58 protein-coding genes, 2 tRNA genes and 1 other RNA gene (2 of these 61 only partly in view) are annotated in these 56,062 nt (G+C 62.3%); 26 read left to right on the top strand and 35 right to left on the bottom strand.

All coding sequences use genetic code 11. The annotated features are described in order from the left end of the window. The 5 genes from ATO7_RS14925 to ATO7_RS14905 all read left to right on the top strand — a co-directional run. Positions 1-1,009 carry the 3' end of a DNA topoisomerase I gene (locus tag ATO7_RS14925; RefSeq protein WP_083563137.1) on the top strand. Its footprint begins 1,361 nt before the window's first position, so only the last 1,009 of its 2,370 coding nucleotides appear in the window; the start codon falls outside the window, past its left edge; it ends in the stop codon at positions 1,007-1,009. 162 nt (positions 1,010-1,171) lie between these two features. After that, complete coding sequence (locus tag ATO7_RS14920) at positions 1,172-1,666, top strand: L-threonylcarbamoyladenylate synthase (protein ID WP_240499495.1); 495 nt, start codon at positions 1,172-1,174, stop codon at positions 1,664-1,666. Beyond that, complete coding sequence (gene hemF, locus ATO7_RS14915) at positions 1,663-2,568, top strand: oxygen-dependent coproporphyrinogen oxidase (RefSeq protein ID WP_083563133.1); 906 nt, start codon at positions 1,663-1,665, stop codon at positions 2,566-2,568. Before ATO7_RS14920 ends, hemF begins: the two co-directional genes overlap by 4 nt. Continuing rightward, positions 2,565-3,497 carry a hydrogen peroxide-inducible genes activator gene (locus tag ATO7_RS14910; protein ID WP_083563131.1) on the top strand — a complete coding sequence of 311 codons (933 nt, stop codon included), beginning with the start codon at positions 2,565-2,567 and terminating at the stop codon, positions 3,495-3,497. The genes hemF and ATO7_RS14910 overlap by 4 nt, the downstream gene beginning before the upstream one ends. Continuing rightward, positions 3,494-4,753 (top strand): multifunctional CCA addition/repair protein, encoded by a 1,260-nt coding sequence (locus ATO7_RS14905; RefSeq protein WP_240499494.1) that lies wholly within the window; start codon positions 3,494-3,496, stop codon positions 4,751-4,753. Before ATO7_RS14910 ends, ATO7_RS14905 begins: the two co-directional genes overlap by 4 nt. Here ATO7_RS14905 and ATO7_RS14900 read toward each other — a convergent pair. Genes ATO7_RS14900 through tsaD form a run of 3 tightly spaced genes read right to left on the bottom strand, consistent with a single transcriptional unit; the run spans position 4,742 to position 6,955 of the window. Continuing rightward, complete coding sequence (locus tag ATO7_RS14900; RefSeq protein WP_083563129.1) at positions 4,742-5,539, bottom strand: undecaprenyl-diphosphate phosphatase; 798 nt, start codon at positions 5,537-5,539, stop codon at positions 4,742-4,744. The two genes, ATO7_RS14905 and ATO7_RS14900, sit on opposite strands and share 12 nt — an antisense overlap. 11 nt (positions 5,540-5,550) lie before the next feature. Continuing rightward, a complete protein-coding gene (gene folB, locus ATO7_RS14895; RefSeq protein ID WP_083563128.1) occupies positions 5,551-5,922 on the bottom strand; it encodes a dihydroneopterin aldolase in 372 nt (123 codons plus the stop codon). Beyond that, complete coding sequence (tsaD, locus tag ATO7_RS14890) at positions 5,915-6,955, bottom strand: tRNA (adenosine(37)-N6)-threonylcarbamoyltransferase complex transferase subunit TsaD (RefSeq protein ID WP_407938472.1); 1,041 nt, start codon at positions 6,953-6,955, stop codon at positions 5,915-5,917. Before tsaD ends, folB begins: the two co-directional genes overlap by 8 nt. Before the next feature lie 140 nt (positions 6,956-7,095). On the opposite strand from tsaD, the gene rpsU reads away from it, so the two are divergent. The 7 genes from rpsU (at position 7,096) to purE (ending at position 13,577) form a co-directional block, all read left to right on the top strand. After that, positions 7,096-7,311: a 30S ribosomal protein S21 gene (rpsU, locus tag ATO7_RS14885; RefSeq protein ID WP_083563124.1), complete on the top strand. Its 216-nt coding sequence runs from the start codon at positions 7,096-7,098 to the stop codon at positions 7,309-7,311. 8 nt (positions 7,312-7,319) lie between these two features. Beyond that, a complete protein-coding gene (locus ATO7_RS14880; RefSeq protein WP_083563122.1) occupies positions 7,320-7,766 on the top strand; it encodes a GatB/YqeY domain-containing protein in 447 nt (148 codons plus the stop codon). Positions 7,767-7,770: 4 nt separating this feature from the next. Then, a complete protein-coding gene (gene dnaG / locus ATO7_RS14875) occupies positions 7,771-9,486 on the top strand; it encodes a DNA primase (protein ID WP_083563120.1) in 1,716 nt (571 codons plus the stop codon). A 158-nt stretch (positions 9,487-9,644) separates the two neighbouring features. Continuing rightward, entirely contained in the window at positions 9,645-11,480 is a 1,836-nt protein-coding gene (gene rpoD, locus ATO7_RS14870) for an RNA polymerase sigma factor RpoD (RefSeq protein WP_083563117.1), read from the top strand. Between the two features lie 141 nt (positions 11,481-11,621). Then, positions 11,622-11,698 (top strand) — tRNA-Ile (locus tag ATO7_RS14865). A 200-nt stretch (positions 11,699-11,898) separates the two neighbouring features. Further along, positions 11,899-13,053, top strand: coding sequence for a 5-(carboxyamino)imidazole ribonucleotide synthase (gene purK / locus ATO7_RS14860; RefSeq protein WP_083563288.1), 1,155 nt, complete (start codon positions 11,899-11,901; stop codon positions 13,051-13,053). Beyond that, complete coding sequence (gene purE, locus ATO7_RS14855) at positions 13,050-13,577, top strand: 5-(carboxyamino)imidazole ribonucleotide mutase (RefSeq protein ID WP_083563115.1); 528 nt, start codon at positions 13,050-13,052, stop codon at positions 13,575-13,577. Before purK ends, purE begins: the two co-directional genes overlap by 4 nt. Before the next feature lie 40 nt (positions 13,578-13,617). Here the strand turns inward: purE and ATO7_RS14850 are convergent, their stop codons facing one another. After that, positions 13,618-14,571, bottom strand: a complete 954-nt coding sequence (locus ATO7_RS14850) for a GGDEF domain-containing response regulator (RefSeq protein WP_083563113.1) — start codon at positions 14,569-14,571, stop codon at positions 13,618-13,620. 77 nt (positions 14,572-14,648) lie between these two features. After that, entirely contained in the window at positions 14,649-15,065 is a 417-nt protein-coding gene (locus ATO7_RS14845; protein ID WP_083563111.1) for a response regulator, read from the bottom strand. Between the two features lie 221 nt (positions 15,066-15,286). Between ATO7_RS14845 and ATO7_RS14840 the strand changes: the two genes are divergently transcribed. Together ATO7_RS14840 and pepF are read left to right on the top strand one after the other, a co-directional pair. Further along, a complete protein-coding gene (locus ATO7_RS14840) occupies positions 15,287-16,435 on the top strand; it encodes a GGDEF domain-containing protein (protein ID WP_083563109.1) in 1,149 nt (382 codons plus the stop codon). 120 nt (positions 16,436-16,555) lie between these two features. Further along, the gene (pepF, locus tag ATO7_RS14835) at positions 16,556-18,493 is read left to right on the top strand and encodes an oligoendopeptidase F (protein ID WP_158523227.1); all 1,938 of its coding nucleotides are present in this window, start codon (positions 16,556-16,558) and stop codon (positions 18,491-18,493) included. A 132-nt stretch (positions 18,494-18,625) separates the two neighbouring features. Here pepF and ATO7_RS14830 read toward each other — a convergent pair. The 4 genes from ATO7_RS14830 to rsmI all read right to left on the bottom strand — a co-directional run bounded on the left by ATO7_RS14830 (position 18,626) and on the right by rsmI (position 21,919). Beyond that, positions 18,626-18,700 (bottom strand) — tRNA-Val (locus ATO7_RS14830). 76 nt (positions 18,701-18,776) lie between these two features. Next, positions 18,777-20,435 (bottom strand): phosphoenolpyruvate carboxykinase (ATP), encoded by a 1,659-nt coding sequence (locus tag ATO7_RS14825; RefSeq protein ID WP_083563104.1) that lies wholly within the window; start codon positions 20,433-20,435, stop codon positions 18,777-18,779. A gap of 264 nt (positions 20,436-20,699) precedes the next feature. Continuing rightward, an RNA gene (gene rnpB / locus ATO7_RS14820) (RNase P RNA component class A) lies at positions 20,700-21,045 on the bottom strand. A gap of 37 nt (positions 21,046-21,082) precedes the next feature. Beyond that, positions 21,083-21,919, bottom strand: coding sequence for a 16S rRNA (cytidine(1402)-2'-O)-methyltransferase (gene rsmI, locus ATO7_RS14815; RefSeq protein WP_083563103.1), 837 nt, complete (start codon positions 21,917-21,919; stop codon positions 21,083-21,085). Positions 21,920-21,992: 73 nt separating this feature from the next. On the opposite strand from rsmI, the gene ATO7_RS14810 reads away from it, so the two are divergent. Genes ATO7_RS14810 through ATO7_RS14800 form a run of 3 tightly spaced genes read left to right on the top strand, consistent with a single transcriptional unit; the run spans position 21,993 to position 25,581 of the window. After that, positions 21,993-23,861, top strand: coding sequence for a penicillin-binding protein activator (locus ATO7_RS14810; protein ID WP_158523226.1), 1,869 nt, complete (start codon positions 21,993-21,995; stop codon positions 23,859-23,861). Next, positions 23,858-24,202, top strand: coding sequence for a YraN family protein (locus ATO7_RS14805; RefSeq protein ID WP_240499493.1), 345 nt, complete (start codon positions 23,858-23,860; stop codon positions 24,200-24,202). Before ATO7_RS14810 ends, ATO7_RS14805 begins: the two co-directional genes overlap by 4 nt. Then, the gene (locus tag ATO7_RS14800) at positions 24,199-25,581 is read left to right on the top strand and encodes an FAD-binding oxidoreductase (protein ID WP_083563095.1); all 1,383 of its coding nucleotides are present in this window, start codon (positions 24,199-24,201) and stop codon (positions 25,579-25,581) included. Before ATO7_RS14805 ends, ATO7_RS14800 begins: the two co-directional genes overlap by 4 nt. Here the strand turns inward: ATO7_RS14800 and ATO7_RS14795 are convergent. From ATO7_RS14795 to ATO7_RS14745, 11 genes are all read right to left on the bottom strand, one after another. Continuing rightward, the gene (locus ATO7_RS14795; protein ID WP_083563093.1) at positions 25,574-26,035 is read right to left on the bottom strand and encodes a stringent starvation protein B; all 462 of its coding nucleotides are present in this window, start codon (positions 26,033-26,035) and stop codon (positions 25,574-25,576) included. The genes ATO7_RS14800 and ATO7_RS14795 overlap by 8 nt on opposite strands. Positions 26,036-26,117: 82 nt before the next feature. Then, entirely contained in the window at positions 26,118-26,861 is a 744-nt protein-coding gene (locus tag ATO7_RS14790; protein ID WP_083563091.1) for a cytochrome c1, read from the bottom strand. After that, complete coding sequence (locus tag ATO7_RS14785; RefSeq protein ID WP_083563089.1) at positions 26,858-28,096, bottom strand: cytochrome b; 1,239 nt, start codon at positions 28,094-28,096, stop codon at positions 26,858-26,860. The genes ATO7_RS14790 and ATO7_RS14785 overlap by 4 nt, the downstream gene beginning before the upstream one ends. Next, positions 28,097-28,690, bottom strand: a complete 594-nt coding sequence (gene petA, locus ATO7_RS14780) for a ubiquinol-cytochrome c reductase iron-sulfur subunit (RefSeq protein WP_083563087.1) — start codon at positions 28,688-28,690, stop codon at positions 28,097-28,099. It lies immediately after the preceding gene. 179 nt (positions 28,691-28,869) lie between these two features. Further along, the gene (gene hisC, locus ATO7_RS14775) at positions 28,870-29,949 is read right to left on the bottom strand and encodes a histidinol-phosphate transaminase (RefSeq protein WP_083563085.1); all 1,080 of its coding nucleotides are present in this window, start codon (positions 29,947-29,949) and stop codon (positions 28,870-28,872) included. Then, the gene (hisD, locus tag ATO7_RS14770; RefSeq protein ID WP_083563083.1) at positions 29,946-31,244 is read right to left on the bottom strand and encodes a histidinol dehydrogenase; all 1,299 of its coding nucleotides are present in this window, start codon (positions 31,242-31,244) and stop codon (positions 29,946-29,948) included. Before hisD ends, hisC begins: the two co-directional genes overlap by 4 nt. Further along, complete coding sequence (hisG, locus tag ATO7_RS14765) at positions 31,241-31,891, bottom strand: ATP phosphoribosyltransferase (RefSeq protein ID WP_083563081.1); 651 nt, start codon at positions 31,889-31,891, stop codon at positions 31,241-31,243. The genes hisD and hisG overlap by 4 nt, the downstream gene beginning before the upstream one ends. Before the next feature lie 6 nt (positions 31,892-31,897). Then, entirely contained in the window at positions 31,898-33,166 is a 1,269-nt protein-coding gene (murA, locus tag ATO7_RS14760) for a UDP-N-acetylglucosamine 1-carboxyvinyltransferase (protein WP_083563080.1), read from the bottom strand. 3 nt (positions 33,167-33,169) lie between these two features. Then, positions 33,170-33,394 (bottom strand): BolA family protein, encoded by a 225-nt coding sequence (locus ATO7_RS14755; protein ID WP_083563078.1) that lies wholly within the window; start codon positions 33,392-33,394, stop codon positions 33,170-33,172. A gap of 26 nt (positions 33,395-33,420) precedes the next feature. After that, a complete protein-coding gene (locus ATO7_RS14750; protein ID WP_083563076.1) occupies positions 33,421-34,182 on the bottom strand; it encodes an ABC transporter permease in 762 nt (253 codons plus the stop codon). Continuing rightward, positions 34,179-35,102, bottom strand: a complete 924-nt coding sequence (locus tag ATO7_RS14745) for an ABC transporter ATP-binding protein (RefSeq protein ID WP_083563075.1) — start codon at positions 35,100-35,102, stop codon at positions 34,179-34,181. The genes ATO7_RS14750 and ATO7_RS14745 overlap by 4 nt, the downstream gene beginning before the upstream one ends. 82 nt (positions 35,103-35,184) lie before the next feature. Here ATO7_RS14745 and ATO7_RS14740 point away from each other — a divergent pair, with 82 nt between their 5' ends. From ATO7_RS14740 to lptB, 6 genes are read left to right on the top strand one after another with little or no spacing between them, the layout of a single operon-like run. Next, positions 35,185-36,159 carry a calcium/sodium antiporter gene (locus tag ATO7_RS14740; protein WP_083563073.1) on the top strand — a complete coding sequence of 325 codons (975 nt, stop codon included), beginning with the start codon at positions 35,185-35,187 and terminating at the stop codon, positions 36,157-36,159. Between the two features lie 8 nt (positions 36,160-36,167). Next, entirely contained in the window at positions 36,168-37,139 is a 972-nt protein-coding gene (locus tag ATO7_RS14735) for a KpsF/GutQ family sugar-phosphate isomerase (RefSeq protein WP_083563071.1), read from the top strand. After that, positions 37,139-37,630: a KdsC family phosphatase gene (locus ATO7_RS14730; RefSeq protein WP_083563070.1), complete on the top strand. Its 492-nt coding sequence runs from the start codon at positions 37,139-37,141 to the stop codon at positions 37,628-37,630. The genes ATO7_RS14735 and ATO7_RS14730 overlap by 1 nt, the downstream gene beginning before the upstream one ends. Then, complete coding sequence (gene lptC, locus ATO7_RS14725; RefSeq protein ID WP_083563068.1) at positions 37,627-38,199, top strand: LPS export ABC transporter periplasmic protein LptC; 573 nt, start codon at positions 37,627-37,629, stop codon at positions 38,197-38,199. Before ATO7_RS14730 ends, lptC begins: the two co-directional genes overlap by 4 nt. After that, the gene (lptA, locus tag ATO7_RS14720) at positions 38,189-38,707 is read left to right on the top strand and encodes a lipopolysaccharide transport periplasmic protein LptA (protein WP_158523224.1); all 519 of its coding nucleotides are present in this window, start codon (positions 38,189-38,191) and stop codon (positions 38,705-38,707) included. Before lptC ends, lptA begins: the two co-directional genes overlap by 11 nt. Then, complete coding sequence (gene lptB, locus ATO7_RS14715; RefSeq protein WP_083563064.1) at positions 38,704-39,426, top strand: LPS export ABC transporter ATP-binding protein; 723 nt, start codon at positions 38,704-38,706, stop codon at positions 39,424-39,426. Before lptA ends, lptB begins: the two co-directional genes overlap by 4 nt. A gap of 3 nt (positions 39,427-39,429) precedes the next feature. Here lptB and ATO7_RS14710 read toward each other — a convergent pair whose 3' ends face one another. From ATO7_RS14710 to ATO7_RS14700, 3 genes are read right to left on the bottom strand one after another with little or no spacing between them, the layout of a single operon-like run. Continuing rightward, positions 39,430-40,422: an NAD(P)H-dependent glycerol-3-phosphate dehydrogenase gene (locus tag ATO7_RS14710; protein WP_146680384.1), complete on the bottom strand. Its 993-nt coding sequence runs from the start codon at positions 40,420-40,422 to the stop codon at positions 39,430-39,432. Between the two features lie 32 nt (positions 40,423-40,454). Continuing rightward, positions 40,455-40,946 carry a protein-export chaperone SecB gene (gene secB, locus ATO7_RS14705; protein ID WP_146680383.1) on the bottom strand — a complete coding sequence of 164 codons (492 nt, stop codon included), beginning with the start codon at positions 40,944-40,946 and terminating at the stop codon, positions 40,455-40,457. A gap of 37 nt (positions 40,947-40,983) precedes the next feature. Further along, a complete protein-coding gene (locus ATO7_RS14700) occupies positions 40,984-41,376 on the bottom strand; it encodes a rhodanese-like domain-containing protein (protein WP_206044949.1) in 393 nt (130 codons plus the stop codon). Positions 41,377-41,458: 82 nt separating this feature from the next. On the opposite strand from ATO7_RS14700, the gene ATO7_RS14695 reads away from it, so the two are divergent. Continuing rightward, positions 41,459-42,664, top strand: coding sequence for a murein hydrolase activator EnvC family protein (locus ATO7_RS14695; RefSeq protein ID WP_083563063.1), 1,206 nt, complete (start codon positions 41,459-41,461; stop codon positions 42,662-42,664). A gap of 141 nt (positions 42,665-42,805) precedes the next feature. Further along, positions 42,806-44,119, top strand: coding sequence for a S41 family peptidase (locus ATO7_RS14690; RefSeq protein WP_083563061.1), 1,314 nt, complete (start codon positions 42,806-42,808; stop codon positions 44,117-44,119). Between the two features lie 71 nt (positions 44,120-44,190). On the opposite strand, the gene ATO7_RS14685 is transcribed toward ATO7_RS14690, so the two are convergent. The 12 genes from ATO7_RS14685 to dapF all read right to left on the bottom strand — a co-directional run bounded on the left by ATO7_RS14685 (position 44,191) and on the right by dapF (position 55,804). After that, a complete protein-coding gene (locus ATO7_RS14685) occupies positions 44,191-45,144 on the bottom strand; it encodes a metal-dependent hydrolase (protein ID WP_083563059.1) in 954 nt (317 codons plus the stop codon). A 17-nt stretch (positions 45,145-45,161) separates the two neighbouring features. After that, on the bottom strand, positions 45,162-46,934 hold the full coding sequence (locus ATO7_RS14680) for an SDR family oxidoreductase (RefSeq protein ID WP_083563057.1): 1,773 nt from the start codon (positions 46,932-46,934) through the stop codon (positions 45,162-45,164). Next, a complete protein-coding gene (locus ATO7_RS14675) occupies positions 46,934-47,875 on the bottom strand; it encodes a M24 family metallopeptidase (protein WP_206044948.1) in 942 nt (313 codons plus the stop codon). The genes ATO7_RS14680 and ATO7_RS14675 overlap by 1 nt, the downstream gene beginning before the upstream one ends. Before the next feature lie 37 nt (positions 47,876-47,912). Further along, positions 47,913-49,553: a ubiquinone biosynthesis regulatory protein kinase UbiB gene (gene ubiB, locus ATO7_RS14670; RefSeq protein ID WP_083563055.1), complete on the bottom strand. Its 1,641-nt coding sequence runs from the start codon at positions 49,551-49,553 to the stop codon at positions 47,913-47,915. After that, positions 49,550-50,179 (bottom strand): SCP2 sterol-binding domain-containing protein, encoded by a 630-nt coding sequence (locus ATO7_RS14665; protein ID WP_083563053.1) that lies wholly within the window; start codon positions 50,177-50,179, stop codon positions 49,550-49,552. Before ATO7_RS14665 ends, ubiB begins: the two co-directional genes overlap by 4 nt. Continuing rightward, positions 50,179-50,928 (bottom strand): bifunctional demethylmenaquinone methyltransferase/2-methoxy-6-polyprenyl-1,4-benzoquinol methylase UbiE, encoded by a 750-nt coding sequence (gene ubiE, locus ATO7_RS14660; RefSeq protein ID WP_456238504.1) that lies wholly within the window; start codon positions 50,926-50,928, stop codon positions 50,179-50,181. The genes ATO7_RS14665 and ubiE overlap by 1 nt, the downstream gene beginning before the upstream one ends. Positions 50,929-50,973: 45 nt before the next feature. After that, positions 50,974-51,375 carry a gamma-butyrobetaine hydroxylase-like domain-containing protein gene (locus ATO7_RS14655; RefSeq protein WP_083563048.1) on the bottom strand — a complete coding sequence of 134 codons (402 nt, stop codon included), beginning with the start codon at positions 51,373-51,375 and terminating at the stop codon, positions 50,974-50,976. Positions 51,376-51,390: 15 nt separating this feature from the next. Next, positions 51,391-52,740 (bottom strand): ATP-dependent protease ATPase subunit HslU, encoded by a 1,350-nt coding sequence (gene hslU / locus ATO7_RS14650; protein WP_240499492.1) that lies wholly within the window; start codon positions 52,738-52,740, stop codon positions 51,391-51,393. After that, on the bottom strand, positions 52,733-53,296 hold the full coding sequence (gene hslV / locus ATO7_RS14645; RefSeq protein ID WP_083563046.1) for an ATP-dependent protease subunit HslV: 564 nt from the start codon (positions 53,294-53,296) through the stop codon (positions 52,733-52,735). The genes hslU and hslV overlap by 8 nt, the downstream gene beginning before the upstream one ends. A gap of 114 nt (positions 53,297-53,410) precedes the next feature. Further along, positions 53,411-54,301, bottom strand: coding sequence for a tyrosine recombinase XerC (gene xerC / locus ATO7_RS14640; protein ID WP_083563044.1), 891 nt, complete (start codon positions 54,299-54,301; stop codon positions 53,411-53,413). Next, positions 54,282-54,980 carry a DUF484 family protein gene (locus ATO7_RS14635; RefSeq protein ID WP_083563042.1) on the bottom strand — a complete coding sequence of 233 codons (699 nt, stop codon included), beginning with the start codon at positions 54,978-54,980 and terminating at the stop codon, positions 54,282-54,284. The genes xerC and ATO7_RS14635 overlap by 20 nt, the downstream gene beginning before the upstream one ends. Then, on the bottom strand, positions 54,977-55,804 hold the full coding sequence (dapF, locus tag ATO7_RS14630; protein ID WP_083563040.1) for a diaminopimelate epimerase: 828 nt from the start codon (positions 55,802-55,804) through the stop codon (positions 54,977-54,979). Before dapF ends, ATO7_RS14635 begins: the two co-directional genes overlap by 4 nt. Before the next feature lie 65 nt (positions 55,805-55,869). On the opposite strand from dapF, the gene ATO7_RS14625 reads away from it, so the two are divergent. Beyond that, a protein-coding gene (locus ATO7_RS14625; protein WP_169712870.1) for a GFA family protein crosses the window boundary here: on the top strand, positions 55,870-56,062 show its 5' portion. 191 nt of this gene lie beyond the right edge of the window; 193 of the gene's 384 nt are visible here — the first part of the coding sequence; it begins with the start codon at positions 55,870-55,872; the stop codon falls past the right edge of the window.

The raw sequence follows: 56,062 nt of genomic DNA, 5'->3' as shown, positions 1-56,062 counted from the left end.
CATCGACCTGAGCGAGATTCTCAGCACCCAGCACTTTACCGAGCCGCCGCCGCGCTACTCGGAAGCCTCGCTGGTCAAGACCCTGGAAGAATTCGACATCGGTCGTCCGTCGACCTATGCCAGCATCATTTCGACGCTGCTCAATCGCGAATACGTGATCCTCGACAACAAGCGCTTCAAGCCCACCGATGTGGGCAAGATCGTGAACCGCTTCCTGACCCAGCATTTCGAGCGCTACGTCGATTACAAATTCACCGCCAATCTCGAAGATGAGCTGGATGCGGTATCACGCGGTGAGCGCGACTGGATTTCGCTGCTCAACGAATTCTGGGACCCGTTCTCCAAAACGGTGGAAGAAAAAGCCGACATCCCACGCGAGGAAGTTGCTGCCGCCCGTGTGATCGGCACCGATCCGGTCTCCGGCAAGCCGGTCTCGGTGCGCCTGGGACGCTTCGGCCCGTTCGTGCAGATCGGCACCCGCGAGGATGAGGACAAGCCCAAGTTCGCCGGCCTGCGCCCCGGCCAGAGCATGGACAAGATCACGCTCGATGAAGCGCTGGAGCTGTTCAAGCTGCCACGTGAAGTCGGCACCATGCCCAGCGGTCACAAGATCAGCGCCAACATCGGGCGGTTCGGTCCGTATCTGCGCTATCGCGATCCGGACGAGAAGAAAGACAAGTTCGTCTCGCTCAAGGAAGACGATCCTTACACCATCGGCGAGGAACGCGCGCACGAACTGATCGAGGCCAAGATCAAGGCCGACAAGGAAAAGATCATTCGCGTGTACGCCGAGGAAGGCATCCAGATCCTCAAGGGACGCTGGGGGCCTTACATCACCGATGGCGAGAAGAACGCGCGCATTCCCAAGGATGTTGAAGTCGATGATCTCGACCTCAGCGCCTGCCGCGAACTGCTGGCCAAGGCGCCGGAGAAGAAAAAACGCGGTGGCGCAAAGAAAAAATCCCCGGCAAAATCTGCAGCCAAGAAATCCAAAGCGGCGGCCAAATAGGCTGCCGACAGGGCTCCAGCACACAGCAGCATCCGGCAATGAGCACTCCCGTATTCGCGGCCTCACGGCGCGCGCACGAGGCATAAAGTAAGCGTTGTGGCCACACCGACCGGCGATTGGCAAACTTTCAGGGCTGCCCGCGCACTGCGCAGCGGCGGCCTCGTGGCATACCCGACCGAAGCGGTGTGGGGCCTGGGTTGCGACCCCGCCAATGACCAGGCGCTGGCGCGTCTGCTCAACCTCAAACAGCGCCCCTGGCAGAAAGGCCTGATCCTGATTGCGGCGAACTGGGCCCAGCTCGCGCCGTGGCTTAAGGTGAGCGAAGCACCGGAGATCGCCGCCGCACACTGGCCCGGCCACGCCACTTTCCTGCTGCCAGCACGTGATGAAGTCAGCACGCTGCTGCGCGGTCGTCATGACACACTGGCCGTTCGCATCAGCGCGCACCCGCCGGTGCGCGCGCTGTGTGAGAGCTTCGGCGGCGCCATTGTCTCGACCAGCGCCAACCGGCACGGCCGGCCTACACCGACAAGCATTCGCCAGCTGCGCCATCAGCTCGGCCCGGGTCTCGACTTCGTGCTCAACGCCCCACTCGGGCAAGGCCATGGCCCGAGCCGTATCATGGACCCGTATTCCGGCGAGGTGATCCGAGCATGACCCCAGACCAGCGCCTGGCCGCGGTTGAATCCTTTCTGCGCGCCCTGCAGGCCGATATCTGCAGCCAGCTGGAAGACGAGGAAACCTCGTCAGCACGTTTTGTCCGCGACGAATGGCAACGCGCCGAAGGCGGCGGCGGGCTGACCCGCGTACTCGCTGAGGGCGAGGTGATCGAGCGCGGCGGGGTGAATTTTTCGCTGATTCACGGGCGCAACCTGCCCGCCGCAGCGAGCCAGCGCCATCCCGAACTGGCCGGGCGTGATTTCGTCGCCACCGGCGTATCGCTGGTCATTCATCCACGCAACCCGCATGTGCCGACCACGCACATGAATGTGCGGTTTTTTCAGGCCGGCGATATCTGGTGGTTTGGCGGCGGCTTCGACCTGACCCCGTACTACCCGGTTCACGCAGATGTGGTGCAGTGGCACAACTGCGCCCGCGAAGCCGTGGGCGATGAGCTGTATCCCGCTTTCAAGGCGCACTGCGATGAGTATTTCTATCTCAAGCACCGTGGCGAAACCCGCGGTGTTGGCGGGCTGTTCTACGACGACTTCAGCGCCGGCGGTTTTGAGCAAGCCTTCGCCCTGACGCGCCGCGTTGGCGAGATGTTCATTCGCGCCTATCGACCGATTCTGGCCGCACGCAAGGCCACACCATGGAGCGCCGCGCAGCGTGACTTCCAGCTCTACCGGCGTGGGCGCTATGTCGAATTCAACCTGATCCACGACCGCGGCACCCTGTTCGGCCTGCAGTCGGGCGGCCGCACCGAATCCATCCTCATGTCGCTGCCGCCGCTGGTGCGCTGGGACTATGCCTGGCAACCACAGCCGGGCAGCCCCGAGGCAACGCTCTATGATGTCTACCTGAAACCACAGGACTGGCTCGGGAGCACCGCCCCATGACCCTCACCGAACTGCGCTACATCATCGCGCTGGACAAGGAACGCCATTTTGGCCGCGCCGCAGAACGCAGCTTTGTCAGTCAGCCGACCCTGTCCGTAGCCCTGCGCAAGTTCGAAGATCAGCTTGGGGTCACCGTGTTCGAACGCCAGCGTGGCAAGGTCAAACCGACCCCGATCGGCGAGCGCATCATTGAGCAGGCACGCCGCGTGCTGGCCGAGGCACAGTTGCTGGAATCCATCGCCAGCGAAGGCCAGGATGAACTCAGCGGGCGCCTGCGCCTGGGCGCGATCTACACCGTGGGGCCATATCTGCTGCCGCGTCTGATCCCGGCGCTCAAGCAGGTCGCACCCAATATGCCGCTGGCCATCGAAGAGAACTACACCAGCGTGCTCAGCGCCATGCTGAGCCGCAACGAACTCGATCTGATTATCGTCGCGGAACCGTTTTCACCGGCCGGCGTGAGCACCTGGGCGCTCTACGATGAAGCCTTCGTGGTGGCCATGCCGCCGCAACACCCGTGGGCCGAGCGTGCCAGCATCGGCACCAGCGAACTGGCCGACGAAAACCTGCTGCTGCTCGGCCCCGGCCATTGCTTCCGTGATCAGGTCATAGAAAGCTGCCCGGACTGCGCCAAAGTCACCGATGATGAGGAGCCGCTGGCCGGCGGCAGCCTGGAGACCATCCGCCACATGGTGGCCAGCGGTCTGGGCATCACGGTGCTGCCGCAAGCCACGGTTAACCCCGACACGGATCACGGTCAGCTGCTGACCACCCGACCGTTCGCCGGCACGCCGCCGACCCGGCGCATCACCCTGGCCTGGCGTCGCACCTTCCCTCGCATGCAGGCGATCCGCGCGGTTCACGACGCCATCGTGGCCTCGCAGATGCAAGGCGTCAGCTGGATCAGCGACGCCCAACCCAGCGAGTGAGCACGCCCACGCTGCACATTCCGGGCGAGGTGTATCTGGTTGGCGGCGCGGTGCGCGATGCGCTGCTCGGCCTGCCGGTGCATGAGCGCGACTGGGTGGTCACCGGAACCACACCCCAGGCCATGCTGGAGGCCGGTTTTCGCCCGGTGGGCAAGGACTTTCCAGTTTTCCTGCATCCCCACAGCGGTGAGGAATATGCCCTGGCCCGCACCGAACGCAAATCCGGCCATGGCTATGCCGGCTTCGAGTTCCACACCAGCCCGGATGTCACGCTGGAGCAGGACCTGCAGCGCCGTGACCTCAGCATCAATGCCATCGCCCAGGCGGCCGACGGCAGCCTGATCGACCCCTGGGGCGGGCGCGAAGACCTGAACAAGCGGCAGCTGCGCGCGGTTTCTGCTCACTTCGTGGAGGACCCGCTCAGAGTCCTGCGGGTGGCCCGCTTCCGGGCCCGCTTTCACGCCCAGGGCTTCGAACTGGAGACGGCCACCGAAGCCCTGCTGCGCGAGATCGTGGCCAGCGGAGAACTGCAGCATCTGGTCGCCGAACGCATCTGGCGAGAAACCGAAAAAGCGCTGATGAGCGCACACCCGGCCGAGTATTTTCGCCTGCTGCGCCGGATCGGCGCGCTGGCCGTGCTGTTCCCCGAGCTCGACCGCCTTTACGGCGTGCCGCAGAACGCCAAGTATCACCCGGAAGTCGACAGCGGCATTCACGCCATGCTGGCGATCGAGCAGAGCGCCCACATCAGCAACGATCTGGCCACCCGCTTTGCCGTGCTCTGTCACGATTTCGGCAAGGGCATCACCCCTGCTGACGTGCTGCCCAGCCATCGCGGACACGAGCACCGTGGGGTGCCGCTGGTCAAAGCCTTTTGCCAGCGCCTGCGCGTGCCCAAGGCACTAGAACAGAGCGCCACCGCCGTCACCAAGCTGCACCTGCTGTGTCATCAGGCGCGCGAACTGCGCCCTGAAACGCTGCTCAAGCTGTTCGAGCAGCTTGACGCGTTACGTCGACCGGAACGCGTCGAAATGTTTGTCAGCGCCTGCCTGGCCGACGCACGCGGGCGCACCGGCTTTGAACAGGCGCACTACCCGCAGGCCGATTACCTGCGTCGCGCCTTTGCCGCGCTCGGCGAGGTCTCCCCCGCCGCACTGATCGAACAGGGCCTGCAAGGCGCCGCCCTGGGCAAAGCACTGCGCCAGGCCCGGGTCGACCGTCTGGCCCGCTTCAAACGTGCCGAATTACCAGAATAGGACCAGGATCACGCCGCCCAGGATCAAGCGGTAGATCACGAATGGCATGAAGCCGTAGCTCTGCAACAGACGCAGCAGGAAATGGATGCAGGCCAGGCCGCTGACAAACGCCACCGAGGTGCCGATGGCGATCTCCAGCCACGGTGCCGGCGCATCCGAGAGCAGCAAGGCAAGCAGCTCATAGGCGGCGGCCAGCGCGATCACCGGCACCGCCATCAGAAACGAGACGCGCGCTGAGGCAACCCGGCTCAACCCCATCGCCATACCCGCGGTCATGGTCACTCCAGAGCGAGAGGTGCCCGGAATCAGGGCCAGGGCCTGGGCGCAGCCAAGCAGAAAGTACTGGCCCCAGCCGAGCTGCATTTCGCTGCGCTCGCCGCGCAGGCGGGTATCAGCCCACCACAGCAGCAGAGCGAACACGATCAGATTGATGGCGACGATGATCGGGCTGTCGATCTCAGCCTCGAACACCACCCGGATCAGCATGCCCACCAGACTGGCCGGAATTGTCGCGACCACCAGCCCCCAGGCCATCCGCGCATGCGGGCTCCAGCCGCGCCCGGTCAGCGGCTCAAACGCCGCCGGCACTAGGGTCGCCAGATCACGCCGGAAATAGGCCACGACCGCGACCAACGTGCCGAAATGCACCGCCACATCAAACGCCAGCGAGTGCGCCTCCCAACCCATGAACAAGGGCGTGAGCACCAGATGACCGGAGCTGGAAATCGGCAGAAATTCGGTCAGGCCCTGAATCAGGCCTAGCAGCACAGCATGCAATGCATCCATATGAGACTCGTTTAGCCAGCCTGCTCGCTGGTGCGTTCGCGGTGAATACTGACGCCCACATTGGCAGCGTCGGGCACGGCGCCGGGTTTGCTTATGCGCAAGGTCACCGCATCAATCGAAAATTCGCTAAGCAGAATGCGGCTCAGCGCTTCGGCCAGCGACTCGATCAATTCGAATCGGGCACTGCCAACAAAACCCAGCACACGATCGGAAACACTTTTGTAGTCGACCGTCTGGCGCAGATCATCGCTGCGCCCCGCTGCATCCAGCGTGGTGAACAGCACCATGTCCAGCACCACCCGCTGACGCAGCTGGCGCTCCCAGTCATAGACGCCGATGCAGGTGTCACCCTGCAAACCTTCGATAAAGACCTGATCACGCATGCGCAGCCCCGCGCGGCGCGCTGAGTTCACTCAGCGGCCAGCGCGCCCTGACCGGCGCGCCACTGCGCTGCGCATCGGCCAGCCGCAGGGCGCCAACATGGGCAATCATTGAAGCGTTGTCGGTGCACAGCGCCGCCGAGGGCACGAAAAAATGCGCCCCCTGCGCCTCGCACAAGGTCTGCAGCGCGGCGCGCAGGCGGGTGTTGGCCGCCACCCCACCGGCGATCAGCAGCCGCGACATGCCTGTGGCCTCCAGCGCCCAGCGGCATTTGGTGCTCAGGGTCTCGACCACCGCCAGCTCGAAATCCGCCGCCAGATCCGGGTGATCCTGCACATCCGACACTTTGGCCAGCTGGTTGGCCACGGCCGTTTTGAGGCCGCTGAAACTGAAATCCAGGCCACGTTGTCGGGTCAGCGGTCGCGGCAATGTGAAACGCCCCGGCGTACCCTGCGCAGCCAGGTGCGCCAGCGCCGGGCCGCCCGGATAATCCAGCCCGAGCAACTGCGCAGTCTTGTCGAACGCCTCACCCGCCGCATCATCAAGGCTTTGGCCGAGTAACTCATAGCGCCCCAGCGCATGGCAGGCCACCAGCATGGTGTGGCCGCCCGAAACCAGCAGGGCAACAAATGGAAAATCCAGTTCCGGCTCGGACAGCACCGGCGCCAGCAGATGCCCTTCCATGTGGTGCACCGGGATCAAGGGCAGATCCGCACCCTGGGCCAGTCCGGCCGCCAGCGATGCGCCAGCCAGCAGCGCGCCAACCAACCCCGGCCCGGCGGTGTAGGCCACCGCATCCACGTCTGCCAGCGTACGCCCCGTCTTGTGCGATAATTCGGCCAGCAGCCCGGGCAGACGTCGCACGTGATCGCGTGACGCCAGCTCGGGAACCACACCACCGTAAGCGGCATGCAAATCGATCTGGCTGTGCAAAGCCTCGCCGAGCAATCCGTCCGTGGTGTGGTACAAAGCCACCGCTGTTTCGTCACACGACGATTCGATGCCCAGCACCAGTGCGTTGCGCGCGTCAGCCAAACTGTTTGCCCAGTCAAAAACAGGGCGCATTTTGGCAGATTGCAGGCATGGTTGTGTTCGGCGCCGATGCTGCGTAAAATCTGCGCCCTTTTTCCGCCAGTGTGTCCGGCGGAATTTCTATCCGATTAGTTGAAGCCTGCATGCCAAGCGTAAAAGTCAAGGAAAACGAGCCGTTTGAAGTGGCCCTGCGTCGTTTCAAGCGTTCCTGCGAAAAAGCCGGTGTTCTGACCGACGTCCGTCGCAAAGAATTTTTTGAAAAGCCGAGCCAGGAACGCAAGCGCAAACGCGCCGCTGCGGTCAAGCGCCACGCCAAGAAACTGTCCCGCGAGATCACGCGCCGCCAGCGCATGTACTGAGGCGCGCGATGAGTCTGCGCGCCCGGATTCAGGACGACATCAAAACCGCCATGCGGGCCCGCGAGCAGGACAAGCTCGCGACCCTGCGCATGCTCTCGGCGGCGATCAAGCAACGTGAAGTTGATGAACGCGTCGAGCTGGCGGACGGCGATGTATTGAGCCTGGTCGAAAAGCTGATCAAACAGCGACGCGATGCCGCCAAGCAATATGACGATGGCGGTCGCCCTGAGCTGGCCGAGAAAGAAGTCGCTGAAGCCGCACTGCTGGAAGTTTATCTGCCAGCCCAGCTGAGCGATGACGAACTCGCCGCACTGGTCGACAGCTGCATTGCTGAGGCTGGCGCTGCCGGCCCTCAGGATATGGGCAAGGTCATGGGCCTGATCAAGCCGCGCGCGGCTGGCCAGGCCGACATGGGCAAGGTCAGTCAGTTGGTCAAGGCCAGACTGACCAGCTAACGGGTTGATTCCTCAGGATTTCATCGACGATCTCCTGGCCCGGACCGACATTGTTGAAGTGATCCGTCCGCGCGTTGATCTCAAGCGCGCGGGTCGTGAATGGAAGGGCTGCTGCCCTTTCCACAACGAAAAAACCCCCTCCTTCCACGTGGTGCCGCACAAGCAGTTCTATCACTGCTTCGGTTGCGGCGCGCATGGCCATGCCCTGCGTTTCGTGATGGATTTCGACCGCCTCGACTTCCCTGCCGCGGTCGAGGTGCTGGCCGGCATGGTCGGAGTCGAAGTACCGCGCCGGGGTGGCGACGCCGGCGCTGCCCGCAACAAGGCCCTGTACGCCATACTGGACCGCGCCCACGCGCGCTTCCGGGAACAGCTGACCGCCGACAGCGAGGCCATGCGCTACCTGGACAAGCGCGGCGTCAGCGCCGACATGATCCAGCGCTTCGAGCTCGGTTTTGCACCGCCCGGCTGGGACTTTCTCAGCGCCAAGCTAAGCCCGCTGGACGATGCCGACAACGCCGGACTGGTGGTGCGCAAGGATGACGGCAAGGTCTATGACCGTTTTCGCAACCGCCTGATGTTCCCCATTCGCGACCCGCGCGGTCGCGTGGTCGCATTTGGCGGCCGCACCCTCGACGATGACCCGGCCAAGTACCTGAATTCACCCGAAACACCGGTGTTCCACAAAGGCGCTATGGCCTACGGTCTGTACGAAGCCAAGCAGGCCAACGCCAGCCTGGATCAGGTCATCGTGGTCGAAGGCTACATGGATGTCATTGCCCTGGCTCAATTCGGCTTCACCCAGGCTGTTGCAACCCTGGGCACGGCAACCAGCAGCGATCACCTGCGCCTGCTCAGCCGACAAAGCCCGCGCATCGTGTTCTGCTTCGACGGTGATGCGGCCGGCCTGCGCGCGGCCGAGCGGGCCCTGGATGTGTGCCTGTCGGTGCTGACCGACGGCATGAACATCCGCTTTTTGTTCCTGCCTGACGGCGAAGATCCCGACAGCCTGCTGCACCGCGACGGCGCCGAAGGCTTCCAGCAGCGCCTGAACGACGCCACCCCGCTGTCACAACGTCTGCTGGAACGACTCGAGGCGCGCCTCGACCTAAGCAGCGCCGAAGGCCGTGCTGCTCTGCTCAACGAAGCCAAGAAGGTGCTGGCGCCCATCGATGCACCGGCCTTTCGTGCCCTGATGATGCAATCGCTGGAACAACGCGCCGGCCTCAGCGGCAAAGCCGTGAATGAGCTGGTCGGCCCAGCGCCCGAGCGCGAGGTGCAGCGTCGGCAGATTCAGGCCCCGCAGCGCATGACACCCGTGCGCCGGGCCATCGCCCTGCTGCTGACCTACCCGCGCTGCGCCGAAGCCTTCAGCGATGTTGAAGGCCTGGCCGCCAGCAGCGTCGCCGGCGCCGCACTGCTCAGCGAATTGCTTGACCGCGTGCACGAGCACCCCCACATGCACTGTGCGGCCCTGATCAACAGTTACGCCGGTCGCGCCGAGCACGAGATTCTGGAGCGGTTGTCGCTGGTCGACCCGGAAATTGACGAAGAACCGGCCATTATCGAGTTCGTGGCCACCTGCGAGAAGTTGCGCCGCGAGTCGCGCAAGAGCGAATTGGAACTGTTGCTCGACGCCGCGCGTCATGGACGACTCGACGAAGACGGCAAAGCGCGTCTTAAAGCCTTGAACCAAAAGCGCGAAAAACCATCTGAATAGAACGATGGTCGGCACCGTAAAAGACCCAGGATGCAGGTCGAAAATGCACCACAATGGTGGGATGGAATGCCCACTTTTGGTATAATTGTAGTTTTATTTTGCCTCAGTGCGCGCGCTGCACGTTCAGCGCCGCTCTCCCAGCGGGAACCCCAGACTCCATGAGTGTAGAAAAACAATCAAAGCTTAAGCTTCTGATTGCCCAGGGCAAGGAACGCGGCTACCTGACGTATGCCGAGGTCAACGACCACTTGCCGGATGACTTCGTCGATCCGGAGCAGATCGAAGAAATCATCTCGCAGCTCAACAACCTCGGTATTCAGGTGCACGAAGAAGCGCCGGACGAGGAAGAAATGCTGTTGTCCGATGCCGCCGCTGCGGACATCGACGACGACGATGAAGAAACCGAAGAAGCCGTCGCCACGCTGGCTGCACTGGATGCCGAGTTCGGCCGTACCACCGACCCCGTGCGCATGTACATGCGCGAGATGGGTAGCGTGGAACTGCTCGACCGCGAAGGTGAAATCCGCATTGCCAAGCGCATTGAGGAAGGCCTGGCCGAAGCCATGCAAGCGCTTATCGCGCATCCTGAAACCGTGGCCATTCTGCTCGAGCATTTTGCCGCGTACAAGGAAGGCGAGCGCCGCATCACCGATTTGATCGTCGGTTTTGTTGACCCCGAAACCGGCGACCCGCTGACCGGCCCTGGCTCTGCCAGCGCGCTGGCAGCTGCCGAAGAAGCCGAGAACTCCGACGAAGATGTCGAGCCGCCGGCTGACACCGGCCCCGACCCGGAAGAAGTCGAAGAAGCCTTTGCCAAGCTGCAGGCCCTGTTCGATGTGTTCATGGATAAGCTCGAGAAAAAGGGCTACCAGCACAAAGAAACCAAAGCTGCGCAAGCCGCTCTGGTGCCGGTGTTCATGAGCCTGAAGCTGCCGCCCAAGGTCACCGACGAGATCACCGACAACATCCGCAATCAGGTTGCCGCGATCCGCGAGATCGAACGCGACATGATGCGCATCATCGTGCGCGACGCCGGCATGGCACGCGCCGACTTCATCAAGCAGTTCCCCAAGAACGCCACCAATGCGGCCTGGATCGAAAAGCTGATCCGCGCCAAGCGCAAGTACTCCTCGCGCATTGGCCAGCACCAGGATGAACTGCTCGACCTGCAGGGCCGTATGCTGCAGGTCGAAGCCGATACCCTGCTGCCGACCTCGGAAATCAAGGAAATTCACCGCCGCATGTCGATCGGTGAAGCCAAAGCACGCCGCGCCAAGAAGGAAATGGTTGAGGCCAACCTTCGCCTGGTGATTTCCATTGCCAAGAAGTACACCAACCGCGGCCTGCAGTTCCTGGACCTGATTCAGGAAGGCAACATTGGTTTGATGAAAGCGGTCGACAAATTCGAGTTCCGTCGCGGCTTCAAATTCTCCACCTACGCGACCTGGTGGATTCGTCAGGCGATCACCCGCTCCATCGCTGACCAGGCACGCACCATCCGTATTCCGGTGCACATGATTGAGACCATCAACAAACTCAATCGCATCAGCCGCCAGATGCTGCAGGAGATGGGCCGCGAAGCGACCCCGGAAGAGCTGTCTGAACGCATGGAAATGCCGGAAGATAAAGTGCGCAAGGTGATGAAGATCGCCAAAGAGCCGATCTCCATGGAAACCCCGATCGGCGACGACGAAGATTCGCACCTGGGCGACTTCATCGAAGACGCCAATGCCGTGGCTCCGCTGGATTCCGCCACCGTGGAATCCCTGCAGGAAACCACCCACGATATCCTGGCTACCCTGACCCCGCGCGAAGCCAAGGTGCTGCGCATGCGCTTCGGCATCGAACTGAACACCGACCACACCCTTGAGGAAGTGGGCAAACAGTTCGACGTGACCCGCGAACGCATCCGTCAGATCGAAGCCAAGGCCCTGCGCAAATTGCGCCATCCCAGCCGCGCCCAGCACCTGCGCAGCTTCCTCGACGAGAGCTAGTTCGCACCTGCGGGAATCCATGGCCACATCAAGATGGGGCCATGAATGGCCCAACGCCGCATGGCGGCGAAAAGAAACCCGGACCTGCGCCGGGTTTCTGGCCGCAAACGCGGGCAGGATGCCCGATGTTTGATCTAACGAGGGCCTATAGCTCAATTGGTTAGAGCAGCGGACTCATAATCCGTTGGTTCCAGGTTCAAGTCCTGGTGGGCCCACCAATCACGAAGGCCTTGCGTGATCTTTCGCGCAAGGCCTTTTTGTCGAGCCACCACCCGGCAGCGCTCTGATCTGACGTACGCAGCGCCAATCCGGTAGCGACCATGCCAAACATGGTCACAGATGCGGGATTTCCCCGGAAAAACACCAGATTTTCAGGGATAATGTGTCAGCTCTAACCGCTTTCAAGAATAAATTCATGCTGGATTCCTATCCCTATCCCATCGCCCGCGTGGGCGTCATCGGCGGCGGGCAGCTCGGCCGCATGCTGGTCATGGCCGCGCACCGTTTGGGATGTGAAGTGGTGGTACTGGACCCCTACCTGAATTCCCCGGCCGGCCAACTGGCCGGACACCAGATTGTGGGCAACTATCACGACCCCGCGCGACTGCGCGAGCTGGTTGAATCCACCACGGTGACCACCTTCGAAATTGAGGACATCGACACCGACACCTTGATTGCGCTGGAGGATGAGGGGCACAAGATTTTTCCATCGCCCAGGTTGTTGGCCGAGATTCAGGATAAATACCGGCAGAAACAGCTGTTCGCCCGAAACGGAATCCCGACCTCGGATTTCATCGACATGCCAGAGCCTGACCCAGCCGCATTCGAAGCTTTTGGCTACCCACTGGTTCAGAAAACCCGCCGCGGTGGTTACGACGGTCGCGGTGTTGCGGTGATGAAAAGCGCGGCGGATTTCGACAACTGCTTGAAAGCGCCCGGCCTGGTCGAACGCTTTGTCCAGGCGAGCAAAGAGCTTGCGGTGATGGTGGCGCGAGGCCAGGACGGCGACGTGCGCTGCTACCCGGTGGTCGAGATGGAGTTCAGCAGCGGCGAAAACATCCTGGACCGGCTGCTGGTGCCGGCCCGCATCGACGACGCCACCACCGAGGCCGCGCAAGCGCTTGCGGTTCGCACCGTTGAAGCGATCGACGGCATTGGCATCTTCGGCGTGGAGTTGTTCCTGACGGACGCTGGTGAGTTGCTGGTCAACGAGATAGCCCCGCGCACGCACAACTCCGGCCACTACACGATTGAAGCGAGCGTGACCGACCAGTTCGAGCAGCACCTGCGCACCGTCACCAATTTGCCGCTGGGCGCCACGGATTTGCTTCAGCCGGCCGTGATGCTCAACTTGCTTGGCGAACCAGGTTACACCGGACGCCCGGTGATTCAGGGTCTGGCCGACAGCCTCAAGGTGCCCGGTGTGGCCGTCCAGCTTTACGGCAAAGCCGAGACCAAACCGCATCGGAAAATGGGCCACATCACAGTGACAGCGCCGACCCTCGAGCTGGCCAACGAGCGCGCCTCGGCCGTGAGCCAGACCATCAAAATCGTTGGAGAACAGCCGCTATGAGCGAAATTCGCGTCGGCATCATCATGGGCAGTGATTCGGACCTGCCGGTCATGCAGGCTGCAGCTGACAGCTTGCAGACACTGAAGGTTGGCTACGAGATGACGATCGTGTCGGCTCACCGCACCCCTGAACGGCTCTACGACTACGCCCGCAGCGCTCAGCAACGCGGTCTCAAGGTCATCATTGCCGGTGCCGGCGGGGCCGCACATCTGCCAGGCATGGCAGCAGCCATGACTGAATTACCGGTGATCGGCGTTCCGGTCAAAACCTCAAGCTTGAGCGGTCAGGATTCGCTGCTGTCGATCGTGCAGATGCCACCTGGCGTGCCAGTCGCAACGGTGGCCATCAACGGCGCCAAGAACGCCGGCATTCTCGCGGCGCAGATTCTGGCGACCGCTGATGAGGACCTGCGTGCACGGGTCGTACAGTTCAAGCGCGACATGGAACAGATGGTACTGGGCAAGGTTGAGTCATGGCAGCAGAACGGCCCCAGCTTCCCGAACGGCGGCAGCTCCAGCATGTAAGCATGTTGCCCAGCAGCAAACCTTGCCGGGCCTACTCAACTCAGGCCGCTGGGCTGCGCAATTTGAACCAGGAGCGTTGCTTTACCGCAGGTCGCTTCAGCGCCTCCTCAAAACCAGATCCGCTGGCCTTGGCAAGCTCCAGCGAGCGATCCGCCGCGCGAATCAATCCAGTTGATTCCCATGCGCTTTCCGGATAGCTGGCCGCACCCACGGCGAGTTCGAAAAACACATCGGTATCCTTGAAGCGAATCGGCTGCCTCATGCTTTTGATGGCACGCTTCGCAATATCGCTCACCTGTGGTGATTTGCCGCCCGTCTCCATCAGCACGGCGAGCCGGTTTTGGTCCAGGCGGAAGGTCAAGTCACAGCTTCTCAGCACCGCGCGCACCCGTTGCGCCACCTCCGGCATGTACGCATCACAAGCCACCGGTACCTCTTGTGGCGCCACCTGCACCAGATCCATCACCAGCAGGGCAAAAGCACGCCCGTAACGCTCGGCGCTATCAACCAGATGCTCAAGCCGGTCTTCAAAGGCGGCGCGGTTGCGCAGCCCCGTCTGGGTATCCAGCATGCTCATGCGTGACAGGCTGTCGTGGTGCCGTTGCAACTGCGTGCGCAATCGATGCCCGTCGATGGCCCCTCTTACAGCTTTGGACAGGCCCTCGGGCGACAGACCGTTCTTGCTCAGGTAATCAGCGGCCCCAAGCTTTAGCGCCTCCACAGCGACCGCCTCATTGCCCGTGCCGGTCAGCATCACAATGGGTGGATAACGGTTTGAAGCACTGCTCTTGAAGGCATTCAGAACACCCAGGCCACTCGCCGTCGGCAGGTTGTTGTCGAGCAAGACACAATCCACCGCACTGGCGCCCAGCAACTGGGCCAGCTCGGTGCAATCACTGCGCAGCGTCAACATGGCGTGCGGCATGGCCTCTTCGACACAGTTCTTGATGATTTGCTGATCCGTTGGGCAATCGTCGACGACAAGCAGATGCATGGCTGAAATCCCCTGAAAATATCTGCGATCAGAATCGCTACTGCGACATGAAGATTCTGTTAACTATCAGTCAGATCCTAGAACCGGTTCGGAAAATGTTTGCGCAGCAGATTGTTCAGTGAGTCCTCGCTCAAGGCCTTGGTTACAAAGTCATTGATGTCGGGATTCGATCGCGCAGCTTCGCGATCATCGGGGTTGAGCGACGTGGTCACCATCATCAGAACCACATCACCACGGGCATTGTCATCCAGCGACTGATACGCCTTCAGAAAGTCCCAACCGTTCATGATGGGCATGTTGATATCAAGCAAAATCAGCTCGGGGCGCGGGTACTGGCCATTCTTGGGCGTCGTCAGGTACTCAATGGCTTCCTTGCCGTTCGTGGCAACCGTAACCCGTTCACTCACGCCCATCTCATCAAACAGCATTTCGTGCATGAAATTGTCCGCATCGTAGTCATCTACCAGCAAGACTTCGCCAAGTTTTGGTGTCATATGCGCATCCCAACACAAGTGATGATTGTTTAACGCTCCCAGCGCTGAGGTGGGAACCCGTTAGTCGGTGATCAAACCGCAGATCATGCGCAGCTTGGTGTCAACAATTCGTTAAACCGCACCAACCTCAAAACATCAACAGAACCGACCAAACCAATACTTCACCTTGTTTTCACACGCTTTTTCTCACACTGCGCGCTCCTTCAGCGCAGGCCAAAGACGTGCAAGACACCACACCGTCGTTGTCCCGAGATCTTGATCACGAACTGGACCAGGTCCGCGATCAAATGGTGAATCGCATCTGGTCGGGGATCTGCCTGCTGGCCGTGCTGGGCGTGCCCATCTCTATCTCGCGCACCTTCTCCACCGGTTGGTTACCGCTTTATGGTGTGCATTTGCTGCTGGGCGGCATCGCCCTGGCCACCTATTGGAACCGGCGGCGCATTGCTACACATATCAAATCCCACATTGCCATCGCGCTGTTCTGGGCGGTGGGCTTGATGGGGCTGAAATCGCTGGGCTTGCTGGGCGCGGGCACGTGGTGGCTGGTGACCAGTGCGTTGCTGATCAGCGTGCTCTATTCAGAGCGCGCCGGCCTCGTCGCCATCGCGGGCGTCTGTGTGGTCGTGGCCCTGTTTGGCGTGGCCTACTCCAGCGGCTTTCTTGCACTGGCTTTTGATGCCAATGCCTACATCACTGAGCCGGCATCCTGGGCCACACTGCTGATCGCCACCGTGGTACTTCCGCTGGTGGTATTCAGCGCGGTCTCCAACCTCAGCCATACCGTAGTTGATCTCAGCCGCGAGCTTGACCGCCAACGCGAGGAAAATGAGCGCCTGGCCAAGATTGACGAACTCACGGGCATCCCGCGCAGCGCCATGGCCATGGATCGACTGGAGCAAGCGCTGATTCGCGTCCCACGCCAGGGACGCAAGGTGGCCGTATTGTTCATCGATCTGGATGGCTTCAAGCAGGTCAACGACCGTTACGGGCACGATGCCGGCGATATGGTGCTGCGCACCGTATCGCAGCGCTGCACACGCACCCTGCGCATTGACGACACAATTGCCCGGCAGGGCGGCGACGAGTTCATCGTTATCCTGCAAGGCTTGGCGATCATGGAGCAAGCCGTTGATGTTGCGGAAAAGCTGATCCAGACCATTGCCGTGCCCATGCGGTACGCCGATGCCGAACTGCAGATCGGTGCAAGCATCGGGGTCGCCGTGTCACCGGATCACGCCCAGGATGCCAAGTCGCTCATCGCCGCGGCTGACGCCGCGATGTACAGCGCGAAGCGCAAAGGCAAGAACCGCTGCGCCCTGGCCACCCGCAGTCACGCTCTGCGCGTTGTCAGCAGCCAGAGCGCCTAGCTGTCCAGCCAGCGCCGTATCGGCGCGAAGCACACCGGCCAAACTGATTTGACCTTGTTTGTGTAAGACTGAGGTGTACAGGCGTAGTCCGCCCACCTTTTGTTACGGAAACCAATGGCCATGACACACAAAGTGTTCCTGCTCGTCAGCATGCTGGTGCTTGTTGCCTGCTCCGCAGAGACCCCGCAAGCGAACGATGCGCAAACCACCCCCACCAAACCGACCTCGCCGGTAGCCGACCAAACAGCTGAGCTTGATCCACGCTGGGTGTGGGATCTGAGCAGTCTGTACAGCTCAATGGACGCATGGCACGCAGCGCGCGCCGAGGTGCTTGAGCAGGCCGAAGCGGTCGCGCAGCTCGAGGGCACCCTTAGCAAGGGCCCCGCAGCCTTGCTCAAAGCTGTACAGGACATATCAGCCCTGACCAAGGCTGCAGCGCGGGTCTACACCTATGCCTCGCTGGATGCCGATGAAAATGTCGCCGACAACGCCGGCCAGGAGCGCCGCCAGCTGGCCCAGCAAATGTACAGCCGGGTCACCCAAGCCTTTGCTTGGATGGCGCCGGAAGTGATCGCACTGGGCCCTGATACGCTGGCCTCGTACATCGCCGACGAACCGAAGTTGACCACCTATCGCCACACCCTGACCAACACCCTGCGCAAGGCGCCGCACGTACGCTCGGCCGAAGTGGAAGCGGTGATGGCTGCAGTACAACTGCTTCAGGCGCAGCCTTTCAACATCTACGGCACCCTGGCGAATTCGGACATACCGTTCCCGACGCTGGAGATTGCCGGCAAGGAAGAAACGCTGATCAACAGCCAGGGCTATTCACGTCACCGTGGCCACCCTGATCGCAACGTTCGCCAGGCGGTGTTCGAAGGCTACTGGGGTACCTGGGCCAAATACAGCAGCTCGGTGGGCCAATCACTGAGCGCACATATCCAGTCACAGGTTTTTGAAACGCAGCAGCGCAATTACGCCGACACCCTGACCCGTAATCTGTTTTCCGACGCCCTGCCCAGCGAGGTCTACGACACGCTTGTCAAAGTCACCAACGAGAACCTGGACACGCTGCACCGCTATCTCCGCCTGCGCGCGAAAGTGCTCGGATTGAGTGATCTGAACTATCACGACATCTATGTCGATCTGGTCCAACCGATACGCAGCTACCCGATCGAAGACACCATCACTCTGGTTCAGGACGCCATGGCGCCGCTGGGTGAGGACTATCAGGCCAGGCTCGCGCAGGCCACCAGCCAGCGCTGGATGCATGTGTACCCAAGCAAAGGTAAGCGCTCTGGCGCGTACATGGCCGGCAGCGCCTATGACGTGCACCCGTTCATCCTGCTCAACCATCAGGATGACTTCAACTCGGTGTCGACCTACGCGCACGAGTGGGGTCACGGCATTCATCAGGTGCTGAGCAACGAAAATCAGCCCTGGCACCTGTCAGATTTCTCGATCTTCACCACCGAGACCGCGGCGATCGCCAATGAACTGCTGGTCCAGAACCATATGGTCCAGCAATCCCGCTCCGACGAAGAAATGCTGTTCTATCTCGGCTACGCCCTGGAGCAAATTCGCACGACCTTTTTCCGCCAAACCATGTTCAGCGAATTCGAAGGCTCGATTTACAACGCCATCGAGAATGGCGAGGCCCTGTCCGGCGCGCGCATCACAGAACTGTACGCCGATATCGTGCGGCGCTATCACGGCCATGACCAAGGCGTTATGAATGTGCCGGACCTGTACACCCATGAGTGGATGTTCGTGCCGCACTTCTACTTCAACTACTACGTCTTCCAGTACGCCACATCAATTGCCGGTGCGGCTTATTTTGTTGAACAAATCACTGCCGACAAAGAAGACACTCAAGCACGCGATACCTATCTGGCGTTTCTCAAGGCCGGTGGCGCGGATCACCCCTACACGCTGTTCCAGCAAGCCGGCCTGGATATGGCCAGCCCCGAGCCTTACGAGGCGCTGATCCGGCGCATGAACGAGTTGATGGATGCCTTTGAAGCCACCTGGGCGCGCCTGAACAATCCAGCGAGCTGACCCAAGGCACGCGCGCAGGATATACGCGCGGCGCTGTGCGTCTCTTGCGGGCCGAGACACCGGCCCAGACTTCGCGTGAACCCGAGACAAAGAAAAACGCCTCCGAAAAGGAGGCGTAAGTCTTTGGCTATATGGTGGGCGGCACAAGATTTGAACTTGTGACCCCTGCCGTGTGAAAGCAGTGCTCTACCCCTGAGCTAGCCGCCCGGTGCGGGCCGCGCTTGTCGCGCGGCCGCGTAATTTAGCCGCTGGGCGTCACAAAGACAAGTCCCAGCCGCTGAACTTACATGGCCGGCTTGATGCCCAGCGCTGCAAAGCCCTTGGCTTCGAAGTTTTTCTGGAACATGGCCTTGAGCTCCTCGGCCTTGGCGTCGTACTGCGCGCCATCGTCCCAGCCGTTCTTCGGATTGAGCAGTTCCGCGTCGACACCCGGGCAGGACTTCGGCATTTTCAGACCAAAGATCGGATGCACGTCGTACTCCATGCCCTCGGCATGCAGGTCGCCGGCCAGCGCGGCATTGAGCATGGCGCGGGTGGCCTTGATCGAAATGCGCTGCCCCTCGCCGTAACCACCACCGGTCCAGCCGGTGTTGAGCAGTATGCAGCGGGTCTTGTGCTGTTTGACCTTCTCGGCCAGCAGCTTGGCGTAAACCGACGGCTTCTGGGCCATGAACGGCGCCCCAAAACAGGCTGAGAACGCGGCCTTCGGCTCGGTGATACCGACTTCGGTGCCGGCCAGCTTGGCGGTGAAACCGGATACGAAGTGGTAGATCACCTCGTCTTCGTCGAGGATCGACACCGGCGGCAGCACGCCAAAGGCATCGGCGGTCAGGAATACCAGCGTATTCGGGTGCGGGCCGCGTGCGCCTTCAGCCACACCGGGGTTGCAGGCCAGCGGGTAGGAGAAACGGGTGTTTTCGGTGATCGACTGATCGGTCAGATCCAGTTCCTGCGGATCGGTGTCCTCCAGCGCAATACCCGGCAGCGGCGGCACGTTCTCGATCAGGGTACCCGGCATGGACAGCGCGGCCGCAATCACCGGCTCGGCGTCCTTGTTCAGGTCAATCAGCTTGGCGTAGCAGCCACCTTCAAAGTTGGACACGCCCTCGGCCGTCCAGGCGTGCTCGTCATCACCGATGAGCAGACGCTCGGGGTCGGCAGACAGGGTGGTCTTGCCGGTGCCGGACAGGCCGAACAGGATCGCCGAATGACCGTCCTTGCCGATGTTGGCAGACGAGTGCATCGGCATCTCACCGCGTTCCGGCAACAGGTAGTTCATCACCGTGAAGATGGCTTTCTTGTTGATGCCGCAGTAATCGGCACGCCCCAGGACCATCACCCGACGGTTGCGGAAATCGAGGATCACGGCGCGGTCGGACGCGGTGCCATCACGCTCCGGATCACAACGGAAGCTGGGCACGTTGATGATGGTCCAGCGCTTGTCATCTTCGTTTTCGATGCCGTCGACCTGATCCACGAACATGTTCTCGATGAACATCGCGTGGGTGGCGTATTCACCGACAAAACGCAGCGGGATGGCGTAGCTCGAAATCCAGCCCGAGTACTGATCCTTAACGTACAGATGACCGCCCTTGGCGTTCAGATGATCGATCACGCGTGCGAACAGCGCATCAATCTTGCTCGGGTCGAACTTCTTGAAGTCGTTCTTCCACCAGACCTTGTCATCAATTTCCGGCCAGGCCACGGCAAAGGTGTCCTGGACCGGGCGACCGGTGCAGGTCGGCTCGGTGTAGAAGATCAGCGGACCATGCACACCCAGCTTGGTGGGAAACGCTTTCTGCTCGTCATCCGGGCCATCAATACGCACACGACCACGGTCGTTGGCGATGGCTTCGTGAAACAGTTCCTGCTTGGTCAGGCCGTATTTGAAGGTGACATTGGACAGACCCAGCTGCTGTTCCAGTTGCTCGGCGATTCCCATATGTTTCTGCGCTCGTGTAACCAAAATAAAAACGCCAGGCACTAAGGCCTGGCGCGGGAAGTTGTCTAGCGTCGGACGTCGATAATCTGCAGACGCAGTTTGGCTGGCGCATTCAACATCATCGTCTTTTCTGAGGCGATCAGTTTCACGTGCACAAGCCGGGTTGACGCGGACGAGGCGGGGACCATGCCCCACCGTATGGAACCGGGTATTCTAGCTGAATATTGCGAAAATGTTGAAACTTTCGACAAGCGCGAAAAGCCAGAAGGGAGCTGGCCGATAAGCCGGGTTCTGTCGTGGACAGTCATTCCTCTGCGACCGACGTCACCGTCGGCCTGTAGCAACCTACCCGGAAGCAGCGCGGGCCACGCCATTGCTTCCCTATTTGGTCTTGCTCCGAGTGGGGTTTACCTAGCCATCCGCGTTACCGCGCGATGCGGTGCGCTCTTACCGCACCCTTTCACCCTTACCGCTCCCGAGGGAGTGGCGGTCTACTCTCTGCTGCACTTTCCGTGGGCTCACGCCCCCCAGGCGTTACCTGGCACTCTGCCCTGCGGAGCCCGGACTTTCCTCGCACCGCCAGGCGGCGCGCGACTGTCTGGCCAGCTCCCGCGCGCATTGTAGGCCAAGCGCGTCCGCTGCGGGGTTCAATCGCGCTCCAGCGCCCATTGATAGTAGGTGTTGGCTTTGCCGCCACACAATCGCGCGGTGAGTTTGGCCGCCTTGCGCGCGGGCAGCTCACCGAGCAAAGCCTCAAGCACCTGACGCGCATCCAGTGCGCTGGCCTCTTCGGCATCCTGCACTCCTTCGATCACCAGCACGAACTCCCCGCGCCCTTGCTCGCCGGGGTCAGCCGCCCAGGCGGCCATGTCCTGCGCACTGCCAACCTGCACGGATTCGAAGCGTTTGGTCAGTTCGCGCGCCACACACACCCGCCGCTCGCCACCCAGCACCGCGCACACATCAGCCAGACTGGCGGCCAGGCGGTGTGGTGATTCATAAATCACCGTGGTGCGGCTTTCGCGTCGCAAGCCCTGCAGCCGCGCCCGCCTGGCCACCGCCTTCGCGGGCAAGAAACCTTCGAAGATGAACCGCTCGGCAGGCAATCCGGACAACACCAGCGCCATGCTCAGCGCGGTCGGCCCGGGCACGCACTCGACAACACAGTCCGCAGCACGTGCGGCACGCACCAGGCTGTAACCCGGGTCGGCGATCAACGGCATACCGGCGTCGCTGATCAAGGCCAGACTGGCCCCGTCATGCAAGGCTTTGATCACCCCGTCCAGGCGCCCGGGGTCATTTTCATTGTGGGCATGCCAGGCGCTCAGAGGCGTTGCGATGCCGTAATGACGCAACAGCTTGGCGCTATGGCGCGTGTCCTCGGCCAGGATCCGGTCGGCATCGGCCAGAGCACGCAAGGCGCGCGGGCTGATGTCTTCCAAATTGCCTATGGGGGTCCCAACGAGCACCAGCCGCCCTGCCATGCCTCAATGTCCTTTAAATCCACTATGCTGTGCAGGCTTGACCGCCCGTGTTTGCGACTATCGCATGAAAATCATGTCACTGTTTCCCCGATTTGCCACCCACGCGCTGCCCGTATGCATTGCCCTTACGGTCGCCGGCTGCGCCGGGCTGCCTGCGGTCACCCCAGGCATGGGCACCAGCACACAGGCACCGCGTACCGCCGAGAACCTGATTGCCGAAGGTCAGTACGTGGAAGCAGCGGTCATCGCCCTGGATGATGCCGCCATGATCGAGGGCAGCGCTCGCATCGCCAAGCTGGAGACCGCCGCATGGGCGGCTGCGCGCGGTGAGGCTCCGGAACTGATCCAGCAAGCACTCACCTTGTACCCCAACGTGGTGACCAGCGCCGAGCAGCAGGCCACACGCCAGACCTATCAAGCCCTGCTTGCCGCATTGCAGGAAAACCCGGCCCAGGCGCTGGAATTGATCAGCACCACCACACGCCCCAGCCGAGCGCGCCCACTGGGTGACTATTGGCTGACCCAGGCGCTGGCTTACCGCTTGCTGGACGACGGTGAGGCAGCCACGCTGATGCTTGTCCGCCGGGAAGCCCAACTCAGCCCGAATCAGGCCGGGGTCAACCATCAGACCATCTGGTCGCTCCAGCAGGAATCCTCGCGTTTTCTGTTCGCGGATCCCTCCGTGCGCTACGACGCAACCACCCAGGGCTGGTTGGAGCTGGGCCAGATCGCGCGGCGCTTCTGGACCGACGAGAACGCAATCTACGATGCGCTCAACCAATGGCAACTCAGCTTCCCGGGACACCCCGCGTACGCCGAGTATCTGGCCATCGCCGAGCAAACCGCACTGACCACCCTGCACTCGGCTGTGCGTCGCATCGCCCTGCTGCTGCCGACATCAGGTCGACTGGCCGAAGCGGCCATGGCCGTGCGTGACGGCTTTATCGCAGCGCACTTTGCCGACACCGCAACGCAGCTGGATGTGCGCATTTACGACACCGGCAAAGACGCCATGGACGCTTACGACCAGGCCGTTGCCGATGGCGCCGAATTGATCGTCGGCCCTCTCGACAAACAACAGGTCGAAGCGGTCATTCAGTACAACGCCAACCGGCTGCCGATTCTGGCCCTGAACTATCGTGACCAGCCCGGCCAGAACCCCGCGGTGCTGGAGTTTGGTCTCTCGCCCGATGACGATGCGCGCTCGGCTGCCCTGCGTGCGCTGGATGATGGTTTGACGCACGCCATCGCACTGGTGAGCGACGACGAATGGGGCCAACGCTCTCTGCAAGCCTTCCGCCAAGCCTTCATGGCCGGTGGGGGTGTGCTTCTGGACGCCAGTTATTTCACCGGCGGACCACGGGAATATCAGAACACCATCAAGTCGCTGTTGCGCTTGCAGGAAAGCGCAGCCCGATTTGAGGCCATCCAGCGACTGGTAGGCGAAGAGCTCGATACCGCGCCGGTCCGCCGCCAGGATGCCCAGCTGGTTTATCTGGCCGCCACACCCACGCAGGGCCGGCAAATCCGCCCTCAACTGCGCTACTACCACGCCGAGGATTTGCCCATCTACTCGGGCGGACGCATTTACGCTGGCACCCCCGACCCGCGCCAGGACAAAGACCTCAACGGCGTTCATTTTTGTGCCATGCCCTGGCTGCTGGGCAACAGCGAGACCTGGCGCAACCGTCGTGCTGAGGTTGGCCAGGCCTGGCCCGGGCGCGCACGCCGCTATGAACGGCTCTACGCCATGGGCAACGATGCCTATTTGCTAGCCAGCAAGCTACGCAATGCCAACTGGTCTCAACTGCCACTGATTCCCGGCGCCACCGGCGAGCTGTCACGCGAGCAGCAACGCATCGTGCGCACCCTGCCATGCACCGAATTCGTAGGCGGGGTACCGCAGGTTCACAATGCCCCGGTGCGCCAGCGCGGCTCGTGAGCGCGCGCGGCGCCGCCGCTGAAGCACAGGCCTGCGCATACCTTGAGCGCGAGGGCCTGATCTGCCTGGAGCGCAACATGAGCTGTCGTCTCGGCGAGATCGATTTGATCATGCGCGACCGCGAAGAAGTGGTCATCGTTGAGGTGCGCGCGCGCGCCCATGGCGCATTGGTTGACGCCCTCAACAGCGTATCGACGCATAAGCGCCGACGCATCATCCAGGCCACGCGATACTGGCAAACGCGGCACCCTGAACTTGCCGATGAGCCGCTGCGCTTCGACATTGTGGCCATCAATGGTCAGCACATCGACTGGCAGCGCAACGCCTTTGAGGCCCTATGAGCCTGACCCGCGGCCAGCTTGATGGCCTTCGCGCCTGCGGCAACGCAGAGATCCTGACCGACCCGGCTCAGAGGCTGGCCTACGGCTACGACAACAGCAAGCAGCAGGCGCAGCCCGATGCGGTCGTGCTGGCCGAGGACAGTGCGACGATCGCGGCACTGGCGCGCTGGTGCAGCGCACAGCGTGTACCTCTGGTGGTGCGTGGCGCCGGCACCAACACGGTGGGGGCCACCGTGCCCACCCGCGGGGGTATCGTGCTGAGCCTCGAGCGCATGCACCGCATCATTGAATTTTCGCCAGAGAATCAGTACCTCCGCTGCCAGGCGGGCACTCGCAACGGAGATGTGCAGGCACGTGCGCAAGATGCCGGTTTGTTCTGGCCACCCGATCCAACCAGTTCAGGCTTTTCAACCGTCGGAGGGAACCTGGGCTGTAACGCAGGCGGGCCGCGCGCGGTCAAGTACGGCACCTGCCGCGACAACATACTGGGCCTCACCGCAGTGACCGGCGATGGTCGCATCATCGAAGCCGGATGCCGCACGACCAAGGGCGTGGTTGGCTATGATCTGACGCGATTGCTGGTGGGCTCCGAAGGCACATTGGCGATCATCACCGAAGCCACCCTGCTGTTGCGCGCGCAGGCCGAAGCGCGCTGGAGCATCCGAGCCGCCTATGCCAGCGTAGAAGCAGCGGCCGCCGCAGTATCCGCCATGATGGCCCAGCCCGTGCGGCCCTGTGCCCTGGAATTCATGGACGCAACCGCAGTGAAGCTGGTGCGCGAGCACGGCGGCGTCGAACTGCCCGGCGACACCCAGGCGCTTTTGCTCATCGATATTGACGGCGCCGCTGAGCGTCTGGCTGATGACGCGGCGACGTTGCGGCACTTCGCCGCCCACAACGCGCTGCTCGATTGGTCGGTCGCAAGCGATCCGTCTGCGGCGGCAGGGCTATGGCAGGCGCGTAAAGCGCTTTCCCCCTGCCTGCGGTCGCTGGCCCCACAGAAAATCAATGAAGATGTCGTGGTGCCCGTATCGCGCCTGCCCGAACTGATTGAGCGGTTGCAGCAGATCTCGGCACAGTTCGCGCTGCCGATCGTTAACTTCGGCCATGCCGGCAATGGCAATGTGCATGTCAACATCCTGGCCGACTTCGCGATTGCCGCCCAACGCGCGGCTGTTGAACCCTGCCTTGAGGCCGTTTTCAGCTGCGTTCTGGAGCTTGGCGGCACCCTGTCCGGTGAGCATGGGGTGGGCCTGGCCAAACGGGCTTTTGTTGCGCGCGAAGTGACACCAAGCTCATTGGCGCTGATGCATCAGATCAAGCAGGTCTTCGATCCGGTCGGCATCCTCAATCCAGACAAGACCTTACCGGCTATTTGACCAGCTTGAGATTGGGTCGCCCACGCGGCGGGCGCGGTGGCTCATCCTCAGGTGTATCTTCATCGGCCGCGCCATCGCGTTCATCATCCGTCACTGCGCGAATCTCATCCTGCAATCGCTGAGCGACAGCCGATTGGGCCTCATCAGCATCATTGGGGAACATCATCCCCTCACCGGTCTCACGCACAACCAGCGCTTCGATCGCAGCCATCGGCACATCAAGCATTTCGCTGCGCCCGTTGAATCGGGCATAACCGGTCAGCGCGTCATTGCTGATTTCGCGTTGCTTCATGGCGGAAAAATTGACGTTCAGGGTAATCCGCCCCTCCTCCACGAAATCCTGCGGCACGCGCACGCCTGGCAGCTCGGCATTGACCGCAACCAGAGGGGTCAGGCCACTGTCCTCACACCATTCGATCATTGCGCGTAAAAGATAGGGTTTTCGGGGAATCATCCGCAGTCCTTGAATGCGTTTGGCTGGCTAAAAACAACAAAGCCGGCGCAGGCCGGCTTTGTCTTCACGCAGCTTGTGCGACTTAGTGTACGTCTTTCCAGAACTCGCGCTTGATCGCGTAGGTCAGCGGAATCAGGATGAAAATGACGTAGAGCAGAGCCCAGAATCCACGGTCGTGCATCTTGGCTTTGCCCGGTTCGGCGGCATAGCTCATGAAGTTGACCAGGTCAGCAACGACCCCATCGTACTCCTTGGCCGACAGCTCACCGTCCACAACCAGTTCGAACGGCGGCTCAACCGGACCATGATGGCCACCGGCGTCGTCATGATGCTCTTCCTCACCAAGCACCTGGTAACCCTGCAAGCCACCGAGCACATGCGGCATGGAGGCCCCCGGCAACTGCAGGTTATTGGTACCGGTGGCCTTGCTGTCATCAAGATAGAAGCTCTTGAGGAAGCTGTAGACCCAGTCGGCACCACGCAGACGCGCGGTCAGGGTCAGATCAGGCGGGGCCTGTCCAAACCACTCTGCGGCTTTCTCCTGCGGCATGGCAGAAAGAATATGCTCACCCGGCTTGTCGGTGGTAAACATCAATTTGCTGAGCAGATCATCCGGAATCGCGTGATCCTGAGCCAGCCGGTTGAAACGCAGGTACTCCATGGAATGACAGCCGGAGCAGTAATTCATGAAGTACTTGGCACCACGCTGAACTGACGAGGTGTTCTTGGCATCCGGCTCAAAGGTGTACAACACGTGTCCACCGCCTGCGGCGCTGACAGCCGTAGCTGTCAGCAACATCGAAAGTGCAATGATCAGGCGATTCATGACGTCACCCTCGCCGGCTCCGGCTTGGTCTTGTCCATCTTGGAGTAGATCGGCATCAGCAGGAAGAACAGGAAGTAGATCACGGTGAAGATCTGCGCGGCCAGCGTTTTACCGGCTGTCGGAGCCTGCAGCCCCAGCCAGCCCAGGACCACAAAGCTGACCGTGAAGAGCGCCAGCGCGATCTTGAAGATCGGGCCTTTGTAACGGACCGACTTGACCGGGCTGCGATCCAACCACGGCAGTACGAACAGGATCAGGACCGCACCGAACATGGTGATCACGCCGAACAGCTTGTCCGGCACCGCACGCAACATGGCGTAGAACGGCGTGAAGTACCACACCGGCGCAATGTGCTCGGGTGTCACCGCTGGATTGGCTTCCTGGAAGTTGGGTTTTTCCAGGAACAAGCCGCCGACCTCCGGCAGGAAGAACACGATCGTAAGGAAGATGGCCAGGAACACCGACACACCGAACAAGTCCTTGACGGTGTAGTAGGGGTGGAACGGAATGCCATCCTTGGGCACGCCATTTTCGTCCTTGTCCTTCTTGATATCGACACCATCAGGGTTGTTCGAACCGACTTCATGCAAGGCCAGCAGGTGAGCCACGACCAGTCCGACCAGGACGAACGGAATCGCGATCACATGCAATGCAAAGATACGGTTGAGGGTCGCGTCTGACGGTACGAAATCGCCCTGAATCCAGATCACCAGGTCTTCGCCAACCACCGGAATCGCACCGAACAGCGAGATGATGACCTGCGCACCCCAGTAGGACATCTGGCCCCACGGCAGCACATAGCCGAAGAAGCCTTCTGCCATCAGTGCCAGGTAGATCAAACAGCCGAACACCCAGATCAGTTCACGCGGTTTGCGGTACGAGCCGTACAGCAGACCACGGTACATATGCAGGTACACGACGATAAAGAACGCCGATGCACCGGTTGAATGCAGGTAGCGGATCAAATCCCCCCAGGGGACGTCGCGCATGATGTATTCGACCGAACCGAAAGCCAGATCAGCTGACGGCTTGTAATGCATGGTCAGGAAAATGCCGGTCAAAAGCTGGTTAACCAGCACCAGCAGAGCCAGCGACCCGAAGTAGTACCAGAAGTTGAAGTTCTTCGGTGCGTAGTACTCCGAGACGTGGTCTTTCCACATCTTGGTCAGCGGGAAGCGATCATCGATCCAGCCGAGCACGCCTGTGGTCTTGTGCGGATTTGCAACGATGCCCATTTACGCGACCTCCGGATCTTCGCCGACGACGATGGTGGTGTCGCCTTCGTAACGGTGCGGCGGCACCGGCATGTTCAACGGCGCCGGCACACTCTTGTAAACGCGTCCGGCCAGGTCGAACTTGGAACCATGGCAAGGGCAGAAAAACCCGCCTTTCCAGTCGGCGCCAAGATCCTGTGCCGGGTAATCCGGACGGTAGGACGGCGAACAGCCCAGATGGGTGCAACGCCCGATCATCACCAGAATTTCCGGGTTGACCGAACGGAACTCGTTCTGAGCATAGACGGGCTGCTGCTCTTCCTGCGACTCGGGGTCACGCAGTTGGCCTTCCACCGCCTTGAGATTGTTCAACATTTCTGCCGAGCGGCGCACGATCCAGACCGGGCTTCCACGCCATGTCGTGATCAGCAGCTGCCCTTCCTGCAGCTTGGAAATGTCCACCGTAACCGGTGCCCCCAAGGCCTTGGCCCTTTCGCTCGGTGCCAGCGAGGCCAGAAATGGCCAAGCTGCAGCAGCGGCACCAACACCCCCTGCCGCAACACCGGTGAGCGTCAGGAAGCGGCGTTTGCCGACATCCACGCCGTTAGAACTCATCGCGTAACTCCTGGTAGATCTTTTTTTCGGCATGCTGAAGTCATGCCCAGTCAGCCGTTTTTCTCCTGAACACCACGCCGGCTCGCTAGATCCGGTTGATATCGAGCAGACAAGAGCACGGCTCCCCGACCTGCGAGTATAACATTCAAGACTCACAGACTTGTGCAAAAAATGCCCTCTCAAGCCCCGCTTGCAACCGTACTCCACACCTCGATAAGCCGCGTATTCTGCTCCGGCGTTCCGATACTGGGACGCAAACAACCCACCAAAGCCGGGTGTCCGGCATCCAGGTTTTTAATCAAAATATCCGCCTGGGACAGTGCATCGAGCACGGCACGCCCCTGTTCCGGCGACTGCTGCACAAGTAGAAAATTGGCCGCACTGGGAAACACGCGGGTTCCGGGCAGCGCATCCAGCGCCTCGGCCATGCGTGTCCGCTCGGCGCACAGCACTTCAACCTGCTGGTCAAAGGCACTCGAGTTGGCCAGCGCAAATTCAACACTGGCCTGGGTCAGCACATTGATGTTGTACGGCAGTCGCAACTTGTCGAGCTCGTCGATCAAGGCTTTGTGCCCCTGAATGAAGCCCAGGCGCAAACCGGCCAAGCCCCACTTGGACAGCGTGCGCATCAGCAGCACATGGTCGAAAGCACTGGCCAGGGCCAGGCTGTCACCGCCGGCAAAAGCCAGATAAGCCTCGTCAATCACCACCAGCCCGGGCGCCGCCGCGCAGATGGCGCGCACCGCATCTTCGTCAAAACGATTGCCGGTCGGGTTGTTGGGCTGGGCGATGAACACCAGCGCCGGTTGCTCACGCTGCAGCGCAGCCAGGAAGGCATCGGTGTCCAGCTGGAACTGGTCATCCAGCGGCACCGGAACAAAACGCAGATTGCAGGCCAGCGCGAGATGACGGTACATCACGAAACTGGGGTCAGGGGCCATCACCACCGCCCCCGGTCGGGCCACTGCCAGACACAGCATCTGGATAATTTCATCCGAGCCATTGCCCAACAGCATGTCCCACGACGACGGCATGGCAAAGCGCTGGGTCAAAGCCCGCTTCAGCGGTGCGGCCGTGGCATCCGGATAGCGGTTGAAATCAACCTGAGCAAGGCGCTCAAGCCAAGCCTGGCGTAAATCGGCCGGCAAGGCGTAAGGGTTTTCCATCGCATCCAGCTTGGTCGCATCCGGCCGAGGCGGCGGTGCCTGATAGGCCTTGAGCTGATCCAGCGCCGGCGCGAACACGCCATTCACACTCATGGTTTGGCGCGCACTTCGGCCGAGCGCGCGTGCGCCTCCAACCCTTCACCGCGGGCCAGCGCAGCCGCCATCGGGCCCAGCTTCTGCGCCCCGGCCGGCGAGATGCGCAACACGCTGGAGCGCTTCTGGAAATCATAGACACCCAGTGGCGAGGCAAAACGCGCGGTGCGCGCGGTCGGCAGCACATGGTTGGGGCCGGCGCAGTAGTCTCCGATCGCTTCCGGGCTCAGCGCGCCGACAAAGATCGCGCCTGCATGACGGACCTTGTCGACCCACGCCGGCGCATCAGCCAATGCCAGCTCCAAATGTTCCGGCGCCACCTGGTTGGCCAGGGCGATAGCCTCGTCCAGATCACGCACCTGAATCAGCGCCCCGCGCCCGCGCAGGGACTCGGCAATGATGGCCGCACGCGGCTGGTTCTTGAGCTCCTGCTCAAGGACCGCAGCCACCGCATCCAGATGAGCCGCGTCCGGCGACAGCAGTATCGACTGGGCCAGCTCGTCATGTTCGGCCTGCGCGCACAGATCCAGGGCCAGCCAGCGCGGATCAACACTGCCGTCGGAGACGATCAGCACCTCCGACGGACCAGCGATCATGTCGATGCCCACCTGACCAAAAACCTGGCGCTTGGCCGCCGCGACAAAGGCATTGCCGGGCCCGACGATCTTGTCCACCGCCGGAATACTTGAGGTGCCGTAGGCCAGCGCCGCCACGGCGTGCGCACCGCCGACCCGGAACACCCGGTCGACTCCGGCCACGGCGGCCGCCGCCAGGACCAGAGGATTCAGCGCACCGGCCGGGGCCGGCGCGGTCATGATGATCTGCTCCACGCCAGCCACCTTGGCCGGCACCGCATTCATCAACACCGAAGATGGGTAGCTGGCCTTGCCGCCCGGCACGTAGATACCGACCTTTTCCAGCGCCGTCACGCGCTGGCCCAGGACCGAGCCATCCTCGTCGGTCCAGTCAAAACTCTGGCCCAGCTGATGCTCGGCATAACGCCGCAGGCGCGCCGCCGAGGTCTCCAGGGCTTCGCGCGTGGGCTGATCCAGCCCTTCAAGCGCGGCCTGGCAAGCGCTCAACGGCACTTCCAGCGCAGCCACTGAATCGGCCTGTTCCTGATCAAAACGCCGCGCACAGTCAAGCACCGCCGCGTCACCGTCGCGGCGCACCGCGGCAATGATGGTTTCCACCGCATCGCGGACTTTGTCGTCGCCCGAGGGTTCGCTGGCCAACAGAGCCTGAAAGCGTGCATCAAACCCGTCGTCGGCGCTGCTCAGCCGGGCGATGTTCATGCTGCGCCCTCCACCACGGCGGCCAGTTCGTCGATCAGCTGGCGGATTTTGGCGTGCTTCATCTTCATCGCCGCCTTGTTCACGACCAGCCGCGAGGAAATCTGCAGGATGTCTTCCAGCGGCTTGAGGCCGTTGGCCTTGAGCGTGTTGCCGGTGTCGACCAGATCCACGATCAGATCGGCCAGCCCAACCAGCGGAGCCAGCTCCATGGAGCCATACAGTTTGATCAGCTCGACCTGCTCACCACGGCTGGCATACCAGTCGCGGGTGATGTTGACGTACTTGGTGGCAATCCGCAGGCGCCGATCCGACGGCCGCGTCACCTCATCGGTGCCAGCCAGGCACAGACGGCAACGCGCAATGTTCAGATCCAGCGGCTCATACAGCTGGTTGCTGCGGTGCTCCAGCAGCACATCCTTGCCGGCAATCCCGACATCCGCCGCACCGTGCTCGACATAGGTCGGCACATCGGTGGAACGCACGATGAGAATTTCATCGACCAGGCCGTCTGCAGCAATCCGCAGTTCGCGGGTTTTACTCAGATCCTGACGCGGATGGATACCCACCTTGGCCAGCAGCGGCAGGGTGTCGTCCAGGATGCGCCCTTTGGCCAGGGCCAGCGTCAGTTTCTCGGATGAGTTACTCATAGTGTTCTACGCAGCGATACGTTGGATGCTGGCGCCCAGCTGGCGCAGCTTGTCCTCGATGTGTTCATACCCGCGATCCAGGTGATAGATGCGGTCAACGGTGGTCTGCCCATCCGCCGCCAGCGCGGCCACCACCAGGCTTGCCGACGCACGCAGATCGGTCGCCATGACCGGCGCACCCTTAAGGCGCTCGCGCCCGCGCACCACCGCGGTGTTGTTTTCCAGACGAATGTCCGCCCCCATGCGCTGCAGCTCCGGCACGTGCATGAAGCGATTTTCGAAAATCGTTTCGTGGACCACGCCAACACCATCGGCCAGCGCATTCAGGGCACAGAACTGGGCCTGCATGTCGGTCGGAAACGCCGGATGCGGCGCCGTGTGGATATCCACCGCCAGGGGCCTGCGGCCGTGCATGTTCAAGCTGATCGCATCCTGGGCCACCTCGATCTCGGCTCCGGCCTTGCGCAGCTTCTGCAACACAGCGTCGAGCAGATCGGCCTGTGCGGCCTGCACGGTCACCTGTCCGCGGGTCAGCGCTGCGGCCACCAGGAAGGTACCGATTTCGATGCGGTCAGGCAGGATACGGTGCTGCGCGGCGTGCAGGGCCTCAACACCCTGGATGCGGATGACCGAACTGCCCGCACCGCTGATCTTCGCCCCCATGGCGATCAGGCACTGCGCCAGATCAACCACCTCGGGCTCACGCGCGGCGTTCTCGATCACCGTTTCGCCATCCGCCAGCGTCGCCGCCATCATCAGGTTCTCGGTGCCGGTGACCGAGACCATTTCCATGACGATACGGGCCCCGCGCAGGCGCGAGCAGCGGGCCTGAATATAGCCATCGACCACATCCACCTCGGCCCCCATAGCGCGCAAGCCATCCAGGTGCACGGTGACCGGTCGGGCACCGATCGCGCAGCCACCCGGCAGCGACACATCGGCCTGACCGAAACGCGCCAGCAAGGGCCCCAGCACCACGATCGAAGCACGCATGGTGCGCACCAGCTCGTAGGGCGCGACATGGGTGTTCAGGTCAGCCGCCTGCAGGGTCAGGGTGTGGCCACTGGTGCTGTCTTCCAGACTGACGCTCACCCCCATCTGCGCAAGCAGACGGTTCATGGTCACCACATCCTTGAGATGCGGAACGTTGCTCAGCGTCAGCGGTTGCGCGGTCAGCAGCGCCGCGGCCTGTATCGGCAGGGCCGCATTCTTGGCGCCGGAGGCACGCACCTCACCAGCCAGCGGTCCACCGCCTTCAATACGCAGTTTGTCCACGAATCAGGCCTGGGCAACGCGGGTCTTGAGGGCCAGCGCGTGAATTTCGCCACCCATGCGCTCACCCAGGGTGGCGTAGACCATGCGGTGCTGCTGCACGATACCCTTGCCGGCAAACTCGGCACTCACCACTTCGGCTTCAAAATGGGCGCCATCGTCACCGCGCACGGTGACCTCGGCATCGGGCAGGCCCTGGCGGATCAATTCGGCAATCTGTTCTGCGGTCATGAGGTCATTCACTCGAAATTCGGGGCTTAGGGGCGCAATTTGTAGCCGGTGTGCAGCAATCCCAGGCAAATGCCCGAAACCAGCATCAGGAACCCGCCAACAACGCCAAGACTGAGGGCACCGGGGGCATCGGCCACACCGAAAAAGCCCAGACGAAAGCCGTCAATCATATAAAAAAACGGGTTGAAATGAGACAGGCCAGCCCAGAACTCCGGCAGGGAATGGATCGAATAGAACACCCCGGAGAGAAATGAGAACGGCATGATGAAGTAGTTCTGGAAGGCTGCCAGATGCTCGAACTTGTCGGCCAGAATGCCGGCGATCATGCCCAGCGCCGCGAGACACGCACTGGACAGGAACAGCATTGCCAGCAGATGCAGCGGCTGGGCAATTGGCAACGGTACGAACAGCCAGCCCACCGCGTACAGACAGCTCGCCACCAGCGCGCCGCGCAGCACCGCTGCCAGCACGAACGCGGCGAAGATCTCGAATATCGACAACGGCGCAAGCAGCAAAAACACCAGATTGCCGTTGATCTTGGACTGGGTCACGCTGGACGAGGTGTTGGCGAAGGAATTCTGAATCACACTCATCATCATCAGGCCCGGAATCAGAAAGGCCAGATAGCTGACGCCCTCGTAGACTTCGACGCGCCCTTTGAGGACCTGCCCAAACACCACCAGATAAAGCACCGAAGTGATGACCGGCGAGGTCACGGTCTGCCCCACTACCTTCATGAAACGGCGGATTTCCTTGCGCAGCAGGGTGACAAAACCGACCCGGTTCATGCTTCACCTCCGGTCATTTCGACAAACACGTCTTCCAGCGAAGGTTCGCGCATGCGGATGTCTTCCAGCCGGAAACCGGCCTCACGCACGCCATCCAGCACATCACCGATGCGGTCCTTGTCCTTGTGCAGGCGGAACTCGATGTCGCCGCTGCCGGCTTCGCCGTGACTGCTGACCAGAGCTTCAAGCGGGCCGCTCAACTGCCCCTGGCCACTGGTCTTGATGCGCACAAAACGGTAGGGGTGACGGCCCAGCATGGTGCTTTTGTCTTCCAGCGCACGGACCTGACCATGGTCGAGTATGGCAATGCGATCACACAGGGCCTCGGCCTCTTCCAGATAGTGCGTGGTGAGCACGATGGTGTGGCCCTCGTTGTGCAGGCGCCGGGTGAAATGCCACAGGGCGCGGCGCAATTCCACATCGACCCCGGCGGTGGGCTCATCAAGGATGACCACCGGCGGCTTGTGCACCAGCGCCTGGGCGATGAGCACACGGCGCTTCATCCCGCCAGACAGCGCGCGCAGCTTGGCATCGCGCTTGCCTTCCAGATCAAGGGCACGCAACAGCTCGTTGATCCAGCCCTGCACATCAGCGCCACGCTGACCAAAATAGCCGGCCTGGATGTGCAGCATTTCCTCGATGGTGAAAAACGGATCGTAGACCAGCTCCTGTGGCACCACGCCCAGGTTCTGTCGCGCCTGCCGATAGGCACTGACCGTGTCGTGGCCCATTACGCGCACGGCGCCGGCATCCTTGCGCACCAGGCCCGCGATGATGCTGATCAGGGTGGATTTGCCCGCGCCATTGGGGCCGAGCAGGCCAAAGAACGAGCCAGCCGGTATTTCGAAGCTGACCCCACCCAGGGCCTGTAGCGAACCATAGCGCTTGGACACCGCATCGATGTCTATGGCAGCGGTCATTGTTTAGAATTCGGGGTTCAAGCGGAGGCGAAGTTTACTTGATGGCTTGCCTTTCCGCCTTCATTGCCCGACCGGATCACACATGCTCGTCTCACTCGCCGCGGTTGCCGCCGGCCTCATCCTGCTCACCTACAGCGCCGATCGCTTCGTGCTTGGCGCCGCCAGCATCGCGCGCGTGCTCGGCGCGCCGCCGCTGCTGATCGGGATCACCATCGTGGGCATCGGCACCTCTGCCCCGGAGGTTCTGGTCTCGCTCAGCGCCTCCTTCAGCGGCGCACCGAGTATCGCCGTGGGTAACGCCGTGGGCTCCAACATCACCAACCTGGCCCTGGTGCTGGGGGTGACGGCGCTGATCTCCCCTCTAGCGGTGGCCTCGGGCATCCTCAAACGGGAATTGCCGCTGGTCCTGATCGTCAGCCTGCTGGCCTATTACCTGTGCTCTGACCTGATCCTGAGCCGGGTTGAAGGCGCAGTGCTGTTCGTCGGTTTTCTTGGCATGCTCGGCTGGATGGTCTCGCTGGCCCGCAGCGGAACCAGCGATGACCCCATGATTGCGGAACTGTCCGAGCACGAAAACGACGCCCAGCTGCCCAAGGCCAAAGCCTGGATGTGGGTCGCCTTCGGCATGATCATGCTGCCGGCCAGCGCCCAGCTGCTGGTCTGGGGCGCCAGCGAGATCGCCCGCACCTTCGGCATTCCTGACCTGGTCATCGGTCTCACCATCGTGGCCATCGGCACCAGCCTGCCCGAACTCGCCGCCTCGGTGGCCAGCGCCCTGCGCGGTGAAGCCGAGCTGGCCCTGGGCAATGTGCTGGGCTCCAATCTGTTCAACATCCTGCTGGTCCTCGGCCTGCCCGGCCTGATCGCGGCCCCGGCGCTGGACAGCGAGCTGATGGCGCGCGACCTGCCGGTCATGCTCGGACTCACCGTGGCAACCCTGATCATGGCCTTCGGCTGGCGCGGCCCAGGCCGCATCTCGCGGCTTGAGGGCGGGCTGTTGCTGGCCGCCTTTGCGGCTTACGAACTTATACTGGCGATTGACCTGAATCTGCTGTGAGTGCTGCGATGAAACCCGAGACGCTGATCGAACGTGGCCGTGAAGTCCTGAGCATCGAACGCGACGCGCTGACCGCCTTGACCGATCGCATCGATGCCGATTTCGCACGGGCCTGCGACCTGATGCTGGCCTGCGAAGGGCGCGTGGTGGTCACCGGCATGGGCAAATCCGGCCACATCGGCAACAAGATCGCAGCCACGTTAGCCAGCACCGGCACACCGTCATTCTTCCTCCACCCGGGCGAAGCCAGCCATGGTGATCTCGGCATGATCACGCCCAAGGATGTGGTCGTGGGATTGTCGTATTCGGGTGAAACCGCCGAACTGCTGACCCTGATCCCGCTGATCAAACGCCAGGGCGTGCCGCTGATCGCCATGAGCGGTCGCCCCGAGTCCAGCCTGGCCAGCGAGGCCGACGTGCACCTCAATGTGGCCGTGGCCAAGGAAGCCTGCCCGCTCAATTTGGCGCCAACCGCGAGCTCCACCGCAACCCTGGCAATGGGCGATGCCCTGGCCGTGGCCCTGCTGGATGCGCGCGGTTTTACCGCTGAAGACTTCGCCCGCTCACACCCGGGCGGCAGCCTCGGCCGACGCCTGCTGGTTCATGTTCGCGATGTGATGCATGCCGGCGATGATGTCCCCGCGATACGGCGCGGCGCACCGCTGGCCGAAGCCCTGATCGAAGTGACCCGAAAAGGCATGGGCATGACCGCGGTCATTGACGACGACCAGCGCATCATCGGCATCTTCACCGATGGCGATTTGCGCCGCACGCTGGACCGCAACGCTGACATGCACAGCACTCTGATCGAGGAGGTCATGAGCCCCGGCCCCAAGACCATCGACGCCGATCAGCTGGCGGCCGAAGCCGTGGCCATGATGCAGCAGCACAGCATCACCGCGCTGCTGGTTGCCGATCAGGACAAGCGCCTGCAAGGCGCATTGCACATGCATGATCTGCTGCGTGCCGGAGTGATCTGATGAATGACGACCTGCGCGCCCGCCTGAGCGCACTCAAACTGGTGATTTTCGACATCGACGGCGTGCTCACCGATGGCAAGCTGTATCTCGGCCCGGACGGCCAGGAATGGCGCAGCACCCATGTGCGCGACGGCCTCGGACTGAAAAACCTGCAGGCCGCGGGCATCGTCACCGCGGTGATCAGCGGTCGCCCGGCTGGTGGTCTGGCCCAGCGCCTCAAATCGCTGGGCGTGACCCACCGGTACTTCGGTCAGGACGACAAACTGCCACTGTTCGAAGAGCTGATCGAACACCTCGGCATCTCGCCGCAGCAGGCCGCCATGGTCGGCGATGACACCCCGGACCTGCCCCTGTTTGCAGCTTGCGGCGCGGCCTTTTGCCCGGCGGATGCGCATGCCGATGTGCGGGCCGCTGCCGATTGGGTTGCGCCCAGCAATGGCGGCCACGGCGCGGTGCGCGAAATCTCTGATCTGATCCTTTCGACGCGATGAAAGCCAGCCCCACGATCCGAACCCGTATCGGGCTTGCGGCCCTGCCGCTGGCCCTGATCCCGGCGATTCTGATCGGGGTGGCCACCCAGGTACGCACACCCGGCGCACGGCCAGCCGCCGAGGTGCCCAAACCGCCACCGGAGGCCGACTACTACATCCGGGGCGCCCAGCTCAGCAGCATGGATGAGCAGGGCCAGCTGCTCTACCGGGTCAACGCCGCCAACGTGCTGCACTTCCCCGATGACAGCGTGAGCATGGCCGATGTTGAAGTCGACTATCTCAACGGGCCATGGACGCTGACCGCGCGCAGCGGACACATCCCACCGGGCGAGGAATCGCTGGAACTGTCCGGCGATGTCAAAATGCACGGTACACTGCGAACCGGCGAAACCGTGAACCTGAGTACGGACAGCATCCGCATTCGTTTTGCCGAACGCCTGATTGACACCGAATCCACCGTGCACATGAATTCCGACAGCGTGAACGCCACCGCCACCGGCCTGCGTACAGATATGGCCGGCCAGGAACTGCGCCTGCTCTCCGATGTCCGCGTCCGCTATGAACCGTAAACTTTTTATCGCCCTGCTGCTGACCTGGCTCAGCCTGCCAGTGGCCGCACAGCAGCAAGACCGCCCGGGTTTTCTGAGCGATGCGCTGGCGGTGGAAATCGAAGCCGACGAGGCCGAGTTGAGCGAGGAGCGCGATGTCAGCGTCTACCGTGGCAACGTGCGCCTGAAGCGCGGGCCGCTGACCATGCACGGCGAGCAACTGCGCATTCAGCGCGATCCGGCCAGCGGGCAGATCGAAGCCCGCCTGTCCGGCAATCCCGCCACCGCCGAACATCAGGCCGAACAGGACGGCCCGCCGGTGATCGCTTCGGCCAGCCAGATCGTCTACACCACCATCGTCGAGGTGCTTGAACTGGCCGGCCATGCACGCATTCAACGCGGCGAAGACGAACTGCAGGGCGACAGCGTGCGCTACGACGTGGCCAACGCCCGCATCCAGGCCGACGGCGGTAAGGACCGTGTCCGCATCGTGATCAACCCGCCGGCCGAGGCCAGCAGCAAACCGTGAGCCTGGTCGCCCACAACCTGGTCAAGCGCTACCGCAAGCGCACCGTGGTCAATGGCGTGTCGCTGCACGTCAACCCGGGCGAAATCGTCGGCCTGCTCGGCCCCAATGGCGCGGGCAAAACCACCTCGTTCTACATGATGGTCGGGCTGGTCCCGGCGGATGAAGGGCGCATCAGCGTCGGCGACATCGACATCACCCACCTGCCCATGCACCTGCGAGCACGGCTCGGTGTCGGCTACCTGCCGCAGGAAGCCTCGATCTTTCGCAAACTCAGCGTGACCGAGAACATCCTGAGCATCCTGCAGGTGCGCAAGGACCTCAAACGCAGCCAGCATCGTGAAGAGTTGGAAAAGCTGCTGGAGGAACTGCACATCACGCACATCCGCGACGGGCTGGGCATGAGCCTGTCGGGCGGCGAGCGGCGCCGCGTGGAAATTGCCCGCGCACTGGCTGCCGAGCCACGATTTATCCTGCTCGACGAACCCTTCGCCGGGGTCGACCCGATCGCCGTTGGCGACATCCAGCTGATCGTCAACCACCTGCGAGATCGTGGCATTGGCGTGCTCATCACCGACCACAACGTGCGCGAAACCCTGGGCATCTGCAGCCGTGCCTACATCCTCAGCGAAGGCGGCGTGATCGCAGAGGGCACCCCGCAGAACGTGCTCGAGAACGAGCAGGTGCGCAAGGTTTACCTGGGCGACGACTTCCGCATGTAAGACTTAGCGGGACTCGGCCCCGGGCGGGCGCGAGGACAGCTCGTAAAAGGCCTGACGCACGGCCACACCCTCATGCAACACACGGTAGACCTGCTGGCTGATCGGCATTTCGACCTTGTAGCGGGTGGCCAGCAGATTGACCTCGACGGCGTTGCGCACGCCCTCGACAACCTGGCCGATCTCCTGCTGCGCCGCATCCACGTCACGGCCCTGGCCGATGGCCTTGCCCAGGCGCCGGTTGCGCGACTGATCATCGGTGCAGGTCAGCACCAGATCGCCCATGCCCGACAGCCCCATCAGGGTCTCCGCCTGACCTCCCATGGCTTCACCCAGGCGCATGATCTCGCGCATGCCCCGGGTGATCAGCAACGCGCGGGTGTTGGCGCCCAGGCCCATGCCGTCAGCGGCGCCGACCGCAATGGCAATGACGTTCTTGACCCCGCCACCAACTTCCACACCGATGACGTCATCCGAGGTGTAGGCGCGCATACCCGGCCCATGCAGCGCATCAGCGGTTTCTGCGGCAAACCCGGGGGTGCGTGAGGCAATGGTGATGGCCGAGGGCAAGCCGCGCCCGACCTCCTTGGCAAAGGTCGGCCCGGACACAATCGCAAACGGCACGCGCCCGAGTCCGTCAGCCACAACCTCGTGGGCCAGGCGGCCGGTTTCGGGTTCAAAACCCTTGCTGGCACAGGCCACACGTCGCGGCCCCGTGGCCAGCGGCTTGAGCGTATCGACCAGCGGACCCAGCGCATGACTGGGCACGGCCAGCAGCCAGAATGACACTGCCGCAGCCTGCTCCAGGCTTTCCGCCACGCGCAAACGCGCGGGGAAATCGCAACCCGGCAGGTAGCGCTGATTGACGCGCTCGGCGGCAAGCTGCTTGAGCTGGGCCGCATCGCGCCCCCACAGCAAGGTGTCGCAACCGTTGCGGGCCAGCTGTATGGCCAGCGATGTGCCGTAGGAGCCCGCACCGAAAACTGCGATCTGAGTCATGCCCGTTCTCCGCTGTGGCGCATGGTTACGGCTCAGTGCTTGGCCGCGCCGTCCGCTCCGGCCTGCTGCTGCTTGAGATATTCCTGAAACAGCGCGTCGAAGTTGACCGGCTGGAGCAGGAACTGCGGAAACCCGGCGCGCTGAATCAGGTCGCTGACGGTCTCGCGCAGATACGGGAACAAGGCGTTGGGGCAATAGGCGCCCAGCACCGGCCGCTGATCGTCCTTCTCGGCAAAGCCGCGCAACACGAAAATTCCGGCCTGGTGCGCCTCCACCAGATAAGCCGTGTTGTCGTCCAGCTTGGCGGTCACGGTCACCGACAGGGTGACCTCATGGGTGCTGTCGGCAACACCTTTGACATCGGTGTTGATCTGCACGTCCATCTTCGGCTTCCACTCCTTGGTAAACACCAGCGGCGCACCAGGAATTTCGACCGAGCAGTCTTTGAGATAGATTTTCTGCATCACCACCTGCGGGCCGGTGGCCGGCGCTGCAGCGGCGTCTTGCGAAGCTTTGTCTGTCACGTTGAATCCTGTGAAACGGTATGGCGCGAACGCCGGTTTATTTGGTGGTCAGCGGCAAGCCGGCGTTCTGCCAGGCATTGATACCGCCGGACATGGGGTAAACCTCTTCAAAGCCGGCAGCACGCAGCTTCACACCGGCCTGGGCTGCGCTCGAACCCAGCGCACAGCACAGCAGTATCGGCTTGCTCTGGTGTTTGCGCAGGCTTTTGATTTCATCATCCAGCTTGGCCATCGGAATGTTGCGCGAATCAACGATGTGACCGCGCTTGTAGTCGGTGGCCGCGCGCAGATCCACGATCAGCGCATCCTTGTCGTTGATCAGGCGCACCGCATCGGACGGTGCCAGCCGACGCCCGCCGCGGCGGATCAGCACCAGTTCGTTGGCAATAAGCGCCACCAGTATGGCCAGCAGGGCTCCAGCCAGGAGCATGTGGTTACCAAGAAATTCGCTGAACTGCTGCATGAAGGACATCGCGCGGGAAAACCGCCATTATCGCCTCTGAGGCTCACGCATGAAACCCGCCCGACCGTTGCGCAAGATGAAATCCGTCAAGGCTCATGCGAACATGCGCGCCGCCATGCGCATGTTCGTTTTCGCCCTCCTCCTTATTCCACTGCAACTCGCGGCGCAGGGCGATCTGGCGCAAAAAAAAGCGGAACTGGCCTCCCTCAAGGCGCGCATCCAGAGCATTGCCGCGCAGGTTGAGCGCGACAAGCAGACCCAGGACAGCCTCAGCCAGGACATCGAACGCATCGAGCAACGCCTGGCCAGCTTGCGCGAAGCCACCCGCACGGTGACCCGCGATCTGCGCGCGGCGGAAACCCGCAGCGCGCGTCTCGAAGCGGAACGCAAAGCGCTGCAAAGCGAACTCAGCGGGCATTACAAGGCCCTGGAATCACAGTTGCGTGCGGCCTACATCATCGGGCGCCAGGCGCGCACACGCATGCTGCTGAGCCAGCATGACCCTGCCCGCCTGGCCCGCATGCAGGTCTATCTGGAATATTTCCAGCGCGCTTACCAGGAGCGCATCATGGCCTTCGAAGCGACCCTGACCCAGCTGGAAACCAAGAACAAGGAAGCGGCCCAGGCGCTGAATGAACTCAAGGCCCTGAAAACCAGTCGCGAGCAGGCCCTGGCCGGCATCCAGACGCAGCGTCAGCAACGCCAGGCCCTGCTCGACGAAGTCCAGTCGCGGCTCGGCGCCGGCGGCGCCACATTGCGTGACCTGCGCAATCAGCAAGCCCGTCTGGAGCAACTCATCGAGCAACTCAGTGCTGCGCTCAAGCAGACTCAGTTGCCGTCGCTCAGTGGCAATCTGGCCAATCTGAAAGGCCAGCTGTTCCGGCCGGTCGAAGGCCCGACCTTGGCCAGCTACAACAGCCTGAAAGCCGACGGCGAAACCAGGTGGAAAGGACTGTGGCTGGGCGCTGATGAGGGCGCGCCAGTGCGTGCAGTGGCCTCCGGACGGGTGGTCTACGTGGACTGGATGCATCATTTCGGCCTGCTGGTGATCGTCGACCACGGCGAAGGCTGGTTCAGCCTGTACGGGCATAATCAGACGGCCAACAAGGCGGTGGGTGACAGCGTCAAGGCGGGCGAATCGCTGGCCCAGGCCGGCAACACCGGTGGACACGACAAGCCCGGGGTCTATCTGGAGATTCGCCAGGGTCGGAAAACGCATAACCCCATCCGCTGGCTACGCGCCGCAAACCCCTGAAAACAACGGTTTCTTCACACTTTTGTGTGGTAATGTTGGGCGTTCTTCCGGAAAGCCGGAATTTTTCCCGCTCTCTCGCAGTCCAAACGCCCGTTATCCGCGACAGCCGCGCCCCGGGCAGCGCGCACGAAAAGATTCACTATGGCAACCAAGTTCAAAGCTACTGCACTGATGGCCACCGGCGTTCTGCTGGGTGCCTCCATCACCCTGACCCAGGGTGTTTTCGCCGACCGCGAAAGTAGCCCGGCCAGTCTGCCGTTGCAGGAGCTTCAGGCGTTTGCCGAAATTCTTTCCCAGGTCAAAGACAATTACGTCGAGGACATCGACGACAAGGAACTGATCGAACACGCCATCCGCGGCATGCTCGACGGCCTGGACCCGCACTCGGCCTACCTCGACAGCGAGGAATACAAGGAAATGTCGATTTCCACCTCCGGCAAGTTCGGCGGTCTGGGTATTGAAGTGCAGATGTACAACGGTTTCGTGCGCGTGGTCTCGCCCATCGACGACACCCCGGCCAGCCGCGCCGGTATCGAGGCGGGCGACCTGATCGTGCGCATCGACGAAAAGCCGGTCAAAGGCATGACCCTGAGCGAAGCGGTGCGCATGATGCGCGGCAAGCCCGGCACCAAGATCGATCTGCTGGTGATGCGTGAAGGCGGCGCCCAGCCGTTCAAGGTCAACATCACCCGCGACATCATCAAGGTCGAGAGCGTGCGCTCGCGCATGCTGGAGCCGCGCTACGGCTATCTGCGCATCTCCACCTTCTCCGGCAACACCGCTGCATCGGTAGAGAAACAGCTGAACAAGCTCAACCAGGAAGCTGACGACAAGCTGCGCGGCATCATCCTCGACCTGCGCAATAACCCGGGCGGCGTGCTCACCGCCGCTGTCGACGTGTCTGACATTTTCCTTGAAAGCGGCACGGTGGTATCGATCAAGGGTCGCCATGACAGCGCCTTGCGCGAATTCACCGCCAAGCCGGGCGATGCCCTGTACGACAAACCGATCGTGGTACTGGTCAATGAAGGCTCGGCCTCGGCCTCGGAAATCGTCGCTGGCGCTTTGCAGGACCACCAGCGCGCGGTGATCGCCGGGCGCAAAACCTTCGGCAAAGGCTCGGTGCAGACCATCGTGCCGGTGCGCAACAACGCGGCCATCAAGCTGACCACAGCGCGCTATTACACGCCCAACGGTCGCTCCATCCAGGCCGAAGGCATCGAACCCGATGTCAACATCCGTTCACTGGAAGTGAGCAAGCGTGAGCAATCGTTCACCCCGATCACCGAAGCTGACCTCAACAACCGTCTCGATAACGAGAATGAGGCCGAAGCCGCCAGCGCCTTGGAAGCCGGCAAGGATGACGAGGAACTGTCCCTGGCCGAGTCCGACTACGCGTTGTACGAAGCGCTCAACCTGCTCAAGGGTCTGAGCATCATGAGCGCATCGCGCTAGAGCTTAAGGTTGCACCGTTGGCCAACACGCCAGCGGTGCCGTCGAGACCATCAATCTCAGGTGCGTGACCACTAAGCCATCGCCGCGGCCCGCGCCGCCGCAGGCGAGCTGTTGAGGTAGGCCAGCGCTTCTTCGGTGGAACCTTCCTTGACCGGGTCATACCATGGACTGAAGAACGGCAGTTCCTTGAGCGCCAGCCAGAACGGTGACGGCAGGTGTCCGGTTTTCACCTCGCGCATCCACTGCATCCAGATCCATGGCTTGAACACGCTGGGCTTCTTGGCTTTGAAACGCTCATCCTGCTTCATCAGGTGCGCGGCCCCGTGCACCCACAGCCCGTAAACCGCCGGCATGGCGATCGAGGCCAGGTAGTACCGTGAGGCATAACCACCGCCCAGATGGCGATACACGTCAAACGCCACGCAGCGGTGCTCCACTTCTTCGGCGCCATGCCAGCGCAGCAGGTCGAGCAGCACCGGGTCGGCACCGGCTTCATCCCACGAGGTGTTGCGCAGCACGTAATTGCCGAGCACGCAGGTCATGTGCTCAATCGCGGCGACGATGCCCAGCCGGAAGACCAGCCACTCTTTTTGCGCGAACTTGGGCAACTTGATGCCCATCGGCTCGTCGCTGAGCAAGCTTTCAAACAACCAGTCCTCCTGCCGCGTATTGCTCTTGGTTTCGATGCCGTGGGCATTCAGGTACTCGACGATGGCGGCGCCGTGGGCGCGCGCGTGCATGGCCTCCTGACGCACGAACATCTGCACGTCGGCCTTGAGCTTTTCGTCGGTGATGTACGGCAGGGCCTTGTTGTAGATCTTGCAGAACCAGAACTCGCCAGCCGGAAGCAGCAAGTTGATCTCATTGATGAAATGGCTGGCAAACGGACTGCCGGGAATCCATTCCAGCGGGGTTTGCGACCAGTCGAATTCGACCTTGCGATGAACCAGCGAACCCGGTGTTTTCGACACCTTGGGCGAAGTGGGGCGGGCGCGCCGCGCCGCTGCGATGGAAGTCACGCTCATTGTTGTTTTCTCCGTGCTCAGGGTTCCAGATCCAGTTGCGCCAGACGCCGCGAAAGCCCCGGCACCAGCCGCGACAACAGGCGACTGCCGTGTGCTTCCACGCCGACCGGGACTTCAGCGCTGTGCTGCTCCACCGCCTTGAGTATCGAGCGGGCGATCGCCTGCGGCTTGAGATTGCGCCGCTGATACAAGCGTGTTGCATCGCTCTGCTTGCGTTGCTGTTCGGCCTCACTGACGCCGACAAAGCGGGTGCTCTGGGTGATGTTGGTGATCGACAGTCCAGGGCAGATCGTGGCCACATGAATGTCATGTTCAGCCAGTTCGGCACGCAGGCAATCGCTGAGCATGCGCACCGCCGCTTTGCTGGTGTTGTAGGCCGACATGAAGCGAGCCGGTGTGTAGGCGCCCATCGAGGCGACATTGACAATGTGGCCCCTGCGCCCGCTCTCGATCATCTGTGCGCCGAACAGACGTGAGCCCTGAATCACACCGCCCAAATTGATCTTGAGAACCTTGTCCCAGTCAGCATCGCTGGTGTCGAAAAACGAGCCGGCAAGACCGATACCGGCGTTGTTGACCACCACATCAACCGCGCCAAACTCCTTGCCCACCCAGCTGGCCAGACTGCGCATGGCGCGCGCGTTGCCGACATCCACCACCCTGGCCCAGGCACTGACCTCGCTCAGGCGACACAGGGTTGCGGTGCGCTCGGCCGCCTCCTTGTTGATGTCCACCGCGATCACATCAGCGCCAGCCTCGGCAAAGGCCAGCGCAGTTTCACGCCCGAAGCCGGAGCCGGCACCGGTGATCAGCACCAGTTTGCCGGCGTGGCGGCGCGGCCGCCCTGGCGCCGTGATCCGGGCCCGCTGCAGATCGGCAGGCTGCTTGCCGCTTTGCACGAAGTCGACAAAACGCGCGATCTTGTCGGCCACCAGCTGCGGGTGACTCACCGGCAGCCAGTGTCCGGCATCGACATCGCAACGCCACAAATTGGGGACCCAGCGCGGCAGGTCATCCCAGATCTCTTCGATCATGAAATGATCACCCCGCGGAAACACCAGCTGCACCGGAATGTCCGTGGTGCGCAAACGGGGCTTGCCCAAGCGCTCGCCGACATTGGCCCGATAAAGCTTGACGCCGTGGGCGCCGTCCTCGGCCTGGGTCGGATTGGCGGTCGCGTCACGGATGCCTTCGACCCGCGCCAGCATGGCCGGCCACAAAGCGTTGCCGGCAACCTTCCACAATGCCGGCGCCAGCACCGGCAAATGGAAAGCGCCGATGTACCAGGAATGGGCCAGCTGTTTAAGGACAGCCGCCTTGTCCGTCGCCGAACGGCTGGCCAAGCGGGCTCTCAGCCACATTCCGGCGTGATCCAGACTGGGACCCGACATCGAGGTGTAGGAGGCGATGCGACCTGCCAGACGCGGCGTGGTCACCGCCTCCCAGGACTGGATCGAGCCCCAGTCGTGACCGACCAGATGCACCGGCTGATCCGGGCTGACGGCGTCGACCACGGCAGCCAGATCCTCGACCAGATGCTCCAGACGGTAAGCCGAGGTGTCCTGCGGACGGCTGGAGCGACCGGCGCCCCGCACATCGTAGGCCACCACCTGGTAGCGCTGGGACAAGGCCTCGGCGGTGCCCGCCCAGACGCTGGCGCTATCGGGGTAGCCATGCACCAGCACAATCACCGGCTTGGTCTTGGTGCCCTTACGCGCTGCCGCACCCCAGCGATACACGGCCAGATTCACGTCACCCGAGGTGACGTTCATATCCACTTTCATTGTCATTACGCAGCCTGTTCCAGCGGCCACAGGCCGCGTTGTTTCCAGCGCCGCACCTGCGGCACATCATCATCCAGCCAGAAGGCATCGTCCTCGGTCACCACCAGCAGCTCTTCCCACTTGGCGCCGACATCGCGAAAGCCCAGATGCGGCTCGACCGCCCACAGCCCAGGGGTGGGCGCATGCTCGGATTTGGCCGAGGAATTCCAGATCGGGTTCCAGCCTTCGCGTGCACCACGCACCCGGTCGCGCACCAGTTCGCTGATGTTGCGCACGCCGAAATTGGCGATGGTCAGGTGCGCGTCCTTGCCGTCGTCATCCAGGATTTCGATGCGATGGGCCAGTGTTTCAAACGGATAGGCCTTGTGACGGGGCTCATAGCCGTGACGCTGGCACAGCGCATCCACGGCACGACTGATCTCGGCCAGCGGACGTCGCGCCCGGACCAGCTCCAGAATCAGCATGCGGTATTCGAGCAGATCGTCCATCAACTGATCGAGCGTGGCGTTCTCGCCAATCACGCCGCAATAGCCGATATCCGCGGTGTAGCCGTTGAGGGTGGGTGCGCAATCCAGAATGAATGGCATGTTGCGCTCGAGTCGGCGCAGTCCCGGGTAGAACGCCGGGTTGAATCCACCCAGCTGCTTGATGCCGATCAGACCACGAAACGCCGTACGGTCACCAAACCAGGCAAACGGCTCATGGAAGCAATCGGTTGCGCCGTGCTCGACCAGCCATGCTTTCATGCGCGCGGCCACCTGGCGCTCGGTCATGCCAGGCCGCATGTCGGATGCGGTGGCTTCGGCACAATCGTAGGCCAACCGCTGGGCGGCCCGAAAACCGGCCAGATCGCCCTCTTTCAGTGCAGGTGAAGCATTTTCCATCGTCGTCGCCTCATTGATGCAGCGCACCACGATAGTGCCGACCATGCCATTCGTCAATGGCACAGTTATTATGGTTTTGATTTATCAGCGAATTTGCTGCTCAACGCGCCCCGGAACGGCTGAAGTTCAACCACGTGGCCCGGGCGAAACACCACACCCCCAGACTGCCCAGCACCCAGCTGGCCAGCGGCAGGTCGGCGATACGCGCCGGCCCGCGCCCGTCCAGCCCCAGAATCACCGCACCGCCCAGACACAGCAAACCACCAAGCAGTGCCCATCGGTTGCGTGACTGCTGTTCGGCCAGATCCTGGCGCAGCGCCTTGAGCTCACGCGTCTGGGCGGCAAACTCGGCCGGCGGCCAGTCCTGCTGCAAACGCTTGAGCAGATCGGGCAGCGTCTCCACGATAGCTGGCAGATGGGCCTTCAGATCATCCAGACCGTTCAGCGGGTTGAGCCGCTGACGCATCCAGTCCTCCATGATCGGCTTGGCCGTTTTCCACAGATCCAGCTCCGGATACAACTGCCGCCCCAGACCTTCGATATTGAGCAGGGTCTTCTGCAGCAGAACCAGTTGCGGTTGCACTTCCATGCGGAAGCGCCGTGCGGTCTGGAACAGCCGCATCAGGAACATGCCAAAGGAAATGTCCTTGAGCGGCTTGTTGAAGATCGGCTCGCAAACGCTGCGTATGGCCGACTCGAATTCGTCCACACGCACATCATCGGGAATCCAGCCTGACTCCAGATGGAGTTCCGCCACGCGGCGATAGTCCCGATTGAAAAAGGCCAGGAAATTTTCCGCCAGATAGCGCTGATCAGACGGATTCAGACTGCCGACGATGCCGAAATCCAGGGCCAGATAACGCGGTTTTTCAGGGTTGCTGGCATCCACGAAAATATTACCCGGATGCATGTCGGCGTGAAAGAAGTTGTCGCGAAACACCTGGCGGAAGAAGATTTCCACACCACGCTCGGACAGCTCGCGAAAATTCACCCCCTCAGCGCGCAGCGCAGCCACTTCGTCGATGTTGTGCCCGTACAGGCGCTCCATCACCAGCACGTCGCTGCGGGTCAGATCAAAAAACACCAGCGGGTGGTAAATCAGATCGGAACCCAGCCAGTTGCGGCGCAGCTGGCTGGCATTGGCCGCCTCGCGCATCAGGTCGAGCTCGTCGAGAATGACTTTCTCGTATTCCTTGATCACCTCACGCGGGTGCAGACGGTCGGCGTCCGGGCCGAAACGCTCGGCCAGCGCGGCGAGAAAGTGCAGCAGCGCCAGATCCTTGCGCACGGCCTTTTCAATACCCGGGCGCAGGACCTTGACCACCACATCCATGCCCGGCGTGCCATCGGGGTTGTCCGGCAAACGCGCGGCATGCACCTGCGCCACCGAAGCCGAGGCCAGGGGCTTTTCGTCAAAAAAGGCGAACAGGCTACCGACCGGCTGCCCAAGGGCCGCTTCAACCTGCTCCCGTGCCTGCTGGCCGGGAAATGGCGGCACGGCATCCTGCAGCAGGCTCAGCTCGGCTGCGATGTCATCCGGCAGCAGATCCGGCCGGGTCGAGAGCGCCTGGCCAAACTTGATGAAGACCGGACCGAGTTCCTCCAGCGCCAGCCGCACCCGCTCGCCGCGCGGCTTGGCGAAGCGCTTGTTGGGGCGTCGCCCGACAAACTGATCAAGTCCATAACGACGCGATACGCGCCAGATCTGCCAAAACCGCGCGAGTTGACGCCAGTCGCTCATGCCGGATCATCCATGGCCGATTCGAGCCGTTTGATACGCGCTTCCAGGCGATCCACCGCCGTCGCAACCTCATCCACATCATCCATCCAGGCACGGGTCTGAGCCGGGTCGGCGGCCTCGCCGCCGGTCTGGTCAGGCGCATCGCTTGCCGGCGCGCGGCCCAGCAGCAGTTCACGCACGCCCTGACGACCAAAGTCGAGCAAACCACGCAAACCTTGACCCAGCTGCCCGCCCAACTGGCTGCCGAGCAGCGGCTGCATGAGGCTGCGCAGCTCGGTCTGAAGATCGATGCGCGCGGCGCGCAGGGCACCCAGCACGGTGTCGGCGTATTCGGCATCGCCACTCAGACGCAACGCCTCACCCATGGCTCGCGGGTCTTCACCCGCCGCCAGCCGCGCCAGACCAACCAGCGACGTGCTGACTCCGGCCCGGGCCGGCTCGCCCCCCGGACTCAGCTGCAGGCCGTGGCTGACCGGGGTCATGCGGAACGCCCAACCCAGATCACGCAACTCAAGCGCCACCGGCTGATCCGCATCCTGCAGCGCGGCAAGCGCCTCCGGACTGCTGGCCAAGGCCCGGTTGATGACGATTTCCAGCGGCCCCAGGGCCTGATCCAACAGGGCCATCAGAATTTGTAACCGCGGTGCACAGCGCAAATGCCGCCGGTCAGGTTGTAGTACTGGGTTCGCTCGAAACCCGCCGCGTTCATCATTGACTGCAGCGTGTCCTGATCCGGGTGCATGCGGATCGATTCGGCCAGATAGCGGTAACTTTCGGCATCACCCGCCACCGCTTGCCCCATGCGCGGCAGGATTTCGAACGAATAGGTGTCGTAGGCCTTGGACAGCAGCGGATTGGTCGGCTTGGAAAACTCCAGCACCAGCAACCGGCCACCGGGTTTGAGCACCCGCAGCATGGAACGCAGCGCCTTGTCCTTGTCACGCACGTTGCGCAAGCCGAAACCGATGGTCATGCAGTCGAAACTGTCATCGGCGAAGGGCAGCGCCTCGGCATCGGCCTGGGCGCAACGGGCCACCCCGGCGTAGCCATCATCGATCATGCGATCGCGCCCGCGCGAGAGCATCTCGTAGTTGTAATCGGCCAGGGTAATCGAACCACGCGGCCCCAGCCGGGCCGCCATGGCCGAAGCCAGATCGCCGGTGCCCGCTGCCAGATCAAGAATCTGGTCATTCTTCTGCACACAGGCCAGATCCACCGTGAAACGCTTCCACGCCCGGTGCACGCCCATCGACATCAGATCATTCATGACGTCGTAGCGTCCTGCCACCGAATCGAACACCTGCGAAACCCGACTGGCCTTATCGTTCCAGTCGACCTCGGCGTAACCGAAATGGGTGGTTTTCTGGTTCATCACTGCCCGCTTGTGCAAAAAGGGGTCAGTTTACTGGTCTTGAGGGACTCAGGGCACCTTCGGCCGCAAGGCCGACAGCGGCATGACATTTTCCGACTCGACCCGCGACATGCCTTGCGCCTCGATCCGCTCCAGATAGCGCAGCCACAACGACTCCTGACGCTCACCGTAGTCACGCAGGGTGTCCCAGGTGTACAGGCCGGTGTCGTGGCCGTCGGAAAAAATCAGACGCACGGCGTAACGCCCGACCGGCTCGATCTTGCGGATGCTCACATCCTGCTTGCCGCCGACCAGTTGGGGCTCGGACAGACCATGCCCCTGGACCTCGGCCGAGGGCGAATAGACGCGCAGAAACTCGGCGTCGAACAGATCCGGATCACGGTCGCTGAACTCGACCTGCAGCCGTCGCCCACCCTGCTGCAGACGCAGGGTCTTGGGTATATTGCTCATGCCCGGCCCGGCGCGCTACAGAATGTAGCGCGACAGGTCTTCGTCGCGAGCCAGCCCGGACAGGCGCTCATCCACATAGGCTTTGTCGATGACCACGCTTTCGCCCTCGGAATCCGGTCCGCGGAAGGAAATCTCCTCAAGCAGCCGCTCCATCAGGGTATGCAGACGCCGCGCCCCGATGTTCTCGGTCTGTGCGTTAACCTCGGTGGCGATCTCGGCGATGCGACGCACGCCATCGTCCTGAAAGCTCAGGGTCACGCCCTCGGTGCCCATCAGCGCGGTGTACTGTGCGGTCAGGGCGAAGTCCGGTTCGGTCAGGATGCGGGTAAAGTCGTCGGCGGTTAGCGCGTTGAGTTCGACCCGGATCGGCAAACGCCCCTGCAACTCGGGGATCAAATCCGAAGGCTTGGCCAGGTGAAAAGCGCCGGATGCCACGAACAGCATGTGATCAGTGCGCACGGTGCCGTACTTGGTGGTCACGGTGCAGCCTTCGACCAGCGGCAGCAGATCACGTTGCACACCCTCGCGGGAGACATCGCCACCGACCACTTCGCCACGCTTGCAGACCTTGTCGATCTCGTCGATGAACACGATCCCGTTCTGCTCAGCGGCTTCCAGCGCTGCGGCCTTGATCTTCTCCTCATCCAGCAGCTTGGCCGCTTCTTCATCGATGAGCAGACGCAAGCCATCCTTGACCTTGAGCTTGCGGCGGCGTGAGCGCTGCTGCCCCATGTTGGAGAACATGTTCTGGATCTGGCTGGTCATCTCTTCCATGCCAGGCGGGCCCATGATCTCGACCCCGACCGGGCGGTTGGCCACATCCAGTTCGATCTCGCGATCATCCAGCTGACCTTCGCGCAACTTCTTGCGGAAAATCTGCCGCGTCTTGTCCTGTTCGGCGCTGTTCTGGCTGTCCGGCTCGTGGTTCTGCGCGCGCGGCAACAGCACGTCGAGGATGCGCTCTTCAGCGGCCAATTCGGCCTTGGGCCGGGCCCGCGCCATTTCCTGCTCACGCACCATCTTGACTGCGGTATCGGCCAGGTCCTTGACGATGGAGTCGACCTCACGACCGACATAGCCAACCTCGGTGAATTTGGTCGCCTCGACCTTGATGAACGGCGCATTGGCAAGCCGTGCCAGGCGCCGCGCGATCTCGGTTTTGCCCACCCCGGTCGGCCCGATCATGAGGATGTTCTTAGGCGTGATCTCGTTGGCCAGCGCATCATCCAGGCGACGTCGCCGCCAGCGGTTGCGCAGTGCCACGGCGACCGCACGCTTGGCCTCGCTCTGGCCAATGATGTGCTTATCCAGTTCCTGCACGATCTCGCGCGGCGTCATCATCGATTCGTCACGAACCTCACTCATGGGAGCCCTCCGACCGGGCGCCGTCAAGCACTTCCACAGTCAGGTTGTTGTTGGTGTAAATGCAGATATCGCCGGCGATGCCGAGCGCTTCGCGCACGATCTTTTCAGCCGGCAGATCGGTGTTGCGGCACAGCGCCAGCGCTGCGGCCTGGGCAAAACTGCCGCCGCTGCCGATGGCCATGACTTCGTTTTCCGGTTCCATCACGTCACCGGTGCCGGAAATCATCAGGGTGGCTTCTGTGTCCGCCACGATCAGCATCGCTTCCAGACGCCGCAAGGCCCGGTCGGTGCGCCAGTCCTTGGCCATGTCGACCGCGGCGCGAACCAGATTGCCGCTGTGCGTTTCCAGCTTGGCCTCGAAGCGTTCGAACAGCGTGAAGGCATCGGCCGTGCCACCGGCAAAGCCGGCCAGCACCTTGTTGTGATAGAGCCGGCGCACCTTGCGCGCATTGCCCTTGATCAGCGTGTTGCCCAGCGTGACCTGCCCGTCCCCGGCCAGGGCCACCTGGCTGCCGCGTCGAACGCAGCAGATCGTGGTTCCGCGGAATTGCTCCAAAACGCCATCCTGCTTGCAAAGAGAATTGAATGTGAGGGCGACGGCCGCGCGTTCAAGTCACCCGCTTATTGCGACCGTCTGTCAGCGTGTCGGTTCGCCCGCAGGGGCAGGCCATCAGGGTTTTCGGCGTGCCCGCGGATGTGCCGCATCGTAGGCCCGGGCCAGATGCTGATAGTCCAGCCGGGTGTATATCTGCGTGGTGCTCAGATTGGCATGGCCGAGCAATTCCTGAACCCCACGCAGATCGCCGCCGGATTGCAGCAAATGGCTGGCGAAGGAATGCCTGAGCATATGCGGATGCAGGTGTTGCCCCAGGCCCAACCGCTGGCCCCACACCTCCATGCGCTGCTGGATGGCACGCGGCGATAGACGTCCGCCACGTTTGCTTACGAACAGTGCAGTCTCGGCCGGATCCGCCAGTTCGCCGCGCACGGCCAGCCAGTCGCGAATCGCTCTCATGGCGGTTTCACCAACCGCAATCATGCGCGTCTTGCCGCCCTTTCCAGTCACCTGCCAGCTGCGCCCTCGCTCAACCGTGGCGCAATCCAGGGCGGCCAGCTCAGCCAGACGCAAACCGCTGGAATAGAACAGCTCAAGCACGGCCCGATCGCGCAGGGCCAGAGCATCATCACGCGGCATGTTGTCGAGAAAATGGCTCAGCCGATCCACCTCCAGCGCCTTGGGCAAGGGCCGGGCTTTTTTTGGCGCGCGCACGCCATCGGCCGGGTTGTGCGCCAGCACACCCTCATTGACCAGATAGGCCAGAAAGCTACGCAAGGCGGAGAGCTTGCGCTGAATCGTAGCCGGGCTGCGCTTTTGGCGGTGCTGATCAGCCAGCCAGGCGCGCACCTGAGCCTGATCCCAGGCGGCCTCGTCGCGCCCGCAGGCACGCGCATGCGCCACAAACTCGTCCAGATCGCGGCGATAGGCTTTGAGCGTCAACGCCGAATAGCGCCGCTCATGGGTCAGGTGGGCGAGGAAACGCTCAAGCGTCGCGCTGGCCATGAAAGCGCAGAGCCGCCGCGCACAGGTTGGCTGTCATTTCCAGAAACAGCTTGCCCATGTTCGGTGTAAAGCGATCCGGGTCGGTGCTGCCCAGCGCGAGCAGGCCCAGACAGTCGGCCCGGTCGAGCGGCACCAGCGCAACCGACTGCAACTCCTCGTGATCACCAAACATCAGTTCACGCAGGGGCGCATCAATGCGATCGCAGACCACCTGCCCCTGACGGAAAAAGTCTTTCAGCGCTTCCGGCAGGGCATCGCGCTGCAGCGCGATCACACCGTTGTCGCTGTCGGGCTTGGTGTCGAACAAGGCCACGCGAACCGCCTCGACCGAAAATGCGTTGTGCAGCACGCTGCTCAATCCGGCCACCACGCTGGCCAGGCTGTCGGCACGGATCAGGGCCTCGGCCAGCTGATTCATGCTTTTAACGCGCTGCTCGTTGTCCCGCGCGGTGTGCAGCAATTCGTCCAGACGCTGATTGAGGCGCTGGTTGTTGTCGCGCAGCACACGCACCTGACGCTCGATCAAGGACACCGCACCGCCGCTGCCGTGGCGTATTGGCATTTCGGCCAGCACCTCGGCGTGACGAATGAAGAAATCCGGCGTGCGCGCCAGAAAGTCCAGCATGGCCTTTTCTTCGTCCTCGGACGGCGGAACCGGGAGTACTTCCGGTCGCGTCATAACTCAATCTCCCCTTCGAAAACCCACGTAGCCGGGCCTTCCATGAAAACATTCTGGCCTTCATCCCAGGCGATACGCAATTGCCCGCCAGGCAGGTCGACCCGCACCCGCGCTTCGGTGTGCCCCCACACCCGTTGTATCACCGCGGCCGCACAGGCGCCGCTGCCACAGGCCGGCGTTTCGCCCACACCGCGCTCAAAGACCCGCAAACGCAGGTGATCCGCGGCCACACGCTCGACAAAACCGACATTCACGCCCTCAGGAAAAGCCGCGTGACGGGTCAACGCCTCACCCCACTGCTGCACCGGAGCACGTGCCACGTCATCGACCTCGATGACGAAATGCGGATTGCCCACACTGACCGCGCCACCGCTGACCATGCCCACCGGGCTGTCCAGGGTGTAGCGCTCCGCCTGCGCCGGCACATCCAATGGAATACGCGCCGGCTGAAATTCGGGTCGCGACAGCTCGGCACGCACCCAGTCCTGTTCCAGCAATTCAAGATTCATGCGGGTGGTGCGCGTGGCCACCTGAATGGCGCGCGCCGTGGACAGGCCCTGACGCTCGACAAAGCGCGCCAGACAGCGCGCACCGTTGCCGCACTGGCCGACTTCACTGCCATCGCAGTTGAAAATGCGATAACCGAAATCCGCCTGCGCATCAGGCGCCGGATCAACCACCAGAATCTGATCGCAACCCACCCCGAAACGGCGGTCACCCAGCTTGCGGCACTGTGCAGCCGTCAGCGTCAGCGGGGTCGACACACCGTCGAGCACGACAAAGTCGTTGCCCAGTGCCTGCATCTTGGCGAAAGGGAGCTTCATGATCGATCCTGGTAAGTTCTGAGCTATTTTCTCATGATTGGCGCCACTTTGAGATGACCAGCCCGATGACCACGATTCACGGCGGATGCCATTGCGGCGCCGTGCGCTACCGCGCCGAGCTGAGCGAGCCGCTTGAAGCGCTGCGCTGCAACTGTTCGATCTGCGCAGCCTGCGGTTTTGTCCACCTCATTGTCGCGGCGCGCAACTTCACCCTGCTGACCGACCCGGCGGCGCTCAGCGAATACCGTTTCAACAGCG

Origin of the sequence: Oceanococcus atlanticus, from assembly GCF_002088235.1 — a bacterium.
Classification (GTDB): domain Bacteria; phylum Pseudomonadota; class Gammaproteobacteria; order Nevskiales; family Oceanococcaceae; genus Oceanococcus; species Oceanococcus atlanticus.
The sequence above is the reverse complement of the archived record's forward strand: the minus strand, read 5'-3'. Positions and strand labels throughout refer to the sequence as shown.

Bases quoted from the DNA above. Each gene is read 5' to 3' on its own strand.
- ATO7_RS14790 (WP_083563091.1), bottom strand. From the start codon at position 26,861: ATGAATCGCCTGATCATTGCACTTTCGATGTTGCTGACAGCTACGGCT.
- ATO7_RS14685 (WP_083563059.1), bottom strand. From the start codon at position 45,144: ATGAGCGTGACTTCCATCGCAGCGGCGCGGCGCGCCCGCCCCACTTCG.
- hisD (WP_083563083.1), bottom strand. From the start codon at position 31,244: ATGAACATCGCCCGGCTGAGCAGCGCCGACGACGGGTTTGATGCACGC.
- ubiB (WP_083563055.1), bottom strand. From the start codon at position 49,553: ATGAGCGACTGGCGTCAACTCGCGCGGTTTTGGCAGATCTGGCGCGTA.
- xerC (WP_083563044.1), bottom strand. From the start codon at position 54,301: ATGGCCAGCGCGACGCTTGAGCGTTTCCTCGCCCACCTGACCCATGAG.
- dapF (WP_083563040.1), bottom strand. From the start codon at position 55,804: ATGAAGCTCCCTTTCGCCAAGATGCAGGCACTGGGCAACGACTTTGTC.
- ATO7_RS14700 (WP_206044949.1), bottom strand. From the start codon at position 41,376: ATGCTCCTGGCTGGAGCCCTGCTGGCCATACTGGTGGCGCTTATTGCC.
- petA (WP_083563087.1), bottom strand. From the start codon at position 28,690: ATGAGTTCTAACGGCGTGGATGTCGGCAAACGCCGCTTCCTGACGCTC.
- ATO7_RS14880 (WP_083563122.1), top strand. From the start codon at position 7,320: ATGAGTCTGCGCGCCCGGATTCAGGACGACATCAAAACCGCCATGCGG.
- ATO7_RS14810 (WP_158523226.1), top strand. From the start codon at position 21,993: ATGTCACTGTTTCCCCGATTTGCCACCCACGCGCTGCCCGTATGCATT.
- lptC (WP_083563068.1), top strand. From the start codon at position 37,627: ATGAAAGCCAGCCCCACGATCCGAACCCGTATCGGGCTTGCGGCCCTG.
- pepF (WP_158523227.1), top strand. From the start codon at position 16,556: ATGACACACAAAGTGTTCCTGCTCGTCAGCATGCTGGTGCTTGTTGCC.
- ATO7_RS14755 (WP_083563078.1), bottom strand. From the start codon at position 33,394: ATGACCGCAGAACAGATTGCCGAATTGATCCGCCAGGGCCTGCCCGAT.
- hisC (WP_083563085.1), bottom strand. From the start codon at position 29,949: ATGAGTGTGAATGGCGTGTTCGCGCCGGCGCTGGATCAGCTCAAGGCC.
- ATO7_RS14710 (WP_146680384.1), bottom strand. From the start codon at position 40,422: ATGACTCAGATCGCAGTTTTCGGTGCGGGCTCCTACGGCACATCGCTG.
- ATO7_RS14695 (WP_083563063.1), top strand. From the start codon at position 41,459: ATGAAACCCGCCCGACCGTTGCGCAAGATGAAATCCGTCAAGGCTCAT.
- rpsU (WP_083563124.1), top strand. From the start codon at position 7,096: ATGCCAAGCGTAAAAGTCAAGGAAAACGAGCCGTTTGAAGTGGCCCTG.
- ATO7_RS14680 (WP_083563057.1), bottom strand. From the start codon at position 46,934: ATGACAATGAAAGTGGATATGAACGTCACCTCGGGTGACGTGAATCTG.
- ATO7_RS14690 (WP_083563061.1), top strand. From the start codon at position 42,806: ATGGCAACCAAGTTCAAAGCTACTGCACTGATGGCCACCGGCGTTCTG.
- folB (WP_083563128.1), bottom strand. From the start codon at position 5,922: ATGCGTGATCAGGTCTTTATCGAAGGTTTGCAGGGTGACACCTGCATC.
- ATO7_RS14910 (WP_083563131.1), top strand. From the start codon at position 2,565: ATGACCCTCACCGAACTGCGCTACATCATCGCGCTGGACAAGGAACGC.
- ATO7_RS14900 (WP_083563129.1), bottom strand. From the start codon at position 5,539: ATGGATGCATTGCATGCTGTGCTGCTAGGCCTGATTCAGGGCCTGACC.
- hemF (WP_083563133.1), top strand. From the start codon at position 1,663: ATGACCCCAGACCAGCGCCTGGCCGCGGTTGAATCCTTTCTGCGCGCC.
- ATO7_RS14785 (WP_083563089.1), bottom strand. From the start codon at position 28,096: ATGGGCATCGTTGCAAATCCGCACAAGACCACAGGCGTGCTCGGCTGG.
- ATO7_RS14745 (WP_083563075.1), bottom strand. From the start codon at position 35,102: ATGACCGCTGCCATAGACATCGATGCGGTGTCCAAGCGCTATGGTTCG.
- hslU (WP_240499492.1), bottom strand. From the start codon at position 52,740: ATGAGTGAGGTTCGTGACGAATCGATGATGACGCCGCGCGAGATCGTG.
- ATO7_RS14665 (WP_083563053.1), bottom strand. From the start codon at position 50,179: ATGGCCCTGTTGGATCAGGCCCTGGGGCCGCTGGAAATCGTCATCAAC.
- lptA (WP_158523224.1), top strand. From the start codon at position 38,189: ATGAACCGTAAACTTTTTATCGCCCTGCTGCTGACCTGGCTCAGCCTG.
- ATO7_RS14750 (WP_083563076.1), bottom strand. From the start codon at position 34,182: ATGAACCGGGTCGGTTTTGTCACCCTGCTGCGCAAGGAAATCCGCCGT.
- ATO7_RS14730 (WP_083563070.1), top strand. From the start codon at position 37,139: ATGAATGACGACCTGCGCGCCCGCCTGAGCGCACTCAAACTGGTGATT.
- ATO7_RS14850 (WP_083563113.1), bottom strand. From the start codon at position 14,571: ATGCATCTGCTTGTCGTCGACGATTGCCCAACGGATCAGCAAATCATC.
- ATO7_RS14655 (WP_083563048.1), bottom strand. From the start codon at position 51,375: ATGAGCAATATACCCAAGACCCTGCGTCTGCAGCAGGGTGGGCGACGG.
- ATO7_RS14845 (WP_083563111.1), bottom strand. From the start codon at position 15,065: ATGACACCAAAACTTGGCGAAGTCTTGCTGGTAGATGACTACGATGCG.
- purE (WP_083563115.1), top strand. From the start codon at position 13,050: ATGAGCGAAATTCGCGTCGGCATCATCATGGGCAGTGATTCGGACCTG.
- ATO7_RS14800 (WP_083563095.1), top strand. From the start codon at position 24,199: ATGAGCCTGACCCGCGGCCAGCTTGATGGCCTTCGCGCCTGCGGCAAC.
- ATO7_RS14740 (WP_083563073.1), top strand. From the start codon at position 35,185: ATGCTCGTCTCACTCGCCGCGGTTGCCGCCGGCCTCATCCTGCTCACC.
- ATO7_RS14795 (WP_083563093.1), bottom strand. From the start codon at position 26,035: ATGATTCCCCGAAAACCCTATCTTTTACGCGCAATGATCGAATGGTGT.
- ATO7_RS14825 (WP_083563104.1), bottom strand. From the start codon at position 20,435: ATGGGAATCGCCGAGCAACTGGAACAGCAGCTGGGTCTGTCCAATGTC.
- ATO7_RS14635 (WP_083563042.1), bottom strand. From the start codon at position 54,980: ATGACGCGACCGGAAGTACTCCCGGTTCCGCCGTCCGAGGACGAAGAA.
- ATO7_RS14735 (WP_083563071.1), top strand. From the start codon at position 36,168: ATGAAACCCGAGACGCTGATCGAACGTGGCCGTGAAGTCCTGAGCATC.
- rsmI (WP_083563103.1), bottom strand. From the start codon at position 21,919: ATGGCAGGGCGGCTGGTGCTCGTTGGGACCCCCATAGGCAATTTGGAA.
- hisG (WP_083563081.1), bottom strand. From the start codon at position 31,891: ATGAGTAACTCATCCGAGAAACTGACGCTGGCCCTGGCCAAAGGGCGC.
- rpoD (WP_083563117.1), top strand. From the start codon at position 9,645: ATGAGTGTAGAAAAACAATCAAAGCTTAAGCTTCTGATTGCCCAGGGC.